We start from the raw sequence: 57671 nt of genomic DNA on the forward strand, positions 1-57671 counted from the left end.
GTCAACAAGCAAATATCGAGTTAATTGCATCAGAAAACTTTGTATCTGAAGCAGTAATGGAAGCACAAGGTTCTGTTTTGACAAATAAATATGCTGAAGGTTATCCAGGTAAACGCTACTATGGCGGTTGTGAACACGTAGATGTTGTGGAAGATATTGCACGTGATCGTGTAAAAGAAATCTTTGGTGCAGAATACGCGAACGTTCAACCACACTCTGGCGCACAAGCAAACATGGCTGTATACCACACAATTTTAGAACCAGGTGATACAGTTCTTGGGATGAATCTTTCTCATGGCGGTCACTTAACGCATGGATCTCCTGTAAACTTCTCAGGTATTCTTTATAATTTCGTTGAATATGGCGTAACGAAAGATACACAAGTAATCGATTATGAAGATGTACGCCAAAAAGCATTAGAGCATAAACCAAAACTAATTGTTGCAGGTGCATCTGCATACCCACGTGAAATCGATTTCGCTAAATTCCGTGAAATCGCTGATGAAGTAGGAGCATACTTCATGGTGGATATGGCACATATAGCGGGTCTTGTAGCTGCTGGTGAACACCAATCACCAGTACCATACGCTGATTTTGTGACATCTACAACACATAAAACATTACGTGGCCCACGTGGTGGTTTAATCCTTGCTTCGAAAGAATGGGGGCAAAAGCTTAATAAATCTGTATTCCCAGGTATCCAAGGTGGACCATTAATGCACGTGATCGCTGCAAAAGCTGTAGCATTCGGTGAAACATTACAACCAGAATTCAAAGAATATGCAAAACAAATTAAAGCTAATGCTAAAGCTTTAGCAGAAGTATTAATTGCAGAAGGTGTTGAAATTGTATCTGGTGGTACTGATAACCACTTGTTACTTCTTAATGTGAAATCTCTTGGTCTAACAGGTAAAGTAGCAGAACACGCACTTGATGAAGTAGGGATCACAACAAATAAAAATACAATTCCTTACGATACAGAATCTCCATTTGTAACTTCTGGTATCCGTATTGGTACACCAGCTGTGACATCTCGTGGCTTCAAAGAAGAGGACATGAAAGAAGTTGGTGCAATTATTGCAACAGTTCTTAAAAACCCAGAAGATGAAGCAGTCAAAGCTGAAGCGAAAGATCGCGTAAAAGCTTTAACTGACAAGTATCCATTATACGCATAATTTAATATAAAAGAGGCTGTGACATAACTGGCCAAAACCTAAAAAGCGCGAGAAATCAATTTAGCAACGTTGATTTCTCGCGTTTTTTTGATGTTAAATTTAGTGTTGTATAAAGATAGATGTCGATATTTTTCAAAAGTTGGTTGATAAACTAAAAAAGTTGGTCGATAAACAATCAAAAGTTCTCGACAAATCTCAAAACTGCAGCTCATTAAAGATTTCTGTTGCTGCCGTTGCGCTCCACTCCAATTTCGCTGCAGACAGCCTCTTATTATTTAGGAAACTGTAAGAAGCATCTTTTCTGGTACGCAACTTTTGGTTCATTACCAAAAGTTGCGTATGATAGTTGCCCTGTATATTAGTTGATCTTCGTTACGGCTGGACGCCTCCAGTCGGAACGGACACCAACCACACGTTATGGTGATGAGCCTTAAACCTGGTAGAAAAGGCTATATTATAGTAGATTGTGGACAAGTGGTGTCCTGATAAAGATGAAATTTTTATGAAAGTGACAATTTATTGAATTTTTTATGTACAATGTAAGAGAGAATTGAAGCAATCGAGGGAGGAGGGGCTGGATGGTTACTAAAGAGATGGTCGTAGAAAATGAAATGCTATTAAATACAATTCGAAGATTAGCTAATAATTCTAAGGAAAGGTACGTTATTTTTGATGCAACAAATAATCATTGCGTATTGGAATGTAATGATTCTTTTTGTGTGCTTACAAATACTACACGATCCCAAATAATAAATAACGATTATTTTTCATTGCTGTCAAACGAAGAACAGATGACAACTATTGAAATGATTAAACAAAAAATACATAGCGGAGTTATGGTGCAAGCAAAATTGCACCATAGTTGCTTCGATAAACCTCCTTTTTGGGCAGAGATACAAGCACTTCCATTTCAAAATAATAAAAATGAAACATTATTTGTATTAGTACTTGTGAAGGATGTGACGTATTATCATACCGAGGAATTTTTAATACGCCTTGAGAAAGCAATGTATGAAGCGATTGAAAAGGACAATTCCTTTGATAAAAAGATGAGCATTATTTGCAATGGCTTAGATGAATTTTTTATGCCGAATACATCAAGTATGATCTTTGTCAAAACGGAAACAAATCAATTGCAAGTTTTTAGAGGGAATAATAAAACAAAAGGTATATCGCAGCGTTGTGAAAACAAGGGATTTTTTAAAGAAGTCATGACAGGGAAAACATCCATTCTAGTTAAGAACTTGGATGAAATTGATATTCCAAAAGAACATAAAATATTTGCCTATTCATCTAAAAAGCAATTTGCATGGTTTATGCCCATACACAATCAACAACAGCAAGCAATTGGATTGTTTGCGATATTTTTAAAGCAACATCATAGTGACCAAGAGTTTTTTGAAAACATGTTTCGCAAAATTGGTGCACTTGTTGCATTGGCACACTCGTATGCAAAAACGCAGAAAAAGATATGGGATTTAGCCTATACCGATATCACAACGGGGCTACCTAATCGACATAGTTTTTTAAATAAGGTAGAAAGAGAGAAAGAATGCGGTCAAAATGGCAATATCAAAATCGTAAAGCCAAGCGAATTTCATCAAATTGTGGAGTTATATGGCCGTGAAGCGGGAGACGAGCTTTTAAGACAAATTGCCAATCGTCTAAATGAACAGCAGAATGAACACAACGAATATATTGCTAGATTTACTAGCTCTAGTTTAATCATTTCAAAAGCGACAGCCAATGAAGATTTCTTATATTATGAATTGCGTATAAAAGAGATCATTCGTCAGCCTTTTATTGTGGGTGGAAAGCAAATTTATATTACACTGAAAACGGGCATTGCTCCATTTAACGGTGAGATCAATATTGCTGACGCGATTCGCTTCGCAGATAATGCTGTATCCTTTGCGGCTGATAAACCGGGTACTCATATGGAAATATTCACACAAGAAAGAAATGATGTGCTTGAGCAGCAAATGACAGTGTTAAACCATTTGGCACAAGCGTTAAAAAACAAAGAAATCTCGGTAAATTTACAGCCAAAGGTTGATTTACGAACGGGTGAAATTCAAAGCATTGAAGCGCTGGCCCGCTGGATTTCTCCGGAACTTGGCTTTGTGTCACCGGCGATTTTTATTCCAGTGGCGGAAAGTGCGGGAAAGGTACGAGAAATCGATATTCAAATATTAGAAATTGTACTTTCGTGGTTAGCAGAGCGTAAGAGATTAGGGAAAGAATTAGTGAAGGTCGCGGTAAATATTTCACCTAATCATTTTTACTATGCTAACTTTGTACAGGATACGTTACAGCTCGTTCAAAAATACGATATTGATCCGAAATATATCATTTTAGAAGTGACAGAAAATATTGGTCTAGTTGATTTTCAGACAGCTTTTTCTATTATCCAAGAATTAAAGGGCTACGGCTTTAAAACGTCAGTGGATGACTTTGGAACGGGCTTTTCATCATTAAGTTATTTACAAAGACTGCCGTTTACGGAATTGAAAATAGATCGAAGCTTTATTAATGCTATTAATGATGCTGCGACGCTCGCTGTTGTTCAATCTATTATTCAATTAGCATTAAATCTAGGGATGACTTCGGTTGCAGAAGGTATTGAAAGTAAAGAACAGGCTGAGATTTTACGTACCCTCGGCTGTACAGTAGGGCAAGGATATTTCTATTACAAACCGATGCCAATAGAACAGTTAGATGCAATACTCGATAAATAATCGCTAGTATATGTAGGAAACATTCTAGAAAAGGAGTTGTCCCAAATTAATTTTTGAGACGACTCCTAGTTTCTGTTATACTAGGTGAGATAAAAATGAAATCCGAACGGTTAGGAGAGAATCCCTTTGAGCAAAGTATACGTATTTGATCATCCACTAATCCAACACAAATTAACTTATATTCGCGATAAGAATACAGGAACAAAAGAATTCCGTGAGCTAGTAGACGAGGTCGCAACATTAATGGCATTCGAAATTACACGCGATTTACCAGTAGAGGAAATTGAAGTTGAAACACCTGTTACAACTGCTAAAACAAAAGTACTTTCTGGTAAAAAAATTGCGATTGTACCGATTTTACGTGCAGGTATTGGCATGGTAGATGGCGTATTAAAGCTAATTCCAGCGGCAAAAGTAGGTCATATCGGTCTTTATCGTGATCCAGAAACATTAAAACCTGTAGAGTACTATGCAAAACTTCCTGCAGATGTTGAAGAACGTGATTTCATCATCGTAGACCCAATGCTTGCTACGGGTGGATCAGCAGTGGAAGCGATCAACTCACTGAAAAAACGTGGTGCGAAAAGCATTAAATTCATGTGCTTAATCGCTGCGCCAGAGGGTGTAAAAGTTATTCAAGATGAGCATCCAGATGTAGATATTTATATTGCTGCACTTGATGAAAAATTAAATGACCACGGCTATATTGTACCTGGTCTAGGTGATGCAGGAGACCGTCTATTCGGTACGAAATAATATCACAAGGTTCACCACTGAAAGTTAGGATGACATTTTGATAATATGTATGTCATGTTGATAAGTTGATTGGAACGGAAAACAACCCCACGTTATGATGATGGGCCAATAATAAACAGTTGAATCAATTGAGTTTGTAATTTTTAAGCAACTTATAACTTTTGAAAGCGTCCTTCAACATTGAAGGACGTTTCCTAGTATGTTTAGGCGGTACTTCTTTTGAAGTCTGATGCTTGCCTTATCTGGCGCAGATCAATGGGAGTAAAGCACTTTTCATATACTATAATAAAGGACGGTGCAAATCGTTTTGACGAAAAAATGGAAAGTAATGACGATTTTCGGTACGAGACCAGAGGCTATTAAAATGGCTCCACTTGTATTGGAATTACAAAAGCATTCTGAGCAAATTGAATCGATTGTTACGGTAACAGCCCAACATCGCCAAATGCTCGATCAAGTATTAGAAACATTTAAAATCACACCAGACTACGATTTAAATATTATGAAAGATCGTCAAACATTAATCGACGTGACAACTAATGCATTACAAGGCTTAGACAAAGTTATGAAAGAAGCAAAGCCAGATATTGTTTTAGTACATGGCGATACAGCTACAACTTTCATTGCAAGCTTAGCTGCATTTTATAACCAAATTGCTATCGGACATGTAGAGGCAGGTCTACGTACGTGGAATAAATATTCACCATACCCAGAGGAAATGAACCGCCAGTTAACAGGTGTTATGGCTGACCTTCATTTCGCGCCGACAGAAGTGTCAAAGAAAAATCTTTTAGATGAAAATAAAAACGCTGAAACTATTTTTGTGACTGGTAATACTGCGATCGACGCATTAGCTACTACAGTAAGTGAACATTATTCACATCCGGTCTTAGAAAAAATAGGTACAGATCGTATGATTCTATTAACCGCACATCGTCGTGAAAACCTAGGTGAACCAATGCGTCATATGTTCCGTGCCATTACTAGAATTTTAGCAGAGCATGAGGATGTACAAGTTGTTTACCCAGTGCATATGAACCCGGCTGTACGAGAAATTGCTAATGAAATTTTAGGAGATCACAAGCGTGTACATTTAATTGAACCTCTTGAAGTCTTTGATTTCCATAACTTTGCGGCTAATTCCTATATGATTTTAACTGATTCTGGTGGCGTCCAAGAAGAAGCTCCTTCATTAGGTAAACCAGTTCTAGTGCTTAGAGACACAACAGAGCGTCCAGAAGGTATTGCAGCAGGGACATTAAAGCTAGCAGGTACGGAAGAAGAAACAATCTATTCGCTAGCGAAACAATTAATAGAAGATACAAATGCCTATGAAGCAATGGCAAAAGCATCAAATCCATATGGAGATGGACATGCTTCTGAGCGTATCGTAGAGGCTCTTCTAAGATTTTTACAAAAAGACAAGTAATGTACTATTTTTAGAACTAAAAAAATGAGTCTAATGTACCTATTGTGATAGGGGGGCTAATTTACGAGCGAAAACGCGTCGTAAATTAGCTTTTTTTTGCATGAGTGCGAAATCTAGTTTTGAAACTATGAAATTTCATACACAAATTTGTCAACAATTTGACAAGAATATAGAGGCTGTGAAGTTTTTCTCCTTTACTAATTGACTTCAAATATCTCCTATTGTATGCTTACAAAGGGTAAGAATGATAAGGGTTTCTGTTCGTTAATAGACGTTGAAACGCTTGTTATATCAAGTTTCTACTAAATTGACAGTTCAAACTAAAGCTGTCGGTTTGCAACGTTTTGTGCGTTTCGGGGTGTAAGACATTTTTTTGAATTTACACCTGTAATTTCAAAAGGCCTCTCCCGTTACTATTCCGCTGTGAGTAGTGTTTTTCACTGCTCTTTTCTGATTTCACATAGTGGTCAGCAAACACTTTCTTTACTCGAAAAAATGATTCAGGAGATTATAAACCAATGCTAGATTTGCATCACATTTTTGCTGTGCAGAAGAGAGCGTTATTTTTTTTGCTCGCACTCTGTGCATTAGGCTGGGGATTTACACCCTATCAGACGGTTTTTGCAGGCATCGCAATTGGTGCATTCTTTGGTACATATAATTTTTGGATTTTAGTTCGCCGTATGGAGAAGTTTGATCGATCCATTAGTGAAGGGAAGAAGATAGGCTCACTTGGTACAATGCTTCGTTTTGGATCAGGTGTGGCGGCAGTCGCTCTTGCAATTTCGTTGCCAAACTATTTTCACTTAATTAGCACGGTCATAGGGCTAATGATTCCGTACGTTTTTCTCTTTGTCGAGAGAATTGTATCACATGTAAGGAACCGCTAATGTGCTTTAAATTAGAAAGAGAGGTGAAAAATAACAATGAATCATGAAGCTCCATTAAAAACGGTTGACTTTGGTCTGTTTTCACTAACATTCAACCTTTCAACTGTTATGATGTTACTAGTTGCGGCTTTAATCGTTTTCTTAATCGCGGTTATCTCAACTAGAAGCCTAAAGTTAAAACCTACTGGTATGCAAAACTTTATGGAATGGATTATGGATTTCGTAAAGAACATCATCAAAAGCAACATGGACTGGAAAACTGGTGGGCGATTCCATATTTTAGGTATCACACTTATTATGTTTATCGCAGTATCTAACTTATTAGGTCTTCCATTCTCAATCATCTATGATGGCACACTATGGTGGAAATCCCCTACAGCTGATCCAACTGTTACTATGACGCTTGCAGCAATGATTTTAGTTTTAACTCATTACTACGGTATTAAAATGAGAGGTACAGGTAATTATGTTGGTACATTCTTCAAGCCAATGTCATTCATGTTCCCATTAAAATTAGTAGAAGAGTTCGCAAACACTTTAACATTAGGTCTTCGTCTTTACGGTAACATTTATGCGGGTGAGATTTTACTAGGCTTACTTGCAGGTTTAGCATCAACAGGTGCTATGGGATTCATCGGAGCAATTGTTCCTACGATAGCATGGCAAGGTTTCTCTATTTTCATCGGCTTTATCCAAGCCTTTATCTTCACAATGTTAACAATGGTTTACATGGCTCATAAAGTGAGCGATGACCATTAATATAAAGCATATATTTTATGCTTGAACCAAAAAAACAAACAATTCCAAGGAGGAAATTTTCAAATGACAGGTTCATTAGGTTTATTAGCAGCAGCAATCGCAATCGGTTTAGGTGCACTTGGTGCAGGTATCGGTAACGGTCTTATCGTATCAAAAACAGTAGAAGGTATCGCTCGTCAACCAGAAGCTCGTGGCGTTCTTCAAACTACAATGTTCATCGGGGTTGCATTAGTTGAAGCCCTACCGATCATCGCAGTAGTAGTAGCATTCATCGTAATGAACAAATAATTCAGTTGTACACTGAATTTTACTAGTGGCGAAGCAGGATTCTCAGATGAAACTTCGCCATTCATTTTGGAACTGATAAAAGCTATGTGTAAATATAGCTTTTTAAAATAGGTAGTTTTTCAAGTAATTATAATTATGTTGAAGTCAAAGCTCTTGAAGGGAGTGAAACAATCGTGTTTTTAGATTATCTTGTACTAGGTTCAAGCACTGGTGGAGGTTTCAATAGTGGTGATATCGTATCAACATTAGTGATTTTCTTAGTGCTAATGCTATTACTTAAAAAGTTCGCTTGGGGTCCACTTATGGGCATCATGCAACAACGTGAAGAATTAGTAGCTAGTGAAATCGAAGCTGCTGAAAAAGCTCGCAAAGATTCGCATCAATTCTTAGAAGAACAAAAGAGCCTTCTTAAAGAAGCTCGTACGGAAGCACAATCGATTGTTGAAAGCGCTAAGAAGCAAGGCGAAGTGCAAAAAGAAGAAATTCTTACTGTAGCTCGCAATGAAGCAAACCGCTTAAAAGAATCGGCTTTACGTGAAATTGAGTCTGAAAAAGAAAAAGCTATTGCAGCTGTACGTGATGAAGTCGTTTCATTATCTGTACTTGCAGCATCTAAAGTCCTTAGCAAAGAGATTTCTGAGGCAGACAACCGTGCTCTAATTGAAGAGACGATTGCGAAGGCAGGGGAAGCTCGATGAGTAATTCAACTGTAGCAAAACGTTACGCTCAAGCGCTTTTTGAATTAGCGCAACAAAAAAACATTCTTGCTGAAGTTGGAGCAGATTTAAACGAACTAACAAATGTTGTCAAAGAATCTCCAGATTTTTTTACACTTTTAAATGCTCCTAAGTTCTCTATCGAACGCAAGAAACAAATGATAGCTGAAATCTTCGCTGGTGCAACTCCAGAAGTTTTACACACAGTTCAACTACTTGTTGAGAAAAAACGTGTAAACGAAGTGAAGCTAATCGCAACAGCATATGCTGAACTTGCTGCACAAGCACAAGGTATTGCAGATGCTACTGTATTTTCAACTCGTGCACTTTCTGCTGAAGAGAACGCTAATATTTCGGCAGCGTTTGCAAAACTTGTTGGGAAACAATCATTAAACATTACAAACGAAATCGATCCATCTTTACTTGGTGGGGTTCGTGTTCAAATCGGTAACCATATTTATGATAGCTCAGTAGCGAACAAGCTTGAGCGTCTAAAACGTGAATTAATCGGTTAATAATTTAGAAATGTGAGAGGTGACATACATGGGCATCAAGGCTGAAGAAATCAGCAGTCTGATTAAACAACAGATTGAGAATTATGAATCTGAACTTAAAGTAAGCGAAGTTGGTACAGTTATCCGTATTGGTGACGGTATCGCTCTTGCTCATGGCCTCGACAACGCCATGGCTGGAGAACTTTTAGAGTTCTCTAACGGTGTTATGGGTATGGCTCAAAACCTAGAAGAAGGTAACGTTGGTATCGTAATCTTAGGTCCATACACAGACATCAAAGAAGGCGATGAAGTTCGTCGTACAGGTCGTATCATGGAAGTACCAGTTGGTGAAGAACTAATTGGTCGTGTTGTAAACCCACTTGGTCAACCAGTGGATGGACAAGGTCCTATCAACACAACAAAATCTCGTCCAATCGAAAGTCCAGCTTTCGGTGTAATGGCTCGTAAATCAGTACACGAACCACTACAAACTGGTATCAAAGCGATCGACGCTCTAGTACCAATCGGTCGTGGTCAACGTGAGTTAATCATCGGTGACCGTCAAACTGGTAAAACATCAGTAGCGATCGATGCAATTCTTAACCAAAATGACCAAAACATGATTTGTATCTACGTTGCAATCGGTCAAAAAGAATCTACTGTACGTGGTGTAGTAGAAACTCTTCGTAAAAATGGCGCTTTAGATTACACAATCGTTGTGACAGCTTCTGCTTCTCAACCAGCTCCATTATTATTCTTAGCACCACTTGCTGGTGTATCTATGGCAGAAGAATTCATGTTACAAGGTAAACACGTTTTAATCGTGTATGATGATCTTTCTAAACAAGCATCAGCTTACCGTGAACTTTCACTTCTTCTACGCCGTCCTCCAGGTCGTGAAGCTTACCCTGGTGACGTTTTCTACTTACACAGCCGCTTACTTGAACGTGCTGCGAAGTTAAATGAAACATATCAAAATGGTTCTATTACAGCTCTTCCATTCGTTGAGACACAAGCTGGGGATATCTCTGCATACATCCCAACTAACGTAATCTCAATTACTGATGGACAAATTTTCTTACAATCTGACTTATTCAACTCAGGTGTACGTCCAGCGATTAACGCCGGTCTTTCTGTATCACGTGTAGGTGGATCTGCTCAAATTAAAGCGATGAAAAAAGTTGCGGGTACACTACGTCTTGACTTAGCTGCATTCCGTGAGCTTGAATCATTTGCTCAATTCGGTTCTGATTTAGATAAAATCACACTTGGTAAACTTGAGCGTGGTAAACGTACGGTTGAAGTTCTTAAACAAGACCTAAACAAACCACTTAAAGTTGAAAAGCAAGTTGCTATCCTTTATGCATTAACTAAAGGTCACTTAGATGATATTCCAGTACAAGATATCGTTCGCTTTGAAGGTGAATTCTTAAGCTGGTTAGATACAAACCACACAAACGTTTTAGATCACGTTCGTACTACAAAAGAGCTTGCTCCTGATGCGGATTATGTTGAAGCAATCAATGCATTCAAAAAAACTTTCGCTAAATCAGAATAAGTTCGAGATAGTCACTTGATTAAAAAACAAAAGGTGGTGAAATACCAGTGGTAAACTTACGCGAAATTAAAGGTCGTATTACTTCAACAAAGAGTACGAAACAAATTACGAAAGCGATGCAGATGGTTTCTTCTTCAAAGTTACGTCGTGCAGAGCAAAACGCTAAAGCGTACGTTCCTTACATGGAAAAAATCCAGGACGTAGTAGGCGCAATCGCTTCAGGAACAAAAGACAGTGGACATCCAATGTTAACTGCTCGTCCTGTTAAGAAAACAGCTTACTTAGTCATTGGTTCTGACCGTGGTCTTGCAGGTGCTTACAACTCAAGTATCCTACGTCAAGTACAACGTACAATTGACGAGCGTCATAAATCAAAAGACGAATACGTTATTTTAGCGGTAGGTCGTGTTGTTCGTGATTACTTTGTGAAACGTGATCATAATGTCATCAGCAGTGTGGTTGCTCTTCCTGACCAACCATCATTCGCTGATATTAAAGAAATCGCTCGTAATGCTGTTGGTATGTTCATTGACGGTACGTATGATGAACTTTATATGTACTACAATCACTTTGTCAGCGCAATTGCTAACGAAGTGACAGAGAAAAAACTTCTTCCATTAACGGATCTTGCACCTGCTAGCAGTAATGCTTCTTACGAATTTGAGCCATCTGGTGAAGCAATTCTAGAAGTATTACTTCCACAATACGCGGAAAGCTTAGTTTACGGGGCATTATTAGATGGGAAAGCAAGTGAACATGCTTCTCGTATGACTGCTATGAAAAATGCAACTGATAATGCATCTGATCTTATTTCAGACCTTTCATTGCAATATAACCGTGCACGTCAAGCAGCAATTACACAAGAAATTACAGAAATCGTTGGTGGAGCTGCAGCCTTAGAATAGGCCAGCTTCCCAATGTCGTATAAGAATACGATAGGAGGGTACACAGTAATGAATAAAGGACATGTTATTCAAGTAATGGGTCCAGTTGTTGACGTAAAATTCAGCAATGGCCAATTACCAGCAATCTATAACTCACTAACAGTTAAGATTGAACGTCCTAATGAAGAACCAACAATTCTTGCATTAGAAGTTGCTCTTCATTTAGGTGATGATTCTGTTCGTACAATTGCAATGTCATCTACGGATGGCTTACAACGTGGAGCAGAAGTAACAGACTCAGGAAAAGCTATCTCAGTACCAGTTGGTGAAGTTACTTTAGGGCGTGTATTCAACGTACTAGGAGAAGTAATCGACTTAGGTGAAGAGATTCCAGCTGACGTTCGTCGTGATTCGATTCACCGCGAAGCACCAGCTTTCGATGAACTTTCAACTACAGTTGAAATTCTTGAAACAGGTATCAAAGTAGTAGACTTATTAGCACCATATATCAAAGGTGGTAAAATCGGTCTATTCGGTGGTGCCGGTGTAGGTAAAACAGTATTAATCCAAGAATTAATCAACAACATCGCACAAGAGCACTCAGGTATCTCTGTATTCGCTGGTGTAGGTGAGCGTACTCGTGAAGGGAACGACTTATTCTTCGAGATGAGCGATTCAGGCGTTATCAAGCAAACAGCGATGGTATTCGGTCAAATGAACGAGCCACCAGGTGCGCGTATGCGTGTAGCTTTAACTGGTCTTACAATGGCAGAATACTTCCGTGATGAGCAAGGTGCTGACGTACTTTTATTCATCGACAATATCTTCCGTTTCACACAAGCAGGTTCTGAGGTTTCTGCCCTATTAGGTCGTATGCCTTCTGCGGTAGGTTACCAACCAACACTTGCAACTGAAATGGGTAAATTACAAGAGCGTATCACATCTACTAACAAAGGTTCTGTAACTTCTATTCAAGCGATCTATGTACCAGCCGATGACTATACTGACCCGGCTCCGGCTACAACTTTCGCCCACTTAGATGCAACTACTAACCTTGAACGTAAATTATCAGAAATGGGTATCTACCCTGCGGTTGACCCATTAGCTTCGACTTCTCGTGCTTTATCACCAGAAATCGTAGGCGCTGAGCACTACGCAATTGCTACTGGTGTACAACGTACAATCCAACGTTACCGTGAACTACAAGATATCATTGCTATCTTAGGTATGGATGAGTTATCTGATGAAGATAAACAAACAGTAGAACGTGCTCGTCGTATTCAATTCTTCTTATCTCAAAACTTCCACGTTGCGGAACAATTTACTGGTCAAAAAGGTTCTTATGTACCTGTTAAAGAAACTGTTCGCTCATTCAAGGAAATCCTTGATGGCAAATGGGATCACCTACCAGAAGATGCTTTCCGTCTAGTTGGTTCTATTGATGAGGTAGTTGAAAAAGCGAAAAGCATGGGCGTAGAGGTTTAATACTAGGGACGAGGAGGAAAAAATATGAAGACAGTTCTAGTCAATATTGTCACTCCCGACGGCCCAGTATACGATTCTGAAGTATCAATGGTAATCGCTAAAACAACTTCAGGAGAAATCGGTGTTCTTGCAGGCCATATTCCTATGGTCGCTCCACTTGCAATTGGTGCAGTGAAGCTTAAAAAAGAAAACGGTTCTACTGAAATGGTTGCTTTAAGCGGTGGTTTCATTGAAGTTCGTCCTGATAAGATTTCAATTTTAGCTCCTTCTGCTGAAATTGCTGATAACATCGATGTTAAACGTGCTAAAGAAGCCGTTAAACGTGCTGAAGGACGAATTCAAAGTAAACAAGACAACATTGATTTCAAACGTGCTGACCTAGCATTAAAACGTGCGTTGAATCGTATCAACGTTCATGAGGGTAATATCTAATTCAAATTTTAACGGGCAGATTCAATATCTGTCCGTTTTTTAACTTTATCCCAAATGCAACCAATCGCGAGTGTTGCTAGAGGAATAAATATGGAGGAAACAACATGGAAATATATGAGGCAATAGGACAAGAATCTTTAATAGGCATTTTATCGCATATATTTTTTATCGCTATTGCTTTTTACGCGCTACAATCTTTGATGCTAGAAAAGCTTTTCAAGAAGAATAAAGTATTTCAAATTCAATTAATTTATATTTTATTAAGCATTACGATAGGATCAGCTGTTTCAAATTTCTTTCTCCAAATTTCAAACTGGTCAGGGAAACTTCCGTATTTATTTTAATAGCTCCTTATGACTATCTTTTTTGTTAGTAATTGAAAACTACATATTTCACAGGACTTTATAACATAATTATGTGGTCCTTTGAAATATGTAAAAATAAGCTTAACTACCTCATAGGTGCTAAGATCAATGCGGGTTTAAGTTATTTCTCAGTGGATGTCCAAACATTCGCTGAAAGAAGTCTTATTAGATTTTGTTTTTTGTTCATAAATTTTTGGGTATGTATTAGAAATTAACGCTTTTCTTCCATGTTATTGGTCATTCACAAAAAAAAAAATCATGCGTACAATAAATTAATAGCAAAATATCAATAAATGTCTTAAAATAGTGATTTGGATACTTGAACGAGCGTAAAAAAAGTTGTACTATAGAGTTGTTTGTTTACTGATTATGACATTATACTTCTTGTTAAAATAAAAATTTGATAGGTTAATAGATTGAATTCGGAGGGACATAAGGTGGAAAAAATAATAGTGACTGGCGGCAAAAAGCTACAAGGAAAAGTACGTGTAGAGGGCGCAAAGAATGCAGTGTTACCAATCCTGGCGGCGGCTTTACTTGCTTCTAAAGGAGAAAATGTAATTAAAGAAGTCCCTAACTTAGCAGATGTCTTCACAATAAACGAAGTACTTAAAAGTCTAAATGCGGCAGTTACATATATACCTGAGGACAATACAGTATATATAGATACAACAAAAGAACTTTCTAGTGAAGCTCAGTTTGAATTTGTCAGTAAAATGCGTGCATCGATTTTAGTGATGGGTTCTTTACTTGCTCGAAATGGCTATGCTCGTGTTGCTTTACCAGGGGGCTGTGCAATCGGCTCTCGTCCAATTGAGTTACATTTAAAGGGCTTTGAGGCTATGGGAGCAAAAATCTCTTTTGGTCATGGATATGTAGAAGCGAAGGCTGATGGAGGTTTAAAAGGTGCCAATGTGTATCTGGACTTCCCAAGCGTTGGGGCAACAGAAAATATTATGACGGCTGCAGCTTTAGCAAAAGGAACAACTGTCATTGAAAATGCTGCAAAAGAGCCTGAAATTGTAGATCTTGCAAACTTTATTAATGGTATGGGTGGTCGTATTTTCGGTGCAGGTACGAATACAATTCGTATCGAAGGTGTCGATACATTGTATGGAACAGAACATCATATTATTCCTGACCGTATTGAAGCAGGCACATTTATGGTTGCAGCAGCAATTACAAAAGGCGATGTAACAATTGAAAACGCTGTTCCTGAGCATATGACAGCATTAATTGCAAAGATGCGTGAAATGGGTGTAGAAATTACGGAGCTAGATGAAGGCATCCGTGTAAGTGCTCCTAATACATTAAAAGCTGTCGATATTAAAACAATGCCACATCCAGGCTTCCCAACAGATATGCAATCTCAAATGATGGCATTGATGTTAACTGCTGAAGGTACGAGTATTATTACGGAAACGGTTTTCGAAAATCGTTTTATGCATGTTGAAGAATTCCGTCGCATGAATGCCGGCGCTAAAATAGAGGGACGTTCTGTGTTTATCGAAGGGCCTGTAAATCTTCAGGGTGCTGAAGTTATGGCGACTGATTTACGAGCTGCGGCTGCACTAATTTTAGCAGGTCTTGTATCTGAAGGTGTGACTAGAGTTACAAAACTTCATCACTTAGATCGTGGTTACGTTGATTTCCACGGCAAGTTAGCTTCACTTGGCGCAAATATTGAACGTGTACCAGCTGAAGATGTTATCATTCAAGAGAAATCAACAGTTGAATTACCAACAAACTAAATAGATTTCAAAACCCTTTGCTGAGTTGCAGAGGGTTTTTTCTTTATAGTATGTGAAAGTGAAGCGACAGCTACACCATATAAGAAGATGTTAGATCCTATTTTGGCGCTTTTTTAAGGTTCATCGGATGCCCCCAGGAAGCTTTGCTCTGTGCGAAAGCGAAGCGTCAGCGACAAATGTTTTCTGTAGCGAAAGCAAAGCGTCAACTACAAAGCGCCCAGCCGGAACGGAAATCGACCCCACGTTATGGTGAAGTGCCATTTTTAGATAGCCATCTCTAGTAATGTTTTCTCATGCGTACCGAAGCTTACTGCGCCCAGGTCCACATAATTTGAAGAGTTTGAGCATATTATTCCTTATGAAAAAATGGATAACGAGTATAGGCATAGTTTGTTTGATTGGAGCATTATATATGCTTCCTGTGGCATTTAGTGAGAAACGTATGGCTGAGGATTTACCTTCAACGACAGAGCAAGCCTGTGAAATATTTATAGAAGTGGAGGGACAACAGGAGAAAATCCCTTTAGAAACGTATGTGACTGGTGTAGTGGCTGCAGAAATGCCTGTTTCATTTAAAAAAGAAGCTTTAAAAGCGCAGGCGATTGCAGCGAGAACATACGCATTGAAATCGACAAATTACGGTAAGATAGCTATCGCTCCTACAGTTGCTAGACAGGTTTTTTACAATAAGGAGCAAAGAAAAGCGAACTGGACTAGCAATTTCCCGGGGAATGAAAAGAAAATTGTCGAGGCCATTAACGAAACGAAAGGACAAGTTCTTCTATATAATAATGAATTAATTACGGCAATGTTTCACTCTACTAGCAATGGTAAGACAGAAAGTGCCTACGGTTATGGCGGCAATGATCTACCATATTTACAAAGCGTTGCAAGTATATCTGATCAATCATCACCAAAGTTTTCAGCTATAAAGGAATGGACATTAACTGAATGGAATGCACTGTGGCCTGTTAAATGGCAGGCAAGTGATTTCAACCGTGTACAGTATTTTTTAAATGATTCAGGACGTGTTGAGCGCATGCAGCTAGGCAAGAATGTGTGGTCAGGTCGAGAAGTTCGAACACTTTTACAAATACCATCAACCGATTTTAAGATTTCATATAATTCGGCTACAGGAAATGTGCAGGCTAGCACGAAAGGATACGGGCATGGGGTAGGAATGAGTCAATACGGAGCAGAGGCTATGGCAAGTGATGGGAAAACTGCTGCCGAAATTTTACACTATTATTATCAAGATATTGAAATAAAATCGATAGATGCATGTTTAAAATAACTTCTAGTTGTTCACACTGCAACTAGAGGTGATGAAAATGAGAGAGGATAAAAATAGTAAAACTTCTCAAAATCAAAATGAAAAAGTTCAATTACAGAAGAAACCGTGGTTTTGGCCAGCAGTTTACGGTGGTGGCGCTCTAATGCTAGCAGGAATGCTATTTGGATACAATAGTCTTGTATCTCAAGTAGAAGAGGCCCCACTACCAAATGTAGCAGAAGTAGATTCAGGTCCTGTAGTTGAAACAAATGCACGCACTGAAAATATGAAGTACCCATTCAAGGAAGCAGATTTAGGTAAAGTTCAAGTTTCACAAGAGTTTTATGAAGTAGAGGCTAATGCAGAGTCGCGTGAAAAAGCACTTATGGTATTTAATCAAACATTTACGACATCTTCTGGTATTTCTCTTTCTATGAATGGTGAAGAATTCGAAGTACTTGCTGCTATGAGTGGTAAAGTAAAACAAGTAAAACTTGATGCATTTACAGGCAATAAAATTGTGATTGAGCATGCAAATGGTATGCAAACACAATATAGCTCTGTAAAAGACATTGCTGTCAAGGAAGGCGATGAGGTAACACAAGGTCAAGCGCTTGGAAAAGCAACTGACAATGAGTGGAACCAAGCAGCTGGCGTTCACTTGCATTTTGAAGTACTTGAAGACGGAAAATATATTAATCCGAAAAAATTACTAGCCTTTGAAAATAAGTAGATCTTAAATTCAGTATTTCAATGAGAAAAACAAATACTAAAAAATGCATAAAAAATCAGTATATTAACATGAAAATGTAAAACGTGTTCTGAATAGCTTTGTCCTCACATAAGGTGAAGAAATGCGCAGACGTGCATCTGATGCCGAAGCCATTTTGTGAAATTGTGTGGAAAGGACGAAGAACGTGCACGAGCACATTCGGAAGCGCTGCATACGCCTCGGTGAATTATTAATTGAGACGCGTGAAACTGTGCGTGTCCTCGCGAAAATGACAGGTTATTCAAAAAGTACGGTGCATAAAGATTTAACAGAGCGATTGCCAACAATTCATGAAGGATTAGCTGAGCAAGTAAAGGAAATTCTCGCCTATCATAAGGCCGTACGTCATATTCGTGGAGGAGAGGCAACGAAAAACAAGTGGAAAGAAAGAGCGAGTCAAGAATGATTCGTTCTTTTTTTGTTTGCACAGGACAAGTTAGATACTTATTTTCTGCATACTAAAAATTCTAAAAACAGCCATCTTAAAAGGCTACTCACCATAACGTAGGGGTGATTTCCGTTCCGACTGGGCGCTTTGTAGCTGTCGCTACGCTTTCGCACAGAGCAAAGCTTCCTGGGGGCGTCCGCTGAGCCGCTTTACTCGCGTTGCTCGCTTCGGGGTCTCATCTGTGACGCTAATCGAGGGCACTGAAAAACTCATCAAAATTAAAATTTTTTAACTCAAAAAAAATATCGGGCGCCATTTCATCCTTTTTTAGGAAGGGGTCGTCCGATTTCTTTCATTATTCTTTGCTTTTTTCGTTCATTAGTTTTAAAATTCTCTTCATATTCACGACAAATAGCGTTGCGGCTGCTTGTATTTGCATACCAAATAGACCCGTGGCGTTTGCTTGATTATACCCGTGTCTGTTTTTTATTTCACTATTCTTTGCTTCGATTTTATAGCGTTCTTTTGCCAATTGTTTAAAGGATTCCGTTTCCTGAAACACTTCTTGTTCTATGTGTTCATTTGACAGAAGAGAAACTGAATAACTTTTTGTTTTCGCTCCTTCTTTATAACACCCTTCTTTTAAAGGACAAACTTTACATTTTTCTATATCAAAGAAATATTTTAATTGTGTATTTTGCGTGGAATTCTTACGCTTTTTAATACTTTTACTCTTTGCTAAATGTCCAGCAGGGCACACATATAAATCGGCATCTTTATTAAACTCAAACTTACTTTCTTGCTTCCGTTGACCGTTCGTAATAACAGGATGTAGCCTTGAAATGAGTTGAATCTCTTTCTTTTTTGTGTATAATAAATTCTCTTTACCAGAATACGCTGTATCTCCAAGAATGGTGTTCACTTCTATGCCTGCTTGCTCACTCTTCTCTACTAGCTCTTGTAAATAATTCCCGTCACTTTTTTCACCTGTTGTTACAACTACTGCTGTTATAAGTCTTTCATCACTCATTGCCAAATGTGTTTTATAACCAAAGAAAGGATTCTCTTTAGATTTATAACCGACACGTGCATCAGGATCAGCTGAGTAATTTATTTTAAGCTCATAATCTTCAATAACTTCTTTGAGGACATTTACTTTTTCTTGTACACTTGGTATTTGAGCAATAGCCTTATTTTCTTCTATTATTTGAATGACTTGGTGACAATAGTCCACTTCTTTTTGGATATCTTGAGAAGTCGGTTTAGTGGGAAATTTTGATTTCATTGTTTCATCGAATTGATACACGGCTTTTCGTACCTGTTTTGATTTCTCTTGTAAAAACTCTTTCGGGGACTTCTGTTGGTAGCGTGCCTTCGTATGTGTTGCGTCTACAATCAATGTTTTACTTTTTAAAACACCCTGTGCAATAGCTAGTTCTACGGTTTTGTGAATGAGTAAATCTAACAATTGGACATCTTGTAAACGTAATCGACGGAATTTTGTTAAAGAACTTGCCTCAATAACACCTTCTTCTGGTGCCATATCTAAAAAATATTTAAAGGACATATCATATTTAGAACGTTCTACTACATCAACATCAGAAATATCATAAATTGCCTTAAGTAATAAATATTTGAACATACGAATAGGTGAAATAGCGTAACGACCATTATCTAGACAATATTTAGTCTCTAATTCCTCTAAAACAAAAGTAAAATCAATTAATTCCTTCATTTGACGAAGCATATTATCTTTTGGCACAACTAAATCATAGATTGCCATATGAGGACTAAGAGCAAGCGTTTCTTGTTTGGAAAGCATAAAAAGCACCACCTAAAATGAACAGTATACTAATAATTATAGATGAAAAAGAAAAGGAAGTAGAGAAAAAATTCGCTACTTCCTTTATCTAACCACTTTTTCAGTGCCCTCGACGCTAATCCCCATGGAGTCGCCCAGTCGGAACGAAGATCAACTTATATACATTGCATACGTTTTAACAAAATGACACACCTAGCTTTAGGTAATGAAACAAAAAGATTCTTTTAACGATTTCTTCTTTTCTATGACTGTTCATATAATTGAAAACAAAACAGTTCCATTCACTAAAATTAGGTGAAATTACCAATAGAATATGATAAAATATTCTAGATAAACAGATAAAATGAACGTTATGTAGTTAGGAACTGGCGGGAAGGAGAAATTATAAAATGTTTTCTAAAGATATAGGCATTGACTTAGGAACTGCGAACGTGTTAATACACGTTAAAGGTAAAGGAATCGTCTTAAATGAACCATCTGTTGTGGCGATTGATAAAAAAACAAATAAAGTATTAGCGGTAGGGGAAGAGGCCCGCCAAATGGTAGGGCGTACGCCAGGGAATATAACTGCAATTCGCCCATTACGAGATGGTGTCATTGCAGACTTTGACGTTACAGAAGTCATGCTAAGACATTTCATCAATAAGTTAGATGTAAAAGGATTTTTAGCTAAGCCACGTATTTTAATTTGCTGTCCAACGAACATTACTAGTGTTGAGCAAAAGGCTATCCGTGAAGCCGCAGAAAAATCAGGTGGAAAAAAAGTATACTTAGAAGAAGAACCAAAAGTGGCAGCAATTGGGGCAGGCATGGATATATTCCAACCTAGCGGCAATATGGTAGTCGATATTGGCGGCGGCACAACAGATGTTGCAGTCCTATCAATGGGTGATATTGTAACAAGTGAATCCATTAAGGTGGCAGGCGACGTTTTTGATAATGATATTTTACAATATATTAAAAAGGAATATAAATTGCTAATTGGTGAACGTACTGCAGAAGCCATTAAAATTACAATCGGTACAGTCTTTAAAGGTAGCAGAAACGATTCAATGGATATTCGTGGTCGTGACATGGTGACAGGTTTACCACGTACAATAACAATTTACTCTGAGGAGATTGAACGTGCATTACATGAATCAGTTGCTATGATTGTTCAATCTGCAAAAAATGTTTTAGAAAAAACGCCACCAGAGCTATCAGCTGATATAATTGATCGTGGGGTAATTATTACTGGCGGTGGTGGACTACTACATGGTATGGACCAGCTATTAATCGAAGAGTTAAAGGTACCTGTGTTCATTGCAGAGCACCCTATGGATTGTGTAGCAATTGGTACAGGCATTATGCTTGAAAATATTGATCGAGTACCCGCATCCTTATAAAAATTTAATGAGGTGATTCCTTTGTTTAAAGGGTTTTATACAGTTGCAACTGGTATGATTGCACAACAAAGAAGAACAGAACTACTAACCAATAATTTATCAAATGCGAATACACCAGGGTTTAAGGCAGACCAATCAACAATTCGTTCATTTCCCGATATGCTCATGTCAAGCGTAGGAAAAACAAATGCACCTGCCAATCAACAAGCAGGCTCTCAATATATGAGTCCAGTTGGAGCATTAAATACTGGGATTTATATGCAAGAAACATTGCCAAACTACATACAAGGCCAAATCTATAGTACAGATTTCACGACAGATATGGCTTTGATTGATGGATCCTTACCACAAAATGATGATGGCGTCGCAGGATCTATTTTCTTCCGTTTAGCTCATCCAGAAGGTGGCGAGGCATATACACGTAACGGGAACTTTACTTTAGATGGTCAAGGCTATTTAGTAAATCCACAAGGACTGTATGTGTTATCAGACAGAGGTCAACGCATCCAGCTACCGAATGATGATTTCCGCCTAGATGAGAACGGAGCAATTTATGTTAATGATCAGCAAGTAGCACGTGTTGGAGTATCATATGCGGCGAATCCGAACATGCTACGTAAACAGGATAATGGCTTAATTCGAACAGAAAACGGTGCAAATTTACCGACAGCTTACGGAACGAATGGCGTATCCTTTACATTGCGTCAAAATTATCTAGAGGGCTCAAACGTAGATTCTAGTCGCACAATGACAGATTTAATGACAGCATATCGCGCTTTCGAAGCTAACCAAAAAGTGTTACAAGCTTATGATCGCAGTATGGAAAAAGCTGTTAATGAAATCGGGAAAGTATAATAGGCGAACAGGAGGCGTTTGAACATGCTACGTACAATGATGACTGCAACAAATACAATGGGGCAATTACAAAATAAACTAGATACAATTAGTAATAACATTGCCAATAGCAATACACTTGGCTTTAAATCACAAGAAGCTACATTTAATGAAATGCTTTATCAGCAATTTAATAATGATAAACAAGACCGTGCTGACCGACAATCACCTGTTGGCATCCGTTATGGTTCAGGTGCAATGCTTGGACAAATCCAATCAAATCACAAGCAAGGCTCCCTACAAACAACAAATCGTGACCTTGATTTAGCTTTCACAAAACCGAAGCAATATTTCAATATTTTAATGCCAGATGGTGAAAATGGCACGAAAACAGTGTATACTCGTCAAGGTGACTTTTATTTGTCACCATTAAATAATGGAACAGTAATGGTTGTAAATGCAGATGGATATCCATTGGCAGATTCAACAGGACAAGCTATTACATTACCAGGTAATGTACAAAATGTTGCTGTACGCAACGGCGGTGTTTTAGAGGCAGCGTATCCGAATGGGGATATTATTCGTACTGATTTAGCAGTGACAGAATTTCAAAAGCCACAGCTAATGGAGCATATTTCTGGCTCCTACGTTGGATTGCCGAATAACCTCGCTCAGCTTGGATATACACAAGCTGACGTTGTCACTGAATTACGAGGAGCAAATCGTCAACAAATTGGCATGCAAAACGGTGCGCTAGAAATGTCGAATGTAAATCTTTCAAAAGAAATGACGGATTTAATACAAACACAGCGCTCGTACCAATTCAATGCAAGAGCGGTAACTTTAGCAGACCAAATGCTTGGGCTCATTAATGGTATTCGATAGGAAATCCGTTATTACTGTTTAGAATGAAGAGGAGTACAATCTATGACAAACGATTCAAGTCGACGTTCTGTGCAAACAAAAGAAACCGATACGCCACCAGAAGAGAAGGAACACGGCTCAAATGGAGAGCAACGAGAGGTTCGATGGGTGCAAATACGGCTGATTCCGATTTGGCTACGCGTTGTACTTATTATCGTCTTAGTTGTTGTTGCTGCAATTTTAGGTGCATTGATTGGCTATAGTGTTATTGGAGAAGGTAAAGCCATGGATGTTTTTAAACCAGAAACTTGGCAGCATATATTTGATATTATGAATGGTAAAGAATAATATTATTCTTTACCATACTTTGTTTTACATAATTATTTATCTTCATTCAGTAGACACCTACTGAAGAGGAACTCAGGCTAAGAATGCCACGTCCTGTGGCAATTTATCTGTAGCGAAAGCAAAGCGACAGCTACAAATGTTTTCTGTGCGAAAGCGAAGCGACAGCAACAATTACGCCAAGGCGAAATTGATATTGATACATTGAGGGGGAAAAGAAATGTTAACAGTAGAGCAAATTCAAGCAATTTTACCACATCGTTACCCATTTTTATTTGTTGATCGTATTGTTGAATTAGAAGAAGGGAAGCGTGCAGTTGGCTTAAAAAACGTCTCTATGAACGAGGACTTTTTTAATGGACATTTCCCAGGCTATCCAGTAATGCCAGGCGTTTTAATTGTAGAGGCGCTAGCACAAGTTGGTGGAGTAGCATTATTAAATGCAGATGAATTCAAAGGTCGTCTAGCTTTCTTAACGGGTATTGATAATTGTCGTTTCAAGCGCCAAGTAGTACCAGGAGATCAACTTCGATTAGAAGTAGAGTTCGTGAAACTACGTGGAGTAATGGGCAAAGGTCACGGTGTGGCAACAGTCGATGGAGAGCTAGTATGTGAAGCAGATATTCTATTTGCTATTGGACCCGAGCAGCCAAAACAGGTGTAATTTGCAATTGTAGGTTAAAAGATATAAAATAATTATGTCGAATAATGTCTTTACTGTTAATCTTTTTAACAGTTTATTTGTTTTATAAAATGCAATTGTGAATTGAAATACATGTAATTTTAGTTTTGTTTTTAAAACGTAGGAGGATTATATAGATGTATAAGGAATTGTCTTCAGGTGTTAAAATTAGCATTACGCGTTCGATTTCAACATCTTTCGAATCATATTTAGCAAGTATTGATTGGAAAGAAGAGCGTTTCTCTATGGAAGACTTCATTGCTAGCTGGCAAACTTATTTTCAAGAAAATGCCGCATGGATCGAAAAAATCCCAGCAAATGTTTTGATGAGTACTGAATTCCATGAAGAGATGGCACAGAAAATCGATGAAGTAATTGCAAAAATTTTAAATGAAGAACCAACGGCTAAGCAAATCGAAACAATCAATGCCTTGCAAAAAGAGCTAGGTACAAACCATAGCTATAACTGTAAAGCAGAAGCATCGTACATTGAACAATTGTTAAAAGAAAAACAAAAATAGTTTGTACGAAAATCGGATAGTTCCCTCCTTTCCCGGGCAATCTATGTAGGATCACAAATGCACACGTTGTATTTGATGACATAGCACCCAAGAAAGGAGGTTTTTTCATATGTGGAAAATGTCATTTTTAGCCATTATCCTTGCTGCTTTATTCCTTGGAGGTTGTAACTGGGGAAACAAAGCTGTTGAAACAAAACCAGTCGAGAATGTTAAATACGACGTTCGAAAAGGTGTAGATAAAGTAGAAGACGTTGTAGATCCGACTAAGAGACATGACGTCTACAATCGTGACGTGAATGGTACCGTTATTCCTGAAGCTACAACACCAGGAACAACAGTACCAAGAACAACGACTCCAGGAACGACAGTACCAAGAACAACAGCTCCAGGAACAGTAGCTCCAGGAACAACAACAACTCCAGGAACAGTAGCTCCGGGAACAACAACAACTCCAGGAACAATGACACCAGGGACAGTAGCTCCAGGAACTAACGGCGTTGTTAAAGAAAAAGTTGTCGAAGAGAAAGTTACACGATAATATAAAAAAAGAGTGCTTCCAAATGGAGCACTCTTTTTTTCATTAGCAGGGAAGATGATGAATACCGCGCGTCAGGGGTGAATATTCGCGGACGGAGTGAATACCCGCGCGGCAAGGGTAAATACCCGCGGAAGCGAGTGAAATACCCGCGCGAAGAGGGTAAATACCCGCGTGGCAAGGGTAAATACCCGCGAAAGCGAGTGAAATACCCGCGCGAAGAGGGGAAATACCCGCGGAAGGAGTGAATACCCGCGTGGCAAGGGTAAATACCCGCGGAAGCGAGTGAAATACCCGCGCGAAGAGGGTAAATACCCGCGGACGGAGTGAATACCTGCGCGGCAAGGGTGAATACCCGCGGAAGCGAGTGAAATACCCGCGGAAGCGAGTGAAATATCCGCGCGAAGAGGGTAAATACCCGCGGAAGGAGTGAATACCCGCGCGGCAAGTGTAAATACCCGCGGAAGCGAGTGAAATACCCGCGCGAAGAGGGTAAATACCCGCGGAAGGAGTGAATACCCGCGCGACAAGGGTGAATACCCGCGCAAAGGGGGGAAATACCCGCGCGGCAAGGGTAAATACCCGCGGGCAGAGTGAATATCCACGGCTAGCGCGCAAGTGGAGAATCAGCCCCACGCACACAAAGGATGAACTCCTGTGCGTGCAAACCAACACCTCAAGAAGAGCGGAAAAACGGCTTCATATATTCCACTAAATTTTCAGGTAAATGATAAACGCGATTTTTATAAGAACCACTAAAGGGAAATTGAAATTTTCTAAGTAAGCGATTTGCAGCATCACTGGAATGAATATTGAAAAATTCTCGTAACTGTTTATTTGTAATGGTTGGTCTAACTAAATATCGGTAATCTTGCAAGGCTTCAGCGAAAATCTCTTCGCTTGCATAGTGACAACGCGAGCATATCCAAAAACCACGAACATAATGCATTTTAAACTTGTACTGGCATTTCGGACAAAGCACGCCGTGGCGAAATCGCGAAGGATCGATAGGAGCCGGAATTTTCAATGGCTGATGTTTACTAAGAAGATGTTGAGCTAGTTGCGTTAACTGTTTATCACTTAAAGTAGCTTGTGAATATTTTTTAAAAAGGGAATGAAGATGTTTTTGAAGTCCTGAGACATGAAAAATTGGAATTGTATTTGGGTGACTTGCAATAATAGCATTGGGATTAGCAATGATCACTGCACCCTCAATGGGGAGAGAATAGTTTTGAGAAATAACTTTTAGAAATTGCATATGTCGTTGGGTCTGAGAAATCGCATTAGGAAATCCTTCAACTGTTCCGTCTGGCTTCGTTCGTATACACTGGTGAGTAATATCGTCAAAATCAAGACGTCCATTAATATTTTTAATCTCAACAACTAGCATAAAATTAGTGCAAATGAAAAGTGTATCGAGTTGATGTGAATGCTGTGCGGAATTCATTAGATTTAAATTATGCAATACGAAAAAAGTATAGGGGCATATTAATTCAAGCCACTCACGGTCAACTCTGCTTTCACCTGCAAAGCCTGCGTCGACTCTTCGAAATTGTTCATTATAATAGCTAAAATCTATATCCTTTTCTGTTAACCTTCTTTTTAACGCCTCTAACCACATTAATTTTATAGGTTTCTCTCTAATAGCAATATTCATATGTCGTTCCCTCCTATAATTTTTAAATCGTATTTTACATTAAAATCTCCACCTGTCCAATAAAAAAACGATGCAGAAATTTGCATCGTTAAATCAAGCTCAATCATTTTTTAGTTTTGGTCGTTCTTTCATATCGTGTGAGAAGCGTTCCAATAGCTGATCTAAAGAAACTCCCTCAGCTAATAGCTCGGCTAATAATTGCTCTGCATATTTTGAGCGTTTTATCTTTAACGTCCCTTTTAAAAGTACAGAGATGTGCTCGCCAATTTCTTGAACTTTATGTACGACAACATGGAAAGGAGCGGGATCATTATCTGGGGATGAAATAACTGCACGTACATTAAAAACAGTAGCATTCGCTAAAAGTTCATCAAAAGTTGAACGATATTGTCGGTCCATAAACAGTTCAAGAATCCAAGATTGATGGCTGTTTTCCTGGTTAATAATAATACCATCGACTAAAGGGAATGGTTGGATGCCATCTTTTGTGACAAGGTCAAAGGAAAGCATTTTAAATGTTTTCATTATGTAATATCCTCCTAAGTCAGTCATCCTTTTTAGTATAACATATTCCAATTGCCCTTGTTTGCGATAGGGTCAATGTTGGCTGTTCGCGCATTGTATCAATTACGTCTTGGCTTAATTGTTGCTGTCGCTTTGCTTACGCTACAGATAAATTGCCACAGGAGCTGAATGAAGAAAAAAACAGCGAAATTGCATATTTCAACAATTAGCATTGGCTATTACAGTCTTAAGCATTCAGTTCAAGAAAAGATTAAATTATTGAAAAGTAAAAACCTCAATATAACCAATTTATGATTAAAAAATGAAGGAAATGATAAAAATCGACTTTTGTCAATGTTGGATTCTTTCTTGTAAGATGAGAGCAATCAAAAGCAAAGGAGGTGAACCAATGAACCAAGTCGGGATGGTCGGGAGGTTAACAAAAGATCCTGTGTTGCGACACTTATCTGGAAATCGCGTACAAACACATTTTTCTGTAGCCATTAATCGCAATTACAAAAACAGTCGAGGGGAAGTAGATGCTGACTTCATTCTCTGTACAGTTTGGGGAAGGCTGGCAGAGCATATCGTGAAATATTGCGGAAAGGGCTCATTGATTGGAGTAAATGGCCGTATTCAATCAAGATCATTTTTAAATGAAGCAAGCAAAAAGGTTTTTATAACAGAAGTAGTCGTAGAAGATGTCCGATTTTATCAGCTTAAGCCAAGGGATAGTGACGGAGCTATTGTGCCGCCAAAGCCACCTGATGAGCAGGAAGGCTTAAAGGATTTTGTGCTACCTGAAGAAATACAATTACCTGTAGTATAGCATCCTAAATGGTACATACGGAGCAAGTACAAGTTGTCTGATCCGCCATTCTCCTTTATTACTTGCACCGTAATGAATAGGAAGGAATGATGTATACCATTCATTAACGTAGATCATTGCTGAAGACCGCACATCGATGATCATTTTCTATACAACTAAATATAAATATGAAGTAAGTAGGGAAGAAGTAACAACAATAATCCACTGAAATTCGTGAAATTAAAAAGAGCGCCAAGAACATTTCTGCTCTTGGCGCACTACAAACCTCTAATAATCCAGCATCATTAAATCACGAAGTTCATGATCTTCTAGCTCAGTTAACCACTGGCTTGATTGAATTAGTTCTTCTGATAATGCAGATTTCTGGGCCAGCATTTTATCGATTTTCTCTTCGATGGTGCCAATTGTCACAAACTTATGCACTTGCACAAATTGTGTTTGCCCAATACGATATGCACGGTCTGTCGCTTGATTTTCAACGGCAGGGTTCCACCAGCGATCTGCGTGTAATACATGATTTGCAGCCGTTAAATTTAACCCTGTTCCACCTGCTTTTAAGGAAAGGATAAATATTGGGAACTCGCCTGCCTGAAAAGCCTCTACTAAACGGTCACGCTGCTGCTTAGGCATTGCACCTGTTAAGAAAGGAGCATCAACATTATATAGTTCACTAAAACAATGCTGTAGTAATTGTCCCATTCCAATATATTGTGTGAAAATGAGGCACTGCTCGCCATTGTCCACGATTTCTGCAGCCATTTGTACGATACGTTCTAATTTTGCAGAACGAGTGAGCATTGTTTCGGCATCCTCGATAGGTTCTTTTAAATACAAGGCAGGATGATTACATAATTGCTTTAATTTACTGAGCATCTTTAAGACGCGTCCCTTTTTTTGAAAGCCTGTTAATTGTTCAAGCTGATCGAGCGTTTCTAATATATAACCTTCATATAGAGAAGCCTGTTCAGTTGTTAACGGGCAAAACTCATGAGACTCTTGTTTATCTGGTAAGTTAAGCTGTAAGTTTGGATCTCGCTTTGTGCGACGGAGTAAAAATGGTTGGATTTTTGCACGTAGCTTCTGTTTATGTGACTCCGACTCATCTCGTTCTATCGGTAAAATAAATTCTTCGTTAAAGCGACCGAAGCTACCTAAATAGCCCTTATGAATAAAGTCAAAAATTGCCCATAGCTCCGATAAACGGTTTTCAACTGGTGTACCTGTCAGGGCAATATGATGCATACCATGTAGTTTACGAATAGCTCTTGACTGTAGTGTTTGCATATTTTTAATATTTTGTGCTTCATCTAGAACAACTGCTGCCCAATTCACTTCCTGTAAAAACTCAGCATCCTGTGATACCGTGCCGTAGGTAGATAAAATCACATGTGGTTTTTCTCTTTCTACCAGCTGTTTAAAAACATCCTCCTTCGCACGATTTGCCTGATAATGCGTATGCACAATTAAGGAAGGAGCAAAACGCGCTATTTCCTTTTGCCAGTTGCCTAGCACTGAAGTAGGACAAATGATGATGGATGGTTTTGTATCCTCAATCGTTTCATAGAGATGAAGCAAATATGAAATAAGCTGAACGGTTTTACCAAGACCCATATCATCAGCAAGACAAGCACCAAAGCCTTGTTCACGCATGAAGACAAGCCATTCAAAGCCTTCGTGTTGATAAGGACGTAATTCAGCTTGCAAAGATATAGGAACCTGAACTGTTGGAAGCCCTTTTTTCTCCTGTAGCTGCTCCATATAGGATCTAAGCGATTGCTGCAACTCAAATGCAAAAATCGGGTCATCTCGCAATTCATCATCAGGATCCTCTTCGTCAAGAGGTAAGGATAAATCCTCTGGTAGCTCACGAAATAGCAATTCACGAACAGTCCAGCTTTCATCTTCTGCTTGCTGCATCAACGTACGCATTTCGTGCATCCAGTTCGCATCTACACGAAACCACTCTGTACCAATACGAATGAACTCACGTTTCTCCTCCACAAGCTTTTTAAATTGCTCAGGTGAAATGGACTGTCCATTCATAGAAAACTGCCATTTGAACGTTAAAATATCATCTAGTCCAGCAACCTTCTTTGTCGATACATTACCAGTACTTACACGAACACGCATTTTTGACTGTTTTAAATCCTTTAGCCAAGCTGGTAATACAACATCAAAGCCGAGTGCCTGTAATCTTGCTAAATCTTCACGTAAAAATGTTCGAACTTGTAAATCCTCAAGCATAATACGGATGAAAATATCGCTACGTAAATCTTCAATAGAAAGAAGATCTACAATTTGTCCTTGTTGTTGTTTAATAGCTTCAGCATACATCTGCCATTTTGCCGGTAGAGCGTCAGCGATTGGTAGCGACTGCTTTCGCATTGCAGGCGTCCAGTAGTTTTTGGTCGTAGCCGTACTGAGTACCGTTTCTAGAAGCCAAACATCTGAGTCTTCCTCAGGCTCACTTAAGCGTAGGGAGACAGTCACTGCACCTGCTTGTCGTTCCTGCTCTAATGGCCAACCACCACGTAAGAAAAATGGCACTAGCTTTGGTAAATCAGATAGTATAAGACCTGCTTGACCAAGCTTTTGCTGCACGGCCATTTCTAATAAAGCTGTATCTACACCGTCTATAGGGAATGTTAGTGAAGAAAAATCATCTGCAATTGTAGCGTACGACCAGAGCGAGGGCTCCTGCCAATACGTTTGTAAAGCCAATGCTTTTTCTAGCCATACCTGACTTTCTGCGTTCGCACCGTACCATTCAATAAAAGGATGTTGAAAACGGGATGAAAAAATATCTAGGAGCTCAGAGGTTGAAACTTCAACGGTAAGATCCGTACGATTGCTTAAAAGACCATAGATATTCGCCTCATAGTTAAAAAATAATGAAGAAATAAGTGAGTCTACATCCATTGCTGCACCATCAGCAGTAAAGCCCTGTAACGTAAAATATCCTTCCTGAACTGATTCAATACGTAACTGTAGGTTTTTTGAAAACGGGGAAGGAGCATTTATAGTCATCATACTAAGTTTCCTTTCTCAATTTCTTCCTGTAATGCACGAAGTCGTTTATACTCTGCACGAATTGTTTGCATATATGTTTCAAAATAAGCCGCTTTGCCAGCACGTTTTGCAGCACTGCGCATACTTTTCCAAATTCGTACAGCTTGTTTATAGTTCATACGTGATTTGTGCGAAATTTCAGCCATGGCATATAGATGATATAAGGGCAATACTGTTGCAGGAGCTGTTTGTAGCACATCCTTTAGTCCACACATTTCTAAATAAGAAAGGGAGGAAGGATTTAACTGATGGAGAGCTGCCCAATCACGGTAACGTCCTTTTTTAATAAGAAGGAATGAAAACGGCTGAAGCCCGTAAACACCAAATGCACTATATAATGTAACTTCCTCTTCCTCCGTAAGCTGTATATCTTCATACAAAAGCTGAAATTGCCGTACGTAATGAGCTCGCTGTACAACTGGTACAGTTTGCTGTAAAAAGACTTCGGTAAATGGTAGCATCGCACGTAAAATGATTGATTGTGAATATGACTCGCCAGCTCGCTTTGCAAAAGTCGCCAGCTCAAATAGATCCTTCATCTGTTGTACATCAATATGTGCAATGCTTTCCTGTAATAAATTCTCTTTTTGTAGCAGTACATAAAATAGCAGCTTTAATGACTGCAAGGAAATTTCCGGTGAAGGATCTTCAAGGTTATTTATAAGTGCTAATTCCTGTTCTCGTCGCGGCTTCTCATAAAAAAGTACTGCCCAAAGCAGCATATAAATTTGTAGTCGATTAGCAAACAATCCTTGTCGTTCCAATAAAAACTCTCTGACTAGTTCCTGAAGCGCATCATAAAATGGGTCAGTGGCAAAAAGTCGTGAACGACCAGTTAACTCTGTCAGTAAACTTTCGAATGATTGTACACTTTGATCAATAAAATATTTCATATAAGGAGAATCCAACGAGTGTCCTTGTGTTTCATTTACATGACGCCATATCGTATTAAAAATGGATAACTCCATGAAAAGCTTATAAAGTGGCTGCCACTCACGCTCGAATGGTAGATGTCGTCGAAGTCTCTCTAATGCATCAGTCCGTATAGCAGAAAGACCATAGCCATCTAGAATACGCCCAGGTGGCAATAATCGTTTCATTATTTCATTGACCATCAATTGCCAGCTTTCTGGACTCCGCTCATCTGCTAATGATTTTAATTGCACTGATTTTTGCGCACGCCAAGCACTTGACCAATCTTGCACAGAATCAAAATACTGATAAAGGGCAAGTAATGCGCCAACCTGATGTCTACACCATTTCAGCTGCGGACAGTTACAGCTCAACTCCTCTTTAGCAAAATCAATTTCTACAGAAGCAGGTCTGACATCCTGTACGCTTGCATATAATATAAAACTTGCTCCATTAAAACGTTCAAAGATAACTGATTTATTCCGCACCGAAAAAACAGCACGACGCACTAGCTCCTCGTCTTCAGTAGAGGAAGGATGTAATGCCTGTTCAGCTTCCTTTAACTTGGTAACGACAAATTCTTGATGTTCTTTAGCTATTTGGGCAATAGACAATGCCATAACCTCACTCCTTTCAGTGGACATTTAAGTATGAAGGAAAAAAGACTGTCCTTCCATTATACGATTAAAATACGGACATGATAAGCCGAATGATTTGAAAGAAAAAAATCAAGGAGAAGATAGTTAACAAGATTATTGATATGTGTTAAAATCTGAATAATCAGATAAATAAGGGAGGGATAAATGATGATGCAAGTTCAATATATGAAGCCATTTTACACAAAAATCACTGGAGATAAATTACGTCTAGTGTTTGCTTATCAATATTTCTCTATTTTAAAAGAGAATGAGATTTTCCATTTCATTCCGATCGAAGGTAAAGAGATGATTATCAACTTGAATACACAGCAAATTGAAAATTTATCTGAGGTATTTGTTTTCCAAAAGGGGAATCGTTTTATCCGACTACCACTATATCAATTATTATTAATTACAAATGTTCATGAGCATTTAGCGCCAATTCTTGAAAATGCTACACCTAAGCCACAGCTACCACTTGTTTCTTCAGTGACTGTCGGCGAAGTAGATCAGCTCATTACAGAATTAGAACAGAAAAACTATGATTATTTAATCGATCAGGCATTACTAGATAACGATAAAGCGCTCTTTTTTGATCTTCTACAACAAAAGAACCAACAACTCGGAGGTTTCTAAAATTGAATACACGGTATTGCAATTAAGCACCTACTTTTCACATATGAGAAGCGGGTGCTTTTATAAATTATTGTTGATAGGTCTAAAGTCTGGAAATCAGAAATGAATTAGAAACCATCACTATATAGAACCTACTAAATTAGAATACATTACCAAAATTAACTAAAATGAGTTGAACATAAACCGATATAAGTAAAAATAAAGGTGGTGAAATTATGCTTGGAAAATGGTCAGCAACAGGTTTATCAATCTTAAATAATATGAACAGACATTACGGTGCAATGAGTAAGTCAATGCTACGAATTTCTTCAGGTTACCGAATCAATAGTGCAGCAGATGATCCAGCAGGGCTCGCGATTTCCGAAAAAATGCGTGCACAAATTCGCGGACTAAATATGTCAGCGAAAAATATCCAGGACGGTATTTCACTTGTTCAAACAGCTGAAGGTGCACTGAATGAAACACATGCAATGATTCAACGCATGCGCGAACTAGCAATCGAAGCGGCCAACGATACATTAACGGATAGTGATCGGGAGAAGCTCGATTTAGAATTTCAGGAGTTAAAAAAAGAAATTCAGCGCACCTCGAAGGATACTGAATTTAATACAAAGACATTATTGAATGGTGATTATTCGACAAACGGTATTAAAATTCAGGCGGGTGCCAACTCAGGTCAAAGCATCGAGCTATTCATTAACGATATGGGAGCTGGAGCACTAGGCTTGGATGATACGACATCCATTGCAACTCGTGACAATGCCGACAAAGCCATTTCCACTATGGACGAGGCATTAAAGCGCGTGTCAAACGAACGCTCAAGACTAGGTGCCTACCAAAATCGCCTAGAGCATGCCTATAATGCAAACGTAAACACGGCGGAAAACTTACAAGACGCCGAGTCCCGCATTCGCGATGCAGATATCGCAAAAGAAATGATGAACATGGTAAAAGCACAAATCCTAATGCAGGCAAGCCAATACGTACTAGCAATGCATCTACAGCAAGCACAATCAATCTTAAAACTACTCGAAAGCGGAACAATCAGGAATCCCCGATAGTAAAGGTGATTCCTTTTTTAAATTTGGGTTAATCGATGATAGAAGGGCGGCAATCGCTGATAAAAGTGGAGTAATCGCTGATAAAAAGAGAACATCGCTGATAAAAGTGGAGTAATCGCTGATAAAAAGAGAACATCGCTGATAAAAGTGGAGTAATCGCTGATAAAAAGAGAACATCGCTGATAAAAGTGGAGTAATCGCTGATAAAAAGAGAACATCGCTGATAAAAGTGGAGTAATCGCTGATAAAAAGAGAACATCGCTGATAAAAGTGGAGTAATCGCTGATAAAAAGAGAACATCGCTGATAAAAGTGGAGTAATCGCTGATAAAAAGAGAACATCGCTGATAAAAGTGGAGTAATCGCTGATAAAAAGAGAACATCGCTGATAAAAGTGGAGTAATCGCTGATAAAAAGAGAACATCGCTGATAAAAGTGGAGTAATCGCTGATAAAAAGTGAATATCGCTGATAAAAGAGCCCAAATCGATGATAAAAAGTAAACACCGCTGATAAAAGAGCCCCAATCGCTGATAAAAAGAGAACACCGCTGATAAAAGAGCCCCAATCGCTGATAAAAAGAGAACATCGCTGATAAAAGAGCAGTAATCGCTGATAAAAAGTGAATATCGCTGATAAAAGTGAGTAATCGCTGATAAAAAGTAAACATCGCTGATAAAAGAGCCCCAATCGCTGATAAAAAGAGACCACCGCTGATAAAAATACAACAATCGCTGATAAAAAGTAAAATCCGCCGATTAACATACCAAAACCGATGACAGACATGCTATAATCGCTGCAAGGGTCGTGAATTATCTGATAAATCTAACAAAACTTTAAATAGAAAAGGAGAGAATTAATTGATCATAAAACCCTTCGCACCATCTCCGTTGACAAAAGGACTTCAAGCACTTGTGACTCGGTTACACCCTACGCACCCACAATATCAAAATCTTCAGCAGGAACAAAAAAATAAAGAAGCTGGCGATTTTGGAGAGCAATATGTAATGAATGAACTGCGGCAAACAGCATTATTAAACGATTGCCACATTTTCCACAATGTAATTCTTCCCTCTGTTCTTCCCATGCAAATCGATATTTTAATAATTGTCCCCAACGCTATCATACTATTAGAAATTAAAAATATTCGTGGAACTGTACATTTAAAAAATGACCCGCGTCAGCTCATTCGTACCTCAGAATCTGGAGAGGTTCATGTCTTTACGCATCCCGAAATTCAACTTGAGCAGTATATTAAAGGAATGAAACATTTCTTAGATATGCAAAATATTTCTATACCTATATTCGGCGCTGTTGTTTTCCCTTTTAATAATGTCAATATTCATCGAGAGGCCAGCGGATTGCCGATTTTAATGGCAAAAGAGCTACCGCTATTCCTGCATAAACATATAGAGAAAAGCAAAGAGACAACAACGATGAACGAAATCAAACACATTATTTTGTCACATTTAAGGGACAGAACGCCATTTCCACTTTGCCAATACTATAAAATTGATGTCTCTGCTTTGCGGCGGGGTGTTCATTGTGAAAATTGTGGTCAGTTGGGGATGAAGAAATTGAAAACAGTTTGGCATTGTGAGAGGTGTCAACATCGATGTCCCGATGCTCATATTCAGGCGCTAAAAGATTATTATATGCTTGTTGGCGAAACGATAACGAATCGTGAATGCCGCGATTTTTTGACTATAGAGAGTGGGCATGTAACCAAACGGATTTTACAAAAATTACAATTGCCACGTAGCGGATCTAACAAGAACACTAGGTATGGATTGTCTGGTTTATACGTGAATCGCTGATAAAACCTTAAACATCGCTGATAAAATTACCGTAATCGCTGATAAAACCTTGAACATCGCTGATAAAACTACCATAATCGCTGATAAAACCCAGAAAATCGCTGATAAAACTCAAAAAACCGCTGATAAACGCGCTGCAACCGCCACCAACCAACAAAACTTTTGCAAATCGGACACAGAAAACAGCTTCAAAATAACAAATTGATTCACACTTTCCCTTGAAAGATGTATACTATAATGCAGAACAAAAATGCACTAAGCATTTATAGAACATATAATTTAACTACTCGTTTTTGAAAACGGAAGGAAGAATAGAGAATGACGAAATCAATTTGTGTCGTTGGACTTGGCTACATCGGGTTACCAACGGCTGTAATGTTTGCCAACCACGGCATAAAAGTACATGGGGTGGACGTAAACCCAGCAGCAGTAAAAAGTATTCAAGAGAAAAAACTTCATATTGAAGAAAACGGATTACAGGAGCGCTTAAACAAAGCAGTAGATGAAGGTTTCCTAACGGCGTCAACGACACCACAGGAAGCGGACGTGTTCATCGTTGCTGTACCATCGCCAATCAATCCTGATAATACAGCGAATTTAGAATATGTACGTCAAGCTACGGCTTCGGTCGTGCCTTACTTGAAAAAAGGTAATCTTGTAATTCTTGAATCAACTGTACCACCGAAAACAGTGGAGCACATTATGCTACCTGAACTGATCAAGGCAAATCTTGAATTTGGTGTGGATTTATTTGTATCACATTCACCAGAGCGTGTTATTCCTGGTCGTATTTTTGAAGAGTTAGTGAACAATGACCGTATCGTTGGTGGTATTGATGAAACTTCTGCACAAATGACAAAAGAGCTTTATCAAACATTTGTGAATGGTACAATTCACCTTACTGATGCAACTACAGCAGAGTTAGTAAAAGTAATGGAAAACACTTACCGCGATGTGAATATTGCGTTTGCGAATGAACTAGCGAAATTAGCAGAGAAGCTTGATGTGAACATTTGGGAAGCGATTAAGTTTGCGAACTATCACCCACGTGTAAATGTTCACTTCCCAGGCCCAGGTGTAGGTGGTCACTGTATCGCTGTTGACCCTTGGTTCCTAGTAGAGCTTGGTGGGGAAACGGCACAAATTATTCACCTATCTCGTAATACGAATGATAGTATGCCAAGCTTTACAGCACAAAAAACACAAGCAATCTTAAATCAAAACAAAATTGCTGGTGGCAAAGTAGCTGTTCTTGGACTAGCCTTCAAAGGAAACGTTGATGATATGCGCGAAAGTCCATCAACAATCGTTATTGACGAGTTACAAAATCTTGGATTAGAAGTTATTTCATACGATCCACACATTAAAGAAAACAAACATGCTACACAAACACAAAGCATAGAAGAAGCAACAAAAGATGCAGATATCATTTTAGTTTTAACAGATCATAATGAATTTAAAGCATTAGAAGCTGCAGAAATTACAACGAAATCTAAAATCATCTTTGATACGAAAAACTGCTTAAAACGCGATAAATGGGAAGAAGCAGGCTTCCAGTTCCACCTTCTAGGAGATGCGAAAAACCGATGAAAGAAACAGTACTTGGCATCAATGTCAATACGGAAGGCTACGATGAATTAATGGATATGGCATTTGAGCGCATTGAAAAAAAACAAAAGGCGCTCGTTGTTGCCATCAATCCAGAAAAGATTATTAAGGCGAAAGAAGACCCTGCTCTAAAGAAACTTCTTAACGATGCGGAATTTCAAATTCCAGATGGCATTGGCGTAATTCTTGCTTCAAAAATTCAAAAAGGGCAAATTCGTGAACGTGTTACAGGCGTCGATATGATGATGAAGCTTTGCGAGGAAGCGGCAAAACGTGGCAAGCCTATTTTCCTTTACGGAGGGAAACCAGGAGTAGCGGATGCAGCAAAAGCAAAGCTAGAATCATTATTCCCTTCTATTAAAGTAGTCGGCACACAGGACGGCTATGAAAAGGATGAACAGAAGGTATTGGACCGCATTAACGAAGCACAGCCCGATTTACTTTTTGTAGCGATGGGAAGTCCAAAGCAAGAAAACTGGATCAATGCCAATCGTGATCAATTACATCCAACCATTTATCAAGGCGTGGGTGGATCATTTGATGTGCTTGCAGGTACAGTTAAGCGTGCACCAGAAATTTTCCAAAAATTTGGCCTTGAATGGTTTTATCGATTAATGAAAGAACCTAAGCGTATCAAGCGTCAAATCGCACTTCCACTATTTTTACTGGAAGTGGCAAGACAAAAACGTCAATAATTTTTAAAAAATGGTATTGTCGTTTTATATTGAAAGTGTTAGACTGTAGGTGTATAGGAATTTCCTCTATGAAATAAATAGAATTCCCTGCAAGGAAACAACGGTTGGTAGCCCAAGCGAAAAAAGCTCAAGCATTTATATGCTTGAGCTTTTTTCGTTATTTAAATTTATCTCGTATTTTAACGGGCAGTAATTTTTCTGTAAAGCGAAGCGCTAGGCACAAGACTCCCACCTCACCATCCAACGCAAGTAAAAAAATTAGGTGGAAGATTAACTGTTCGTAAAAGCCCAATTTTGGGGATGAAGAAACCCCACTGACTGAAGTTTCACTTTATATGATTTTAAGAAATTTGAACATTTATTGATAATGAACCAGAATTTTGTTGGAAAAGTTACGCAATATCACTTGAAAAATAAGCGTAAATAGATAACAATGGTAAAAGAGAGTTGTATGTCCTTATTTTTCCGGGAGCGAATTAGAAACTTTCCCAAAATATGATTGACAACTTTTAGGGATACAACTATACTTTTATGTGTAGTTGTTTATTTACTGCATTTCTATGTAGTAGAAACATAATTTTTGAACTTAGAGGAGGAAATTTTTCTATGGCTAACCAACCAAAGAAATACAAAAAATTCGTAGCAACAGCTGCTACAGCTACATTAGTAGCATCTGCAATCGTACCAGTGGCTTCTGCAGCAGGATTCACAGACGTAGCAGGTAACTCACACGAGGCATCAATTAATGCTTTAGCTGATAAAGGTATCATCAATGGATACTCTGACGGCACATTCAAACCAAACCAAACTATTAACCGTGGTCAAGTAGTTAAATTATTAGGCCGTTGGTTAGAAACTGAAGGCTTTGAAGTTCCAGCTGACTGGGATACAAAACAACGCTTCAACGATCTTCCATTAACTGCTGAAAAAGAATTAGTAAAATATGCTGCACTTGCTAAAGATGCAGGCGTATTCGCTGGTTCAAACGGCAACTTAAACTACACACAAACTATGCAACGTCAACAAATGGCAGTTGTTTTAGTACGTGCTATCAACGAAATCTATGAATTAGATTTAGTAAAAGAATACAAAGCAGCTGGTTTCAAGAGCGAAATCTCTGACCTAGACAAAGCTTTCTCTGCTGAGCAACGTGAAGCAATCACAGCTCTAGAATATGCTAAGTTAACAAATGCAGCTAGCCTACCAGGTAAAGCATTCAACCCAGCTAACTCTATCACTCGTGGTCAATTCGCTTCATTCTTAGATCGTACAATCAACCTTGAAGTACCATCAAAAGCTTCTGTTAAAGCTATCAACAACACAACTGTTGAAGTAACATTTGACAAAGAAGTTGATAACGTACAAGCTCTTAACTTCGAAATCAAAGATCTAGAAGTTAAAAACGCAGCAGTAAAATTAACTGACAAAAAAGTTGTTGTTTTAACTACTGCACCTCAAACAGCTGACAAAGAGTACAAAGTATCTCTTAACGCTGAAGAAATCGGTAAATTCAAAGGTGTTAACGCTGTAGTACCAACTAAAGTTGATTTAGTTGAAAAATCAACTCAAGGTAAACTTGGTCAACAAGTAACACTTAAAGCACAAGTAACTGTTGCTGAAGGTGCTTCTAAAGCTGGTGTTCCAGTAACATTCTTCATCCCAGGTTCTGCTAACGGAGTAAAAGCTCCTGTAACAGTTGAAGCTGTAACTAACGATCAAGGTATCGCTACTTACACTTACACTCGTTATGCTGCAACAAATGATACAGTAACTGTATACGCTAACGGTGACCGTTCTAAATTCTCAACTGGCTATGTATTCTGGGCTGTTGATCAAACATTAACTATTACTGAAGTAACTACAGGCTCTACAATCAACAACGGAGCAAACAAAACTTACAAAGTAGCTTACAAAGATCCAGACACTGGTAAACCAGTATCAGGTAAAACATTAAACGTTTCTGTTAAAGAAAACATTGATGTAACTGTTGATAAATTACAAAATGTATCTATTAACGGTACTAAAGTAGCTCAAACAAACAATGTAAACCCTGAAGCTGCACAAATCGTTACAGATTCAAAAGGTGAAGCTACATTCACAGTAACAGGTTCAAACGCTGAAGTAACTCCTGTAGTATTTGTTGGAGAAGCAGTTACTGGTCAAACAGCACCTTCTAAAAAATATGCTCCTGATGCATTACAAGCAAGTGCTGGTAAAGTAACATTTGGTGCAGTTCAATCTGCTTACACTATTGAATTAAACCGTGATGGTGGCGAAGTTGCTGCAACTGGTGCAACAAATGGTCGTAAATATAAAATGGTTGTTAAAGATAAAGATGGTAAGTTAGCTGCAAATGAAACAGTAAACATTGCATTTAACGAAGACATTGATGGTGTTATTTCAACTGTTACTGATGCTCAATTTGTAAAAGTTGAAAACGGTAAACAAGTTGGATTTGACGGTAAAAAAATCACTGTTAAAACTGACTCAAAAGGTGAAGCAAGCTTTGTTATTGGAACTGCTGAAGGTAATGTAAATACTTATGCTACTCCAATCGCTTGGATTGACATTAATAACCAAAGCGGAAAAGATGCTAACTTAGATAAAGGTGAGCCTTCAACAATTGCTCCAATTTCTTACTTCCAAGCTGCGTACCTTGATGGTTCTAAACTAATTGCGAAAAACGATAAAGGTGACGAGACTGAGAAATATGATGGTAGCGAAACAGCTACATTTGAAGTACAACTTACAAACCAAAGTGGAAAAGTAGTTCCTAACTCTGGTTACACAACTAAAGATGTATCTTACACTGTCTACAATACTGGTAAAAATAATGTATTAGTAGATGGAGTAGAAATTGCACCTAACCGTGTTCATACTTTAATTTCTAAAGACGGTAAAATTAAAGTTACTCCAGTAAAAGGTGAATCTACTTCAGTAAAAGTTCTTGCTACTGGTGTTGCAAAAGAAGATAATAAAGTAAATGGTAAAGAATTTGCATTCACTGCAAAAGAAGCTACAGCAACATTCACTGATACAAAAGAGATTACAAACCCATACACTGGTGTTCTTGATCTTGGAAGCATCGACAAAAAAGAAAAAGAAATCAAATTTGAAGGTAAAACTAAAGCTGTAGCATACGCTGGTGAAACTGGAAAAACTTACAAATACTTCGGTATTGGTAATACAAAAATTACTGATGCAGATGCTTTCATCGCTCTATTAGAAGAGTATAAAACTGCTGGTAAAAAAGTACGTGCAACATACGAAGTAAAAGACGATGTTGTAACATTCACTATCATCAGTGAAAATGCTGGTACTAGTAACCCTTCTGATGTAGTTGCTAAAGTAAATGCTGCTACAACAGCTGCTGAAGTTGAAGCTGCAATTAAAGATTTAGAGTCTTACAAAAAATTAACTGATGCTAATAAAAAAGAAGCTGTTAAAAATATCTTTGATGCATTACAACACGGTCAAACTTTCACATCAGCATCTCTAAAAGTTGAACTTGAAAGATTAGTTGCTATTAATGTAACTGCTGCTTACAAAGCTGGTGTTACAGGTGCTATTGGTAAAGAAGCTACTGCTGTTTACGCTAATAAAGCTGATGCAACTAAAACATTAGAAATCGCTTCTAAAGAAGGAGCAACAGAATACAATGGTGTTAAAGTAGTATTCGAGAAAAACACTGATAAAAAAGCAACTGATGTTGTAACAGTTTATGAAAATAAAACATTGAAAGTTCTATTACCAGTGAACGAAGTAACAGGTGCTGTTAATACGACATTTGAAAAAGTAGAAACTGCACTTAAAGCATTCAATAGCGGAGATTTAACAGTAAAACTAACTGGTCTTACTGGTGATGCTTCTGAATTAGAGGGTCAAACAATTGAGTTAAAAGGTGCAACAGCAACTACTCCAGAATCAAAAGCTAAAGTAGTATTAACATTCTCTGAAGCTGTAAACGTTCCAGCTGGTACTCTTGATTTCGTGGTTACTCATGCAGATACAACTACTGCTACTATTTCTTCTGAAGCAGTGGCAGTACAAAACGGTGTGAAAACTTTAACATTAGAATTTGCTGTAGATCCAAAATTAACTGCAACAGATACAATTACACTTGATACTGATATCACTCCAGTTTTAGCTGGTCAAACTTTTGGTACTCCAGTTAAAGTTACAGTTACTCCTTAATAAAACTAAACGAAACGTTACTTAATAAACTAGCTTGCTAGTGAAATAAGTAGATGATGACCCCATAGTTATAACTTTAATTAGTTAGACTCTATGGGGTCTTTTCTAACTATCGTGTTTGTATTCATCAGGGAAGTTCTGATGCGTGGGAAACAGTTCCGTTTGCTCACGAGCCTAATCCTCCTGCATCCAGTGCGAGTGTCTATCCGCTCAAAGGGGTGAAGTCAGGTGAAGTCGTACTCAAGGAATTGAGGCGGGGTTCTTTAAAAAATGGCTATGGCTAGGACGACGAATCCATGTAGGCTGTATGTGTCGATTATGTGTGCGTAATTGCTAGGGGTTCATGCATAGTTCTTTCATTTGCAATAATGAAGTGATCATCTGCATAATTTAGGGACTGTTAAACAGATGATGTGCATACTGTATAGTGGGAGCCTAAGGTCATTAAAAAGAGGGAACAAGACGATGGAACGTTTGAAGTCTTTTCGGAAGAGGTTCGATAGAAAACCTGCGAAGCCGAAGGGATGGCAGCGGGTTTGTAGTAGTGTGGATAGCTAGCCGCTTGGACTTGTATGGTAACATACGAGAAGGGTAAAACTAGCAGGAGCGAAGGAACCCAGTCAGTAGTAGTTCTATAAGAAACCTATTTCCCAAAAATTTGTTTCTTTCAATATTGTTATTTAAGAGGCAATCATGTATGTGATTGCCTCTTTTTTAGGATGCGTCCAGCATAAATGTAACCTATAGGGTGTCCATGGTGACACGGAATCTTATAATATAAGATCCTCCCTTTACTACACATGAAGCTTTTGAAATAGAGAGGTTAGCCCTCTAGTACCTAATCCTAATCCTACATGTATTGTATAGGCGGTTGCTTTTCTGGGTTAGTCAAAACCGTAATAACGCACACTTTAAACAGTTAATATATAATTGATACAAAAATTTATTAGCCTTTATTCCTTCTACAGGAGTAAAGGCTTTTTACATTTAAAGGAGGGATTCATATGGAAGAGAAACATCATGTGCCTGTAAAGCTTGTAGACATTGTACAGGTGAAATTAGTTCGGGAGAAAACAATATCCTACAAAGAAAGGCGGATTCGTTCACCTCATGATGCATATAAAATTTTTCAAGAGATAGTCGGGGATAGTGACAGAGAAGTGTTTGCTATTGCTTGTTTAAGTACTTGTAACGAAGTCAACTGTTTTCAAATTGTTCACATTGGTTCCATTAATATCAGCATCGTCCAACCTAGCGATGTCATGAAAGCAGCAATCCTCTCCAATAGCGCAAGTATTTTAGCCTTTCACAATCATCCATCAGATGACAGTACACCTTCACCAGAAGATATAGCTATAACAAAGAGACTTGTAGAAGCAGGTGAAATCATCGGTATTGACGTTTTGGATCATTTGATTTGTACATCCATAGGTTTCCGATCATTAAAAGAATCTGGTTATATGTAAGTAATAGGAGGAATAAGATGATGGAGGAATTACAACGTTTTATAGAAGGCATGAATAGGTTAATAGGAAAGACAATCTCAATAGACGAAGTAGGTTATGAATCACTTTTATTTGAGAAGGAGGAAATCGATGAAACACTAATTTCAACAGAGATACTAACACCATTGTCAGAATCTATAATGACAACTTCAGTAGATTATACAGATGCAGAGGGTAATTATTATTTGTATTTATCTGTGTCCCGTGATGAGATCAAATTACCATCGTATGAAGTATGGTTAGTAAATGGTGAATTGATTCCTAATGTTTTTGGAGGCAGTGAAGATGTACGTTAGAAAGTATGTGAAAATACAAGTGAATGGTGATACCTACTACAGAGAAAAGAATGTGGTCGGCTATTACGGTGAATTTCTATCTGAACCATTAGCACCATTTGAGATTGTAGAAGAAGTAACGATAGAAGTCGATGAAATACTTTACTTGATCAATCGAATACAAGATGTAAAACTTCGGAGTATTATCCGTCATTACATTGCCTATTTAGAAAAAATAGTTATCGCTAAAGAATGTGATTAGATGAGTTACTGAATTGAACTCACGACATTTCTAATGAAAAACTGACGACATTAGTAAATACCAATGGCATAGAAAATGAGAAGTGCATGCGACACATAGCATGTGCTATTTTTGTGTGCCTAAAAACTGACGACATTATTATATAACTGGCGTGAGTGGTCTAAGTTAAAGATCATAGTTCATTGAAAGGAGGTGAGAAATAAATGTGGGGAGAACTACTAAAAATAGTACTTGTAGCTGTTATTACAGCTGTAGTAGATTACGTGATTAACCAAAAAGATTCGGTCATTCTATCTTTTAGATAGTAATTTGTAAAAGGAAACCAGTCGAAAAACTTGCAGGGAGGGGATGGAAACGAGCGATGTTTCCATCCCTCTTTTTTTGATTTCGAGAGAGGTTCAACGTTCTGAACAATTTGAGCCACTCATTGTAAGCAAATCAAGCAAATGTACCTTTTTAAAGTGATAGAAGAGATGAAATGTATGGAGCCGAAAATGAACGTATTAGAGAGGTTTTCTAAGTGGTTAGAGGATGAAGGAAAAGCAGCTGCAACCATTGATAGTTACATAAATGATGTGAAGAAGTTTAATCAGTACTTATCTGAAAAGGATGTCGATTCAGAAGTATTACTCTCACGTTTTTTATTTACTAGTTTCATGAAGCAATTAGAAGTAGAAGGGATGGCAGTGTCAACTATTAATAAGAAAGTGAATTCTTTAAAGGTATATAACGATTGGCTCTATTATGAAAAGATGGTTGATGAAGTGTTCATTAGTATAAAAAAAGATAAGGTAAAAATAGCAGTTGGTAGTGAAGCAGATGTTAGTGTGCTAACAGATGTACAAGTTGAGCAGTTTCTATTTCACCTAGAGAAAGAAAGTCAACGTAACAAGTTAATTGGCTACCTTTTGTTGTACACAGGTATTCGAGTTAGTGAGCTTGTCCACATTCTACTAACAGATGTGGATCGACTGACTGCACAGCTGACGGTGAAAGGAAAGGCTAGCAAACTCCGAGTCATTCCTCTCAGAAAAGATGTGTTGGATGTGCTCCAGCAGTACCTAAAAAACGAACGAGCCAACAGTAAATTCCCTGACAGCCCATTCCTACTTGTCAGTCAACGGGCAGAAAAAATGCATCGGGACGCAGTGAGACGATGGCTTGAACAAACAGGTGGACAGCTAGGCTTTCATATGCATCCACACATGCTTAGGCATACGTTCTGTACAAGGTTGCTTCGGAATGGTGTCGATATTACCACCGTAAGTAAACTAGCAGGACATGCCAATCTAAATATGACAGTAAAGTATTACATCAATACATCGAAGGAAGAAAAACAGTCAGCGGTGGAAAAGTTGTAAGTATCAAATAACGGCTAGTAAGATTACTAACCGTTATTTTTTTGATGAGCTGCAATTAACTCATCTAAAAAAGCAGAGATGTGTTGAATCTGTCCATCTGCTTGTAATTGTTTTACATAGACCATATGGTTTTTCTGCAAATGTGCAGTAAATTTCACCCGATTTGCCTTGTAGGTATCGGAAACTTCTTTCTTTGGTCGACCTCTTTTTTCAACGTACCCCGCATTTTTAAGTCGACCTAAAATTGTAGTGATTTGTTGTTCTTGAAAGTGAATTCTCTTTTCCAATTGTTTGTGTCTAGTTGGATTGACTGTTGCTGCAAACTGCTGCTTAAAGTCTTGTAGTTTTTGTTTCATATCGTGCAGGAATTGTAGCTGTTGTTGGATGTATTGTTCGTTTTTTTGAGCAGCCTGTTCTTTCTTTGCTTCTACTTTTTCTTTTGAAAAAATGACTTTCCCCATCATTCATCACTCCATTAAATTAGAATAATAACTTGTTTGATGATTTTTGGTCGACTAAAATTAAAAGATAATAATCATCGGAGGAAATATATGTATACGAAAGATCAAATGATTCAACTAGCTTACCAACTAGAAAATAATTTAGATGAAATTACAGACTCCATGGATAATTTAATTCAAGACAATGATAGCAAAGAAAAATTAAACTATAGCCGTTCAAAAAAACGTAAAGGAGATGAAATTGAACAAATTTTAAATTGTCGCATTATGGAGTTTCGCCAAGGGCATTCTTATCATCTACCAAAAGAGTTTGTAGCACTTTGGGCGTTATTATTAGCAGATTCCACGATTGAAAATGGAGAAGATGGTATTGAAATGAAGGGTATTTTAAAGGGATTAAAGCCTACAACAAATACTAGAAAAACCATTCCAGCAGCCATTATTGAAAAATTACGTATGGGTTTACAAATTGCGTATGTAAGAGCATTTAAAGGGGAAAACCATGATATTAATATAAATGAATTAATCGACATGCAAATTCAAGCAATCCAAGAAAATTATTTATTTAACATTGAAAAAAAGAAGAAAGAAAAAGAAATCCAACAATTAATAAAAGATGCATTCCAAACAAAATTTGGGCGACCTAATCAGTATACAGTTCAAGCATCTAAGGAAAAGCATGAGGAATTGTATCCATTTGGAGAATTAACGTACGAACAGCAGTTAGAAAAGATGGATGAATTAAAGGAGAAAATAAAGCGACAACTTGAGAATTGGTGATTTATAGCCATCCAGCAATGGATGGTTTTTTCTATGTTTTCTTCTTGGGTGACAGAAAAAAGGTGTCATCTTACGTAGTGAATAAAAGAACGTATGATAAAGGAGTAAGAACAACTTGCAACAAAGAAAGGGGCAAATAACATGTTAACAAAAGAAAACCATGGTATCCAATCAGAAAGGGAAATATTTATGAATCCAATTCCATCAAGTGGGTATGGAGTAATTTTAAAAACAGAATCAGATGTAATTAATAACACCTCTCAGCTTGTAATCAACGAAATCACAATGGAAGCTTCTTCATTAGTTGATGAGAAAGTAATTACAATACTACCTGCGATTCAAACATTTATGCAATGCAATTTCGATGACTACGATTTAATGGCTTCAGACATTGTAAATGGAAGTTTGATTCTAACGTATGGAGTAGTGAACTTTAATTTCTACGATTCACTGTCAGACTTAATTTCAAACGAATTGCATACAATTCATGAGCCATTAACTAAGGTAATTGAAGATAACATACTGATCGATGTCATACTAACTGTTCAAATTGAAACCAACTGAAAGGAGCTAATCAACCATGAATAAAGTAAATAATCACAAGAAACCAATTAAAAAGAAGCCATTTGTTAAAAGCTCGCAACCATCTTCAACAAGTACTGATTCAGTCAACGAAAACGAGCAACTTACTATCATTGACCATACAACACTAGTTGAAACGGAGGAACTTAAATTGAATGAAACTCAAAAAGCAGAACTAGAAACACTAGAGTTGCAGTCAAACATGGCAACAGAAACAGCCGCAGATGAAAAAGCCAATCTTGAAACCGCATCTTCGGAGTTGCCATCAAATGCAGAGCCAGAAACACCAATGGTGGAAGAAGATTCGACATCGGAGCTACCTGAACCAGCAACGAACGAATCAAAAGAAGAGCAGCAACCAGAAGAACCTTCACTAGATGATGCTATTAAATCTACTGAATCAACCGTATCTATAGAGAATACAATGAAAGCTTCTAAGCAGGTAGAACCTGATTCTTTGGAACGGGATGATACTTTGCTAGATGAAGCTGTCGCATCTACTCCGAATACGACAAAACACCGTCAAATGAATGCACCTCTAACCGTTGTGAATCATAAGAACGGAAAGCGAGTAAAAATCGGCAAAGAGGTTTGTGTAAAACTTCAACTAGCAGATGGAGATCTAGTCGATGTCTTCGTCAAACATGACACTGTTCTGGTTTGTAAATCACTTAATGCAGGTGGACATAATTTAAATAAGGGATGTTTTATTTACAATAAGGACTTAGTAGAAATGATTACGGATGCATGCGGTTTAAACTTTGAAGGAAAATCATCAAATAGCTTAACACAAGTGAAATACGTACAATCACAAGGACGTAAAGTTGCAGTTTTTGAGAAAGGGAGTGATATTCAATGATTACAGAAGGGGCATTATTAGTGGGAGATTCTTTTAGATTTAAATCCTTTTTACTCAATAAAGACGGTGTCTATCGTTATGATGCTAAAAAAGAAGAGTATGAATACTTATGTGCACCTGTATTTATTTCATACAAACGACAAGACTATCTCAATAACCAAGTTACTTTAGGCATCAATTATTGGCAAAATGATCAATTTAACATTTTGGAAATTGATGCAGCAACATTCAATAAACAGATGATAGATGTGCTTGCTCCAGTTGGCTTTCTAATTCCCTACTACTTTAAAAACTATGTCAATGCGTATCTCATCTTGCAGCAGCAAGATGTGAAATTTAGAAAGGAGTATCACCAAATTGGATTCTTAGCTAGACAATCAAAAGATTTGCCTCTTATTTACGGATTATCTGAGCCGATTAGTCATTCTGAAACGAACTTACAATGGAACGAAGCCTTATGTAGATACGATTTGAAGCCTAATGGTGATTTTAATCAATGGCTAGACATGGTGAAAAAGCATGTTGTTTCAAACCCAGCATTAAGTTTTATGTTGGGTGTGGGTTTTTCTTCCATGCTAATTGGATATAGTACCACTACATCAGAGCCTTTGAATACACAACTTGTACATCTTTTAGGGGAGTCGGGTTCAGGGAAAACAACAGCTGCCATGTTAGCCCTCTCTATCTTTGGAACTCCACGGGAGCTAGGAGATAAATCTCTATTCAGCACTTGGAATGCAACAAATAATGCGTTAGTTAATAAATTAACAGGAAACTATGGTGTACCGGTATTGTTTGATGAATTTTCAATGTCTACTGCTAGTACAGTCACATCATTAGTATATGTCTTGGCTAGTGGTAAAGATAAGGATCGAATGACCGATCAACTGAAAATAAAAGCAGGAGAGACTTGGGGAACTGCTTTTATCACTACAGGGGAGAATAGTATCTTTGAAAGAACAAATCGAAACAAGGGGCTTATCGTTCGTCTACATGAATACGACAACAAACAATGGACAACTAACGCTGAACAATCAAATGAAATTAAAGCTGTTGTAAATGAACATTACGGACATGCTGCACTTGTAGTCGCACGTTATTTAGCGGAATCTAATTGGTCATCCGTCATGCCAACTATCCAATACTGGAAGGAACAGTTGCTCCCAATGTTACCTGAGAGTGATGTTAAGGATCGTGTAGCACGTAAGTATGCAGCAACTATAGCTGCTCTAGCATTAGCAGGTGAAGCAATGGATGTTGAGTTTCCATTAGATGAAGTCATCGAATTTATTGTGCAAAATGATTATATTTTAGAAACACAACGTGATTTAGCAGAAGTTGTATATCGGAGTGTGATAGATGATGTACGAGCAAATGCGAATCAGTTTATTTTTCCTAATGTAGCACAATCCAGTTTTCACATAAAAGGGAAAATTCAACGTTACCAATCATTCTATAAAGTGTATTACATTAAAACAGAATTTGAAAAATTGTTACAAAGCCAAGGGATTACAAACTTCTCAGGTATTATAAAAATGCTAAAACGGAAACCTTATTTCGAAGCAGATACGGATCGACCTACACAGCGAGTAGTCATCGAAAAGGACAAAGGCAGACAGAATACCTATGTCTTCAAAATACCAAAAGCAGAGCTAGACACATGGTTAGGTTAAATCGAAAACAAAGTAAATCAGTAAATAAACAAGGATAAAATCTATATTATAAAAATAGTAAGGGTAGTAGATATCAACTGCTACCTATTTTTGGGGAGGAGTTAATATGAGAAGTAAAACAGAAAATACGGTAACGGATAACATTCCGATGTTTAGTATATCTAAAGAAATGTTCCTTGAGACTTTAAAGAATAAGCAGCTAAGCGGTGAAACAATTCGTGGCTATTCGGTTGACCTTAATCAATTTCAGAAATTCTTAATTAAGGATAATAATGCACCTGTATTTATGGAAAGCATTACAACGGAAGCTATTGAAGCCTATGTAAAGATGTTAAGAAAGAGAAAGCTGACACCTACATCCATTAATCGAAAAATTAATTCTATCTCATATTTTTGTAAGTTTGCTATAAAGAAATGTTGGTTGTCATTTAATCCAGCAGACGATGTGGATCGTATACGTGCTACAAGAAAAGAACGTACTTTTTTAAAACTAGAGGAGATACAAGCGATAGTAGCCAAAATTCCACAAGTAACTATAAAATATGTTGTTATTCTTATGAGTAATACAGGTTTACGTATTAATGAGGCGATAAATTTACGATTACAGGATGTAGATTTTGAGAACAAGATTCTTCATGTGATTCAAGGAAAGGGAGGTAAAAATCGGGATGTGCCACTAAATGACGAACTCATTAAACATCTTACATTTTATAAGGATAGACATCGCTCACGAACAAAATCTTTAAATTTCTTTGTAACGAAATCTGGTGGTATTAGTCAGCAATACGTCAATCAGGAGCTGAAAAAAGCAGCAAAAGCAGCTGGAATTGAAAAAGACGTAACAAGTCACGTTCTTCGCCATTCTTTTGCCTCACAATTAGTACAAACAGATACTCATGTAGCTATCATTTCAAAACTTTTAGGTCATGCAGATGTGCGTACGACATCCATTTACATGCACGCTGACCAAGAGGATTTGCAGCAAGCTGTTAATACAATTAAATTTCTAAACTAAAGGAGGGATTCGTATGATTGATGATGTATTCCAAGATGAAAAAGTAGCGACGGTCTTAGAGTTACTGAAAGAGGGATATAGTAAAGATGACCTCGGTGATTACTATGAACAAAATCCAAAGTCTGTGGACATCTATATGCGAAGAAAAGGATTCCGTTGGTGTAGGGAGGAACAAACGTATGTAATTAAGGAGGAAAATAATGAACCGAAACTAGAAATTGCCATTCAAGAAGTCAATACAAAAGCTGCTCAAATTGTACGGATGCTGGATGTAAAGAATCCCAACATACGACAGACTGTATCAAAGCAAGGTTTTGGGTCTATAGAAGAAATGGGACAATACATGAAAGGACAAGGATACATCTGGGATGAGGAGATAGGGAACTATCGGTACGATGAATCTAGTAAAACAGATGTTGCTGAATCAGAGCAACCAATTACTTTACCTGTAGGTGCATTGGACGGGGAAGCAATTGTACAATTATTGGTACGTCATCAAGAAAAGCTTCTCCATCTACTACAAACTGAACAAACGGGTAGTTTGCAGACATATCGATTCAAAGGTAATAAAGTAAACAAAACACTAACACTTGCCTCTAGTGCCGCTGCTCTGCTAGAAGACTATCAAAAAGAATACAACATCACCCAAAGGTCTATCATAGAAACTGCACTAGCAGAATTTTTAGAGCGACATGGCTACGAGGAACAGTTACGACAAGCAACAACCTAACAAAATAGAACATGACTTCGGTTGTGTTCTTTTTTTACCCGTACGTCCCGTCTGTAAAACCCGTTCTGAATCCTTGTGTGCCAAGGGTTGCCCGGAAATCCCGCTTTTCTTCAAAATGAGATGCTTGATAGAAAAAGTTCTATTAAGTGGAGAGGATTATATTATTGATTTGAAAATGAACTATTAGGGAAAATAAACCTTACTGAATTCGTTACCTTTAAAATCAAAGAGTAAATTTTTTTGTCCATATTTAAGACTGTTATGTTATAGGCAGTTAACCAAACAGTTGTTATTTTTCTTTTATAGAATCCTTTAAATAAAGGATTACTTCTAACAGAACATGTTTTTTCATTGTTTTTACCTTGTTACTTCATAAGTCTATTTAATGTAGTAGAATTTCAAAGTTTTGTTTTTGATTGTTTCTTCAATTTTTACGGGATTTTCGGGAATTTGATGTGTCTCATCGAGTTGTGTCGGGTTTTCATGCGGGAGTGACGGGAAAATAACTAGAATTTTGGTCTACAAAAATTATGATGTGCTTTAGTAAATCTACGATAATTTCACTATAATTTATTTATACTTTTACTATATCTCATTTTGAAGATTCTCATAAATCCATGCGGCACAAGGGTTAGAGTGGTCTACAAAAATTAGAGAAAACCCACTTAAGAAAAAGCTATCAACAGCACAACTGTTGAAGTAACATTTGACGAAGAAGTTGACAACGTACAAGCTCTTAAATTCGAAATCAAAGATTTAGAAGTTAAGAACGCAGCTGTAAAACAAACTAACAAAAAAGTTGTTGTTTTAACTACTGCACCACAAACAGCTGACAAAGAGTACACTGTATCTCTTGCTGGCGAAGAAATCGGTAAATTCAAAGGTGTATCAGCTGTAGTACCAACTAAAGTTGAGTTAGTTGAAAAATCAACTCAAGGTAAACTTGGTCAACAAGTAACACTTAAAGCACAAGTAACTGTAGCTGAAGGTGCTTCTAAAGCTGGTGTTCCAGTAACATTCTTCATCCCAGGTTCTGCTAACGGAGTAAAAGCTCCTGTAACAGTTGAAGCTGTAACTAACGAGGAAGGTATCGCTACTTACACTTACACTCGTTATGCTGCAACAAACGATACAGTAACTGTATACGCTAACGGTGACCGTTCTAAATTCTCAACTGGCTATGTATTCTGGGCTGTTGATACAACATTAACTATTACTGAAGTAACTACAGGTTCTACTGTCAACAACGGTGCTAACAAGATTTATAAAGTAACTTACAAAGATCCAGACACTGGTAAACCAGTATCAGGTAAAACATTAAACGTTTCTGTTAAAGAAAACATTGATGTAACTGTTGATAAACTACAAAATGTTACTGTTAACGGTGTTAAAGTAGTTCAAACTAGCAATTCAAATACTACAGCTGCACAAATCACAACTGATACTAATGGTGAGGCTACATTCACTGTAACTGGTTCAAATGCTGAAGTAACTCCAGTAGTATTTATTGGTGAAACAGTTTCTGGTCAAACAGCTCCTGCTCAAAAATATAACGCTGATGCATTACAAGCAACTGCTCCAAAAGTGAAATTTGGTGCAACACAAGCTGATTATGCTCTTGAAGTAACTCGTGATGGCGGTGAAGAGGCTGCTACTGGTTATAAAAACGGACGTAAATATAAAGTTGTTGTAAAAACTAAAGATGGTAAATTAGCAGCAAATGAAACTGTAAATGTTGCGTTCAACGAAGACATTGATGGAGTTATCTCTACAACTACTGATGCTAAGTTTGTTAAAGTAGATGATGATAAACAAATTGATTGGGAAAATAAATACAATACTGATGCTAAGGCAATTATTGTTAAAACAGACTCAAAAGGTGAAGCAACTTTTGTTATCGGTAACGACAAAGCAAACTCATATGCTACACCGGTTGTTTGGATCGATGTTAACTATCAAAGCGGAAAAACTGGTACTTTAGATAAAGGTGAGCCTACTGCAATTGCTCCAATTTCTTACTTCCAAGCTCCAACTATTAATGGTGCTAAATTAGTTTCTAAAGATAAAAATGGCGATGAAACTTCTAAGTATGTTGGAAAAGAAGCAGCAAAATTTGAAGTAGTTCTTGTGAACCAAAGTGGCAAAACAGAGAAGGACTCTCAATACACAACTAATGAAGTATCTTACTCTATTGAAAACACTGGTGCTAACGAAGTTTTAGTAGAATATACTTACGATAAGGAACCAAGAAAAATTACTGTAGGTTCAAATCGTGTTAATTCTGTAATTGCTGACAATGGTACAATTAATGTTACAGCTGTAGATGGTAAATCTACTTCAGTAAAAGTTTCAGCTACAGGTGTTGCTAAGAAATATGAAAATGGAAAAGTTGTTAAAGAATTCTCATTCCATTCTAAAGATGCAACAGCTACATTCACTTCAACATCTGAAGTAACTAACCTATTCACTGGTACAATTAAATCATTCAATACTGATAAGAAAACTATCGTATTTAATGATAAAGATGGCGATAAAGAAGCTGTAAAATATGCTGGTGAATCTGGTAAGAAATATGTATATAAAAATGTAAATAGTGCACCACTTTCTGAAACTCAATTCATTGAACTTCTTAAAGATGCATCAAAAGGAGTAAAAGCAACTTATGAAGTGAAAGATGATGTAGTAACATTCTATGTACTTTCTGTTGATGCTGGTGCCACTCCTCCACAGGACGCTCTTGTTGCTGATGCAGCAAAAGCACTTAAAGATGCAATTGATGGAGTAAAAGTTTCTGATTATGTTGAACCTGCTAAAGCACAAGCAGCTGTAGATGCAGCGAAAAAAGTTTTAGATGATACTAAATCAACTACTCAACAATTAAAAGATGCAAAAACTGCATTAGAAACAGCAGTGAAAGATCTTCCAAAAGTAGATCAAGATAACAAAGCTGCTAAAGATGCACTTGATGCTGCAATCAAAGCAGTAAAAGCTAATGAGTATATTCCTGCTGACGCTACTAAAGCAACTGCTGCTGTAACTGCTGCAGAAACAGTTTTAGCTGATGCTAAATCAACTACTCAACAATTAAAAGATGCAAAAACTGCATTAGAAACAGCTGTAAAAGATCTTAAGCTAAAAGCTACATTTGATGTTACAAAAGTAAAAGCTAGTGAAGTAGTGGCTGCTGGTACAAATAAAAATGAACTAACATTCACATTTACATCTAGTGACGCTGCGTTAACTGATGTTGACTTTGTTACAGTTCCAAAAACAGCTACTGGTGCTGATGATTCTATTGCAACTATAGCGAAAACTGCTACTGGTGAACTTAAATTAACTGTTGCTGATAAAAATTTAGCTCCAATTGATTTAACTAATGTTTTCACGAATACATTTACTTTCGACGTATCTTTAACTGCTAAAGATGCTAAAGAAACTCCAGCAAAAATTACTGTTAAGTATGATGCTGCAAAAACAAAATGGATTGCTGAAGTAGCTTCTAAATAAAACTAAACGAAACGTTACTTAATAAACTAGCTTGCTAGTGAAATAAGTAGATTACGACCCCATGGATTTAACTTGAAATAGTTAGACTCTATGGGGTCTTTTCTAACTATCGTGTTTGTATTCATCAGGGAAGTTCTGATGCGTGGGAAACAGTTCCGTTTGCTCACGAGCCTAATCCTCCTGCATCCAGTGCGAGTGTCTATCCGCTCAAAGGGGTGAAGTCAGGTGAAGTCGTACTCAAGGAGTTGAGGCGGGGTTCTTTAAAAAATGGCTATGGCTAGGACGACGAATCCATGTAGGTTGTATGTGTCGATTATGTGTGCGTAATTGCTAGGGGTTCATGCATAATTCTTTCATTTGCAATAATGATGAGGTTATCTGTATAATTTAGGAACTGTTAAACAGATAATGTGCATACTGTATAGTGGGAGCCTAAGGGCATTAAAAAGAGGGAACAAGACGATGGAACGTTTGAAGTCTTTTCGGAAGAGGTTCGATAGAAAACCTGCGAGGCCGAAGGGATGGCAGCGGGTTCATAGTAGTGTGGATAGCTAGCCGTTTGGACTTGTATGGTAACATACGAGAAGGGTAAAACTAGCAGGAGCGAAGGAACCCAGTCAGTAGTAGTTCTATAAGAAACTTATTTCCCCAAAAATTTGTTTCTTTCAATATGGTATTTTATCTGAGGCAATCATGTATGTGATTGCCTCTTTTTTAATAAATATAGGAACCGCTTTACCCTTTATACTAGTAGTCAGGTTAGAAAGAAGAGTTACTTGATGTAGTCTTGGTTAGAAAGGCCCTTCTTTTTAGTTATTTGTTATTGGCAATTTCTTTTATAGCGGAATATCTAAGATAAATGTAAATATTTATAAAAATTATTGAATTCTATTAGATTTTATTTAATTTCCTATAAAAGTTTCTATTTTTCTATTATTACATTTAATTTACACAATATAGATACTATTAAAATAGTGCATTAACAATAATATGTTTACATATATATGTAGTGGGGAAATAGGTTTTTAATATTACGATTATTGATGGCACGCCGTATGCGATGAAAGTCGCCTGTACGGTGTATGCCCAAACCGAAAGCCTAGATAGAGAGATGGTATAAGGTGGGAATAGCGAAGGTAAGTTTACTTTGTCGTTAATGCATTCAAACGACACACATGCGAATTTAAACAATATTGCTAGAAAGGTGACGGCAGTTAAGGAGGTTAGAGCTAAAAAACCTAATTCATTACTTTTGGATGCTGGCGATGTCTTCTCTGGAACTTTATATTTCAATGAATTTAAGGGACAGGCTGATTTGGCGTTTATGAATTTAATGGGTTATGACGTGATGACATTCGGAAACCATGAATTTGATTTAGGCTCGACACCAGAAGGACATCAAGCCTTAGTTGATTTTATTAAGGGAGCAAAATTCCCGTTTGTTTCTTCAAATGTTGATTTTTCTAGGGATGCGAAATTTACTGGTTTGTTTACAGACCTCATTTCAAGTGATCCTAAAAACGGAAAAATCTACAACGGTATTATTAAAGAAATTAATGGTGAAAAAGTTGGGATCTTTGGTTTAACTACTGGAGAAACAAAAGATATTTCTTCGCCAGGCAGTGTTGCATTCGAAAACTATATTGAGGAAGCAAATAAAGCAGTAAAAGCCTTTGAAGATAAAGGCGTCAATAAAATAATAGCTTTAACGCATATTGGATATGATGACAACCCTGCATATGATAATGATCTTACCTTAGCAAAATCTGTAGAAGGTATCGATGTTATTGTAGGTGGGCATAGTCATACTCAGCTAGATAAACCAACCGTTGTAAATAAAAATACGACTGGACAAGCAAAAGCTCCAACGGTAATTGTACAAGCATATCAATACAATGATTA

The 57671-nt window shown here is 37.7% G+C and carries 52 protein-coding genes (2 of these 52 running past the window's edge); 45 read left to right on the forward strand and 7 right to left on the reverse strand.

Features of this window, described 5'->3' with window-relative positions; all coding sequences use genetic code 11:
* From glyA to QUF91_RS03810, 19 genes are all read left to right on the forward strand, one after another.
* Positions 1 to 1175 carry the 3' portion of a serine hydroxymethyltransferase gene (glyA, locus tag QUF91_RS03720; RefSeq protein ID WP_289416886.1) on the forward strand. Its footprint begins 67 nt before the window's first position, so only the last 1175 of its 1242 coding nucleotides appear in the window; the start codon falls outside the window, past its left edge; its stop codon occupies positions 1173 to 1175.
* Positions 1176 to 1753: 578 nt separating this feature from the next.
* Complete coding sequence (locus QUF91_RS03725; RefSeq protein ID WP_289416887.1) at positions 1754 to 3913, forward strand: bifunctional diguanylate cyclase/phosphodiesterase; 2160 nt, start codon at positions 1754 to 1756, stop codon at positions 3911 to 3913.
* A 126-nt stretch (positions 3914 to 4039) separates the two neighbouring features.
* A complete protein-coding gene (gene upp / locus QUF91_RS03730; protein ID WP_285396849.1) occupies positions 4040 to 4669 on the forward strand; it encodes a uracil phosphoribosyltransferase in 630 nt (209 codons plus the stop codon).
* Between the two features lie 307 nt (positions 4670 to 4976).
* Positions 4977 to 6098 carry a non-hydrolyzing UDP-N-acetylglucosamine 2-epimerase gene (gene wecB / locus QUF91_RS03735; RefSeq protein WP_285396850.1) on the forward strand — a complete coding sequence of 374 codons (1122 nt, stop codon included), beginning with the start codon at positions 4977 to 4979 and terminating at the stop codon, positions 6096 to 6098.
* 518 nt (positions 6099 to 6616) lie between these two features.
* Positions 6617 to 6988, forward strand: a complete 372-nt coding sequence (locus tag QUF91_RS03740) for an ATP synthase subunit I (protein WP_197139682.1) — start codon at positions 6617 to 6619, stop codon at positions 6986 to 6988.
* Between the two features lie 36 nt (positions 6989 to 7024).
* On the forward strand, positions 7025 to 7747 hold the full coding sequence (gene atpB / locus QUF91_RS03745; RefSeq protein WP_285396851.1) for a F0F1 ATP synthase subunit A: 723 nt from the start codon (positions 7025 to 7027) through the stop codon (positions 7745 to 7747).
* 63 nt (positions 7748 to 7810) lie between these two features.
* Positions 7811 to 8035: a F0F1 ATP synthase subunit C gene (atpE, locus tag QUF91_RS03750; protein ID WP_004269474.1), complete on the forward strand. Its 225-nt coding sequence runs from the start codon at positions 7811 to 7813 to the stop codon at positions 8033 to 8035.
* Positions 8036 to 8208: 173 nt separating this feature from the next.
* Positions 8209 to 8733, forward strand: coding sequence for a F0F1 ATP synthase subunit B (gene atpF, locus QUF91_RS03755; RefSeq protein WP_285396852.1), 525 nt, complete (start codon positions 8209 to 8211; stop codon positions 8731 to 8733).
* On the forward strand, positions 8730 to 9266 hold the full coding sequence (locus QUF91_RS03760; RefSeq protein WP_285396853.1) for a F0F1 ATP synthase subunit delta: 537 nt from the start codon (positions 8730 to 8732) through the stop codon (positions 9264 to 9266). Before atpF ends, QUF91_RS03760 begins: the two co-directional genes overlap by 4 nt.
* 28 nt (positions 9267 to 9294) lie before the next feature.
* Positions 9295 to 10803 carry a F0F1 ATP synthase subunit alpha gene (atpA, locus tag QUF91_RS03765; RefSeq protein ID WP_285396854.1) on the forward strand — a complete coding sequence of 503 codons (1509 nt, stop codon included), beginning with the start codon at positions 9295 to 9297 and terminating at the stop codon, positions 10801 to 10803.
* Between the two features lie 47 nt (positions 10804 to 10850).
* A complete protein-coding gene (gene atpG, locus QUF91_RS03770) occupies positions 10851 to 11708 on the forward strand; it encodes an ATP synthase F1 subunit gamma (RefSeq protein ID WP_285396855.1) in 858 nt (285 codons plus the stop codon).
* A 48-nt stretch (positions 11709 to 11756) separates the two neighbouring features.
* Positions 11757 to 13172, forward strand: a complete 1416-nt coding sequence (atpD, locus tag QUF91_RS03775) for a F0F1 ATP synthase subunit beta (protein ID WP_285396856.1) — start codon at positions 11757 to 11759, stop codon at positions 13170 to 13172.
* 24 nt (positions 13173 to 13196) lie between these two features.
* Positions 13197 to 13604 carry a F0F1 ATP synthase subunit epsilon gene (locus tag QUF91_RS03780; RefSeq protein WP_285396857.1) on the forward strand — a complete coding sequence of 136 codons (408 nt, stop codon included), beginning with the start codon at positions 13197 to 13199 and terminating at the stop codon, positions 13602 to 13604.
* Positions 13605 to 13708: 104 nt separating this feature from the next.
* Positions 13709 to 13948, forward strand: coding sequence for a DUF1146 family protein (locus tag QUF91_RS03785; RefSeq protein WP_289416888.1), 240 nt, complete (start codon positions 13709 to 13711; stop codon positions 13946 to 13948).
* A gap of 458 nt (positions 13949 to 14406) precedes the next feature.
* Entirely contained in the window at positions 14407 to 15720 is a 1314-nt protein-coding gene (murA, locus tag QUF91_RS03790; RefSeq protein ID WP_285396859.1) for a UDP-N-acetylglucosamine 1-carboxyvinyltransferase, read from the forward strand.
* Positions 15721 to 15863: 143 nt separating this feature from the next.
* Positions 15864 to 16001 (forward strand): hypothetical protein, encoded by a 138-nt coding sequence (locus QUF91_RS03795; RefSeq protein WP_289416889.1) that lies wholly within the window; start codon positions 15864 to 15866, stop codon positions 15999 to 16001.
* 77 nt (positions 16002 to 16078) lie between these two features.
* Positions 16079 to 17014, forward strand: a complete 936-nt coding sequence (spoIID, locus tag QUF91_RS03800) for a stage II sporulation protein D (protein ID WP_483308076.1) — start codon at positions 16079 to 16081, stop codon at positions 17012 to 17014.
* Between the two features lie 37 nt (positions 17015 to 17051).
* Entirely contained in the window at positions 17052 to 17726 is a 675-nt protein-coding gene (locus QUF91_RS03805; RefSeq protein ID WP_289416891.1) for a M23 family metallopeptidase, read from the forward strand.
* 184 nt (positions 17727 to 17910) lie between these two features.
* Positions 17911 to 18171 (forward strand): sporulation transcriptional regulator SpoIIID, encoded by a 261-nt coding sequence (locus QUF91_RS03810; RefSeq protein ID WP_010858004.1) that lies wholly within the window; start codon positions 17911 to 17913, stop codon positions 18169 to 18171.
* Between the two features lie 337 nt (positions 18172 to 18508).
* Here QUF91_RS03810 and QUF91_RS03815 read toward each other — a convergent pair whose 3' ends face one another.
* Positions 18509 to 19975, reverse strand: a complete 1467-nt coding sequence (locus QUF91_RS03815) for an IS1182 family transposase (protein ID WP_285398117.1) — start codon at positions 19973 to 19975, stop codon at positions 18509 to 18511.
* A 389-nt stretch (positions 19976 to 20364) separates the two neighbouring features.
* Here QUF91_RS03815 and mreB point away from each other — a divergent pair, with 389 nt between their 5' ends.
* The 7 genes from mreB to QUF91_RS03850 all read left to right on the forward strand — a co-directional run bounded on the left by mreB (position 20365) and on the right by QUF91_RS03850 (position 25144).
* On the forward strand, positions 20365 to 21360 hold the full coding sequence (mreB, locus tag QUF91_RS03820; RefSeq protein ID WP_285396864.1) for a rod shape-determining protein: 996 nt from the start codon (positions 20365 to 20367) through the stop codon (positions 21358 to 21360).
* 21 nt (positions 21361 to 21381) lie between these two features.
* Entirely contained in the window at positions 21382 to 22215 is an 834-nt protein-coding gene (locus QUF91_RS03825) for a flagellar hook-basal body protein (RefSeq protein WP_285396865.1), read from the forward strand.
* A 24-nt stretch (positions 22216 to 22239) separates the two neighbouring features.
* A complete protein-coding gene (locus tag QUF91_RS03830) occupies positions 22240 to 23079 on the forward strand; it encodes a flagellar hook-basal body protein (protein WP_285396866.1) in 840 nt (279 codons plus the stop codon).
* Between the two features lie 42 nt (positions 23080 to 23121).
* Entirely contained in the window at positions 23122 to 23406 is a 285-nt protein-coding gene (locus tag QUF91_RS03835; protein WP_285396867.1) for a DNA-directed RNA polymerase subunit beta, read from the forward strand.
* Between the two features lie 217 nt (positions 23407 to 23623).
* Entirely contained in the window at positions 23624 to 24067 is a 444-nt protein-coding gene (gene fabZ, locus QUF91_RS03840; RefSeq protein ID WP_285396869.1) for a 3-hydroxyacyl-ACP dehydratase FabZ, read from the forward strand.
* A gap of 155 nt (positions 24068 to 24222) precedes the next feature.
* Complete coding sequence (locus tag QUF91_RS03845; protein WP_285396870.1) at positions 24223 to 24606, forward strand: hypothetical protein; 384 nt, start codon at positions 24223 to 24225, stop codon at positions 24604 to 24606.
* A gap of 109 nt (positions 24607 to 24715) precedes the next feature.
* Positions 24716 to 25144, forward strand: a complete 429-nt coding sequence (locus QUF91_RS03850) for a hypothetical protein (protein ID WP_285396871.1) — start codon at positions 24716 to 24718, stop codon at positions 25142 to 25144.
* Between the two features lie 673 nt (positions 25145 to 25817).
* Here the strand turns inward: QUF91_RS03850 and QUF91_RS03855 are convergent.
* The gene (locus tag QUF91_RS03855; RefSeq protein ID WP_289416892.1) at positions 25818 to 26798 is read right to left on the reverse strand and encodes a nuclease-related domain-containing protein; all 981 of its coding nucleotides are present in this window, start codon (positions 26796 to 26798) and stop codon (positions 25818 to 25820) included.
* Between the two features lie 99 nt (positions 26799 to 26897).
* Positions 26898 to 27323 carry a YwpF-like family protein gene (locus QUF91_RS03860; protein ID WP_285396511.1) on the reverse strand — a complete coding sequence of 142 codons (426 nt, stop codon included), beginning with the start codon at positions 27321 to 27323 and terminating at the stop codon, positions 26898 to 26900.
* Positions 27324 to 27711: 388 nt separating this feature from the next.
* Between QUF91_RS03860 and QUF91_RS03865 the strand changes: the two genes are divergently transcribed.
* Entirely contained in the window at positions 27712 to 28131 is a 420-nt protein-coding gene (locus QUF91_RS03865) for a single-stranded DNA-binding protein (protein WP_289416893.1), read from the forward strand.
* Positions 28132 to 28398: 267 nt separating this feature from the next.
* On the opposite strand, the gene QUF91_RS03870 is transcribed toward QUF91_RS03865, so the two are convergent.
* Positions 28399 to 31161 carry a DEAD/DEAH box helicase gene (locus QUF91_RS03870; RefSeq protein WP_289416894.1) on the reverse strand — a complete coding sequence of 921 codons (2763 nt, stop codon included), beginning with the start codon at positions 31159 to 31161 and terminating at the stop codon, positions 28399 to 28401.
* Positions 31158 to 32732, reverse strand: coding sequence for a hypothetical protein (locus tag QUF91_RS03875; protein WP_289416895.1), 1575 nt, complete (start codon positions 32730 to 32732; stop codon positions 31158 to 31160). Before QUF91_RS03875 ends, QUF91_RS03870 begins: the two co-directional genes overlap by 4 nt.
* 186 nt (positions 32733 to 32918) lie before the next feature.
* Between QUF91_RS03875 and QUF91_RS03880 the strand changes: the two genes are divergently transcribed.
* Positions 32919 to 33386 carry a transcriptional regulator gene (locus tag QUF91_RS03880; protein WP_289416896.1) on the forward strand — a complete coding sequence of 156 codons (468 nt, stop codon included), beginning with the start codon at positions 32919 to 32921 and terminating at the stop codon, positions 33384 to 33386.
* Positions 33387 to 33601: 215 nt separating this feature from the next.
* Complete coding sequence (locus QUF91_RS03885) at positions 33602 to 34447, forward strand: flagellin N-terminal helical domain-containing protein (RefSeq protein ID WP_285396518.1); 846 nt, start codon at positions 33602 to 33604, stop codon at positions 34445 to 34447.
* 28 nt (positions 34448 to 34475) lie between these two features.
* On the opposite strand, the gene QUF91_RS03890 is transcribed toward QUF91_RS03885, so the two are convergent.
* The gene (locus QUF91_RS03890; protein ID WP_289416897.1) at positions 34476 to 35231 is read right to left on the reverse strand and encodes a hypothetical protein; all 756 of its coding nucleotides are present in this window, start codon (positions 35229 to 35231) and stop codon (positions 34476 to 34478) included.
* A gap of 74 nt (positions 35232 to 35305) precedes the next feature.
* Between QUF91_RS03890 and QUF91_RS03895 the strand changes: the two genes are divergently transcribed.
* The 8 genes from QUF91_RS03895 to QUF91_RS03930 all read left to right on the forward strand — a co-directional run bounded on the left by QUF91_RS03895 (position 35306) and on the right by QUF91_RS03930 (position 46162).
* Positions 35306 to 36262, forward strand: coding sequence for a nuclease-related domain-containing protein (locus QUF91_RS03895; protein WP_289416898.1), 957 nt, complete (start codon positions 35306 to 35308; stop codon positions 36260 to 36262).
* A gap of 318 nt (positions 36263 to 36580) precedes the next feature.
* A complete protein-coding gene (locus QUF91_RS03900; RefSeq protein WP_285396520.1) occupies positions 36581 to 37852 on the forward strand; it encodes a nucleotide sugar dehydrogenase in 1272 nt (423 codons plus the stop codon).
* The gene (locus QUF91_RS03905) at positions 37849 to 38565 is read left to right on the forward strand and encodes a WecB/TagA/CpsF family glycosyltransferase (RefSeq protein ID WP_289416899.1); all 717 of its coding nucleotides are present in this window, start codon (positions 37849 to 37851) and stop codon (positions 38563 to 38565) included. Before QUF91_RS03900 ends, QUF91_RS03905 begins: the two co-directional genes overlap by 4 nt.
* 606 nt (positions 38566 to 39171) lie before the next feature.
* The gene (locus QUF91_RS03910) at positions 39172 to 42759 is read left to right on the forward strand and encodes an S-layer homology domain-containing protein (RefSeq protein WP_289416900.1); all 3588 of its coding nucleotides are present in this window, start codon (positions 39172 to 39174) and stop codon (positions 42757 to 42759) included.
* Between the two features lie 1004 nt (positions 42760 to 43763).
* On the forward strand, positions 43764 to 44225 hold the full coding sequence (locus tag QUF91_RS03915) for a JAB domain-containing protein (protein WP_289416901.1): 462 nt from the start codon (positions 43764 to 43766) through the stop codon (positions 44223 to 44225).
* A 20-nt stretch (positions 44226 to 44245) separates the two neighbouring features.
* Positions 44246 to 44560, forward strand: a complete 315-nt coding sequence (locus tag QUF91_RS03920; protein WP_289416902.1) for a hypothetical protein — start codon at positions 44246 to 44248, stop codon at positions 44558 to 44560.
* Positions 44550 to 44801, forward strand: a complete 252-nt coding sequence (locus tag QUF91_RS03925; RefSeq protein WP_289416903.1) for an ATPase — start codon at positions 44550 to 44552, stop codon at positions 44799 to 44801. The genes QUF91_RS03920 and QUF91_RS03925 overlap by 11 nt, the downstream gene beginning before the upstream one ends.
* A gap of 482 nt (positions 44802 to 45283) precedes the next feature.
* Positions 45284 to 46162, forward strand: coding sequence for a tyrosine-type recombinase/integrase (locus QUF91_RS03930; protein WP_289416904.1), 879 nt, complete (start codon positions 45284 to 45286; stop codon positions 46160 to 46162).
* Between the two features lie 26 nt (positions 46163 to 46188).
* On the opposite strand, the gene QUF91_RS03935 is transcribed toward QUF91_RS03930, so the two are convergent.
* Positions 46189 to 46623 carry a hypothetical protein gene (locus tag QUF91_RS03935; RefSeq protein ID WP_289416905.1) on the reverse strand — a complete coding sequence of 145 codons (435 nt, stop codon included), beginning with the start codon at positions 46621 to 46623 and terminating at the stop codon, positions 46189 to 46191.
* Between the two features lie 90 nt (positions 46624 to 46713).
* Here QUF91_RS03935 and QUF91_RS03940 point away from each other — a divergent pair, with 90 nt between their 5' ends.
* From QUF91_RS03940 to QUF91_RS03975, 8 genes are all read left to right on the forward strand, one after another.
* On the forward strand, positions 46714 to 47403 hold the full coding sequence (locus tag QUF91_RS03940) for a hypothetical protein (protein WP_289416906.1): 690 nt from the start codon (positions 46714 to 46716) through the stop codon (positions 47401 to 47403).
* Positions 47404 to 47544: 141 nt separating this feature from the next.
* Positions 47545 to 47967, forward strand: coding sequence for a hypothetical protein (locus QUF91_RS03945; protein ID WP_289416907.1), 423 nt, complete (start codon positions 47545 to 47547; stop codon positions 47965 to 47967).
* A 16-nt stretch (positions 47968 to 47983) separates the two neighbouring features.
* Positions 47984 to 48844, forward strand: coding sequence for a hypothetical protein (locus QUF91_RS03950; protein WP_289416908.1), 861 nt, complete (start codon positions 47984 to 47986; stop codon positions 48842 to 48844).
* Positions 48841 to 50517: a DUF927 domain-containing protein gene (locus QUF91_RS03955; protein WP_289416909.1), complete on the forward strand. Its 1677-nt coding sequence runs from the start codon at positions 48841 to 48843 to the stop codon at positions 50515 to 50517. Before QUF91_RS03950 ends, QUF91_RS03955 begins: the two co-directional genes overlap by 4 nt.
* A gap of 106 nt (positions 50518 to 50623) precedes the next feature.
* On the forward strand, positions 50624 to 51532 hold the full coding sequence (locus QUF91_RS03960) for a tyrosine-type recombinase/integrase (RefSeq protein WP_289416910.1): 909 nt from the start codon (positions 50624 to 50626) through the stop codon (positions 51530 to 51532).
* 13 nt (positions 51533 to 51545) lie between these two features.
* Entirely contained in the window at positions 51546 to 52262 is a 717-nt protein-coding gene (locus tag QUF91_RS03965; RefSeq protein ID WP_289416911.1) for a hypothetical protein, read from the forward strand.
* Positions 52263 to 53846: 1584 nt separating this feature from the next.
* Positions 53847 to 55769, forward strand: a complete 1923-nt coding sequence (locus QUF91_RS03970; protein ID WP_289416912.1) for a hypothetical protein — start codon at positions 53847 to 53849, stop codon at positions 55767 to 55769.
* A gap of 1156 nt (positions 55770 to 56925) precedes the next feature.
* On the forward strand, positions 56926 to 57671 hold the 5' end (the start) of the coding sequence (locus QUF91_RS03975; RefSeq protein ID WP_289420020.1) for a bifunctional metallophosphatase/5'-nucleotidase. The gene runs 1066 nt beyond the window's last position; the window shows 746 of its 1812 coding nt (coding positions 1–746); it begins with the start codon at positions 56926 to 56928; its stop codon lies off the right edge, out of view.

It is taken from the genome of Lysinibacillus sp. G4S2, from assembly GCF_030348505.1.
Classification (GTDB): Bacteria; Bacillota; Bacilli; order Bacillales_A; family Planococcaceae; genus Lysinibacillus.

Coding starts and splice junctions, on each gene's coding strand:
- QUF91_RS03725 (WP_289416887.1), top strand. CDS start 1,754: ATGGTTACTAAAGAGATGGTCGTAGAAAATGAAATGCTATTAAATACA.
- QUF91_RS03740 (WP_197139682.1), top strand. CDS start 6,617: ATGCTAGATTTGCATCACATTTTTGCTGTGCAGAAGAGAGCGTTATTT.
- atpB (WP_285396851.1), top strand. CDS start 7,025: ATGAATCATGAAGCTCCATTAAAAACGGTTGACTTTGGTCTGTTTTCA.
- atpE (WP_004269474.1), top strand. CDS start 7,811: ATGACAGGTTCATTAGGTTTATTAGCAGCAGCAATCGCAATCGGTTTA.
- QUF91_RS03760 (WP_285396853.1), top strand. CDS start 8,730: ATGAGTAATTCAACTGTAGCAAAACGTTACGCTCAAGCGCTTTTTGAA.
- atpA (WP_285396854.1), top strand. CDS start 9,295: ATGGGCATCAAGGCTGAAGAAATCAGCAGTCTGATTAAACAACAGATT.
- atpD (WP_285396856.1), top strand. CDS start 11,757: ATGAATAAAGGACATGTTATTCAAGTAATGGGTCCAGTTGTTGACGTA.
- QUF91_RS03780 (WP_285396857.1), top strand. CDS start 13,197: ATGAAGACAGTTCTAGTCAATATTGTCACTCCCGACGGCCCAGTATAC.
- QUF91_RS03785 (WP_289416888.1), top strand. CDS start 13,709: ATGGAAATATATGAGGCAATAGGACAAGAATCTTTAATAGGCATTTTA.
- spoIID (WP_483308076.1), top strand. CDS start 16,079: ATGAAAAAATGGATAACGAGTATAGGCATAGTTTGTTTGATTGGAGCA.
- QUF91_RS03805 (WP_289416891.1), top strand. CDS start 17,052: ATGAGAGAGGATAAAAATAGTAAAACTTCTCAAAATCAAAATGAAAAA.
- QUF91_RS03815 (WP_285398117.1), bottom strand. CDS start 19,975: ATGCTTTCCAAACAAGAAACGCTTGCTCTTAGTCCTCATATGGCAATC.
- mreB (WP_285396864.1), top strand. CDS start 20,365: ATGTTTTCTAAAGATATAGGCATTGACTTAGGAACTGCGAACGTGTTA.
- QUF91_RS03830 (WP_285396866.1), top strand. CDS start 22,240: ATGCTACGTACAATGATGACTGCAACAAATACAATGGGGCAATTACAA.
- QUF91_RS03835 (WP_285396867.1), top strand. CDS start 23,122: ATGACAAACGATTCAAGTCGACGTTCTGTGCAAACAAAAGAAACCGAT.
- fabZ (WP_285396869.1), top strand. CDS start 23,624: ATGTTAACAGTAGAGCAAATTCAAGCAATTTTACCACATCGTTACCCA.
- QUF91_RS03845 (WP_285396870.1), top strand. CDS start 24,223: ATGTATAAGGAATTGTCTTCAGGTGTTAAAATTAGCATTACGCGTTCG.
- QUF91_RS03850 (WP_285396871.1), top strand. CDS start 24,716: ATGTGGAAAATGTCATTTTTAGCCATTATCCTTGCTGCTTTATTCCTT.
- QUF91_RS03855 (WP_289416892.1), bottom strand. CDS start 26,798: ATGAATATTGCTATTAGAGAGAAACCTATAAAATTAATGTGGTTAGAG.
- QUF91_RS03860 (WP_285396511.1), bottom strand. CDS start 27,323: ATGAAAACATTTAAAATGCTTTCCTTTGACCTTGTCACAAAAGATGGC.
- QUF91_RS03865 (WP_289416893.1), top strand. CDS start 27,712: ATGAACCAAGTCGGGATGGTCGGGAGGTTAACAAAAGATCCTGTGTTG.
- QUF91_RS03870 (WP_289416894.1), bottom strand. CDS start 31,161: ATGATGACTATAAATGCTCCTTCCCCGTTTTCAAAAAACCTACAGTTA.
- QUF91_RS03875 (WP_289416895.1), bottom strand. CDS start 32,732: ATGGCATTGTCTATTGCCCAAATAGCTAAAGAACATCAAGAATTTGTC.
- QUF91_RS03880 (WP_289416896.1), top strand. CDS start 32,919: ATGATGCAAGTTCAATATATGAAGCCATTTTACACAAAAATCACTGGA.
- QUF91_RS03885 (WP_285396518.1), top strand. CDS start 33,602: ATGCTTGGAAAATGGTCAGCAACAGGTTTATCAATCTTAAATAATATG.
- QUF91_RS03890 (WP_289416897.1), bottom strand. CDS start 35,231: ATGTCTGTCATCGGTTTTGGTATGTTAATCGGCGGATTTTACTTTTTA.
- QUF91_RS03900 (WP_285396520.1), top strand. CDS start 36,581: ATGACGAAATCAATTTGTGTCGTTGGACTTGGCTACATCGGGTTACCA.
- QUF91_RS03905 (WP_289416899.1), top strand. CDS start 37,849: ATGAAAGAAACAGTACTTGGCATCAATGTCAATACGGAAGGCTACGAT.
- QUF91_RS03910 (WP_289416900.1), top strand. CDS start 39,172: ATGGCTAACCAACCAAAGAAATACAAAAAATTCGTAGCAACAGCTGCT.
- QUF91_RS03915 (WP_289416901.1), top strand. CDS start 43,764: ATGGAAGAGAAACATCATGTGCCTGTAAAGCTTGTAGACATTGTACAG.
- QUF91_RS03920 (WP_289416902.1), top strand. CDS start 44,246: ATGGAGGAATTACAACGTTTTATAGAAGGCATGAATAGGTTAATAGGA.
- QUF91_RS03925 (WP_289416903.1), top strand. CDS start 44,550: ATGTACGTTAGAAAGTATGTGAAAATACAAGTGAATGGTGATACCTAC.
- QUF91_RS03930 (WP_289416904.1), top strand. CDS start 45,284: ATGGAGCCGAAAATGAACGTATTAGAGAGGTTTTCTAAGTGGTTAGAG.
- QUF91_RS03935 (WP_289416905.1), bottom strand. CDS start 46,623: ATGGGGAAAGTCATTTTTTCAAAAGAAAAAGTAGAAGCAAAGAAAGAA.
- QUF91_RS03940 (WP_289416906.1), top strand. CDS start 46,714: ATGTATACGAAAGATCAAATGATTCAACTAGCTTACCAACTAGAAAAT.
- QUF91_RS03945 (WP_289416907.1), top strand. CDS start 47,545: ATGTTAACAAAAGAAAACCATGGTATCCAATCAGAAAGGGAAATATTT.
- QUF91_RS03950 (WP_289416908.1), top strand. CDS start 47,984: ATGAATAAAGTAAATAATCACAAGAAACCAATTAAAAAGAAGCCATTT.
- QUF91_RS03955 (WP_289416909.1), top strand. CDS start 48,841: ATGATTACAGAAGGGGCATTATTAGTGGGAGATTCTTTTAGATTTAAA.
- QUF91_RS03960 (WP_289416910.1), top strand. CDS start 50,624: ATGAGAAGTAAAACAGAAAATACGGTAACGGATAACATTCCGATGTTT.
- QUF91_RS03965 (WP_289416911.1), top strand. CDS start 51,546: ATGATTGATGATGTATTCCAAGATGAAAAAGTAGCGACGGTCTTAGAG.